Origin of the sequence: Nostocoides jenkinsii Ben 74, assembly GCF_001046875.1 — a bacterium.
GTDB classification, from domain to species: domain Bacteria; phylum Actinomycetota; class Actinomycetes; order Actinomycetales; family Dermatophilaceae; genus Nostocoides_A; species Nostocoides_A jenkinsii.
This window is the reverse complement of sequence record NZ_HF571038.1, coordinates 266271-323941: the sequence shown is the minus strand read 5'-3', so window position 1 is coordinate 323941 and position 57671 is coordinate 266271. Positions and strand designations below refer to the sequence as shown.

Below are 57671 nucleotides of genomic sequence, written 5' to 3'. Positions count from 1 at the left end.
TGAGGTGATGGATCACGGCATACCCATCGAGCGGCAGACGCAGGCGGAGCTGCTGCGGCTGGCCAAGGAGATGGGCTTGCCCCTGCTGGCGACCAACGACCTGCACTACACCAAGGCCGAGGACGCCAAGGCGCACGCGGCGCTGCTGTGTGTGCAGTCCGCCTCGACCCTGATGGATCCGGGCCGCTTCAAATTCGACGCCGAGAACTTCTATTTGCGCAGCGCCGCCGAGATGCGCCACCTCTTCCGCGAGCTGCCCGAGGCGTGCGACAACACGCTTCGCATCGCCGAGATGTGCGACGTCTCGTTCGTGGAGAAGGAGGGGCAGTACATGCCCCGGTTCCCCTGCCCGGCGGGGGAGGACGAGACGTCGTGGTTCATCAAGGAGGTCGAGACCGGCCTGCAGGCGCGCTACCCCGGCGGGGTGCCGGCGGAGTCACGCAAGCAGGCGGCATACGAGATCGACATCATCGTCGGCAAGGGGTATGCCGGCTACTTCCTCGTCGTCGCCGACTTCATCAATTGGGCCAAGGACAATGGCATCCGCGTCGGCCCGGGGCGCGGCTCGGGTGCCGGCTCGATGTGCGCCTATGCCATGCGGATCACCGATCTCGATCCGCTGCGGCACGGCCTGATCTTCGAGCGCTTCCTCAATCCGGAGCGGCCCTCGATGCCCGACTTCGATGTCGATTTCGACGAGCGCCGGCGCGGTGAGGTCATCCGTTATGTGACGGAGAAGTATGGCGATGATCGCGTCGCCCAGATCGTCACCTACGGCACGATCAAGGCCAAGCAGGCGGTCAAGGACGCGGCCCGGGTGCTCGGGCATCCGTTCGCGATGGGGGACCGGCTGACCAAGGCGATGCCCGCCGACGTCATGGGAAAGGGCGTGCCGCTGAAGGAGATCTTCAACAGCGAGCACTCCCGCTACGCCGACGGCGCCGATTTCCGGGCGATCCACGAGGTCGAGGAGCCGGTCCAAGAAATCGTCGACACGGCCATCGGCCTCGAGGGGCTTAAGCGCCAGGCCGGCGTGCACGCCGCCGGCGTGATCATGTCCAGCGAACCACTGACCGACCTGATCCCGATCATGAAGCGGGAGCAGGACGGGCAGATCATCACCCAGTTCGACTACCCGAGTTGCGAGCAACTCGGGCTGGTCAAGATGGACTTCCTCGGCCTGCGCAATCTGACGATCCTCGACGACGCGATCGAGAACATCCGCGACAACCGCGGTGAGGAGATCGACCTCGACGCGCTGTCGGAGACGCTCGACGACCCGGCGACCTATCAGTTGCTGTCGCGCGGTGACACGCTCGGTGTCTTCCAACTCGACGGCGGCGGCATGCGCACTCTGCTGAAACTCATGCAGCCGGACAACTTCGAGGACATCTCCGCCGCGCTCGCGCTCTATCGCCCCGGCCCGATGGGCGTGGACGCGCACACGAACTTCGCCCTGCGCAAGAACGGCAAGCAGGCGGAGGTGCCCCTCGACCCCAAGCTGGACGGCAAGCTCGAACCGGCCATGTTGGAGGCACTCCAGCCCATCCTCGGCAATACCTACATGCTTTGTGTGTATCAAGAGCAAGTGATGGAGCTGGCGCAGAAATTGGCCGGCTACACCCTCGGTGCGGCCGACTTGCTGCGGCGGGCCATGGGCAAGAAGAAGAAGGAAGTCCTCGACGCCGAGTTCGACACTTTCTCCTCGGGCATGCGCTCCCAAGGCTTCAACCAGGATTCGGTCAAAGCCCTCTGGGACGTCCTCGTCCCGTTCTCGGACTATGCCTTCAATAAGGCGCACACTGCGGCATACGGCCTGGTCAGCTACTGGACCGGCTATCTCAAGGCCAACTATCCGGCCGAGTACATGGCCGCCCTGCTCACCAGCGTCCGGGACGACAAGGACAAGTCGGCGCTCTACCTCAACGAGGCGCGGCGAATGCACATCACCGTGCTGCCGCCGTCGGTCAATGAGTCGCGAGCCGCCTTCGCCGCCGTGGGTAGTGACATCCGCTTCGGCCTCGAAGCCATCCGCAATGTCGGGCGCAATGTCGTCGATGCCATCGTGGCGGCCCGCGACGAGAAGGGAAAGTTCGTCTCGTTCAGCGACTTCCTCGACAAGGTGCCGATCTCGGTGTGCAACAAGCGAACGATCGAGTCGTTGATCAAGGCCGGTGCCTTCGACGACCTCGGCCAGCCGCGAGGCGGCCTGCTGCGCATCCACGAGGACTACGTCGATGCCTATGTCGAGGGCAAGCGCGCGGCGGCCATGGGGCAGGACTCGCTGTTCGGCGGCTTCGAGGACGACGACGACCTGAGCATGGATCTGTCCGGCCTACCGCCGGTGCCCGCCGTGCACTGGGACAAGCGAACCCAACTCGCCCACGAGCGGGACATGCTCGGCTTGTATGTCAGTGACCACCCGTTGTTCGGGATCGAGCACGTCCTCTCGCGCAACTCCGACACTCCGATCGCCGCGCTCCTGGACGAGGACGCCAGCCACGAGGACGGCGCGCAGGTCACCATCGCGGGCCTGATCACCGGACTGGCGGTCAAGCGCAACAAGAGAGGCGACGCCTATGCGACGGTGACGGTCGAGGACCTCGGCGGCGCCGTCGAGGTGATGTTCTTCAACAAGACTTATCTCGCCTGCCAGCACCTGCTCGCAATGGATGCCGTGTGTTCCGTGCGAGCCCGGGTGCGCCGGCGAGACGACGGGGTGCAGCTCTCGGCAATGGACTTCACCATTCCCGAGATCACCGAAGGTCCCCGTGGCCCGGTGGTGGTCTCCATGGAGTTGACGCGGGCTACCCAACCCGCCATCGAGCAGTTGAAGGCCGTGCTGGCGTCCTATCCAGGGGCGACCGAGGTTCACGTCAAGCTGGTGCAGCCCGGCCGCTCCGTCCTCTTGCGCCTCGACGATCAGTTCCGCGTCAATGCGACCGAGGCTCTCATCGGCGACCTCAAGGTGCTCCTCGGGGCCCGCGCGGTCAGCTGAGGGTGCCCACCGGGCTAACTGAGTGTCCCCAGGGGCTAAGTTGCCAAAGGTGACCCCCATGTCGTCCGACTCATCAACCGCGCCCCAGGCTGCCGACCATCCACCGGTCCAGCAACTGCAGACCGAACTCCTGCAGGAGCTAGGTCCGGACGTCGTTGTCACCGATCCGGCCGTCATGGATGCCTACCGCACCGACTGGACTCGCGACGCCAGCGCGGGGCAGCCCCTGGCCGTCCTGCGGCCCCGGACCGTTGATGAGGTCCAAGCCGGCGTGCGCTGGGCGGCGGCGCGCGGCATACCCATCGTCCCCAGGGGAGCGGGATCGGGACTGTCCGGCGGGTCCCTCGCCGTCGACGGGGCACTGACGCTCAGTCTGGATCGGATGACGGCGATCGAGATCGACGTGGCGACGCGGACCGCGATCGTGGAGCCGGGGGCATTGAACGCCCAGGTCAAGGCGGCCGCCGCCGAGCACGGGCTGTGGTATCCGCCGGACCCGAGTTCCTTCGAGATCTGCTCGATCGGCGGCAACGTCGCCACCAATGCCGGCGGGCTGTGTTGCGTGAAGTATGGCGTGACCACCGACTACGTCCTCGGCCTCGACGTCGTGCTCGCGGACGGCACCCTGGTCAAGCTGGGCGGGCAGCGGGTCAAGGATGTGGCCGGGCTCTCCCTGGTCAAGCTCTTCGTCGGCAGCGAGGGGACGCTCGGCATCGTCACCCGCGCGATCCTGCGCCTGGTCCCGACCCCACCGCCGCCGGCGACGCTGGTCGCGAGCTTCCCCACGGTGCAGGGCGCCGCCGATGCGGTCGTCGCGATGTGCGCGCGGGTCCGGCCCGCCATGGTCGAGTTGATGGATCGGGCGTCGATCAATGCCGTGGAGGACTACACCCGGATGGGCCTGGACCGGTCGGCCGGGGCTTTGTTGCTGGTTCAGTCGGATGCCCCCGGTGAGGCGGCCGTGGCGGAGGTGGCCGTCATCGAGGCGGCCTGCATCGCCAACGGCGCGACCGAAGTTTTCGCCACCTACGATCCCGAGGAGGGCGCCGGGTTCGTGGCCGCCCGCCGGGCGGCCTTCCCGGCGGTCGAACGCCTCGGCTCACTGCTCTTGGAGGATGTCGGCGTCCCGGTGCCGCTCCTGCCCACCCTGCTCACCGGCATCGAGGACATCGCCGTGCGCAACGGTGTCGGGATCCCGACGGTGGCCCACGCCGGCGACGGCAACACGCATCCGATCGTTGTCTTCGATGCGGCCGACGCGGCCATGGCCCGGTCCGCCAGGAAGGCCTTCGACGAGGTGTTGGCACTGGCGATTTCGCTCGGTGGGACGATCACGGGCGAGCACGGCATCGGCCGCCTCAAGCGGGCCGCTCTATCCGATCAGCTGGGCCCCGACGTGATGGCGTTGACCCTGCGGATAAAGGATGCCCTCGACCCGGCCGGCATCCTCAACCCTGGCGCCGGCTTTTAATAACCCCACGAAGTTCTCCGCTCGTTCCTCGCTCCGATACTTCGCGAGGACCCCGTCCGGGACTGCCGGGGAATGCCCACGCCCCACAAACTAGATTGACGCGGTGACCGCACCGCTGACGCCCTCGGGCTCTGACAACACGCCCCCGATCGCCCCGATGCGCGCGTTCGAGCGCACCCATCACGGCGTGACGGCGAGCGATCCCTACGACTGGATGAAGGATCGCAGAGACCCGGAACTCATCGCCTATCTCGAGGCCGAGAACGCGTATGCCGCGGCCCGCACCGCGCATCTCGCGCCGCTGCGGGAGCAACTGTTCACGGAGATCAAGGGGCGCGTGCAGGAGAGTGACCTCTCGGTGCCCGTCGGTGATGGACCGTGGTGGTACTACTCGCGGACCATCGAAGGCCAGCAGTACGCCATTCACGCCCGCAGCCCGCGGGTCAAGGGTGAACCTCGACCTGACATCGAGGCCGGTCGCACCTTGCCGGGCGAGCAGATCCTCCTCGACGGCAATCAGGCGGCGGCGGGTCACGAGTTCTTTGCGGTGGGAGCCCTCACAGTCAGCGCCGACCACCGCTATCTCGCCGCGGCGATCGACCTGGAAGGCGACGAGCGGTTCGCGGTGACCGTCACCGAGATCGAGTCTGGTCATGTTGTCGATGCCGCCATCGCCGGGGCCGGCTACGGCCTGCAGTTCGATGCCTCGGGGCGGTATCTGTTCCACATCGCCCTGGACGACGCCTGGCGCCCGCATCAGGTCTGGCGCCACGAGATCGGCACGCTGGCCGATCGGGACGTGCTGGTGTATCAGGAAGACGACGAGCGCTTCTGGATGGGCATCGGCGGTAGCCGGGACGACCGTTTCCTGATGATCGGCGTCGGGTCCAAGACCACGAGCGAGACGTGGCTGCTGCCCGCGGATGACCCCCTCGGCGCCTGGCGCTGCGTCGCGCCGCGCCGGGAGGGCATCGAATACGACATCGAAGTCGACGGCGATCGCCTCCTCATCGTTCACAACACCCACAACCCCGAGGCAGATCTCGCCGCCGCACCCCTGACCAGCACCGACCCTGCCGACTGGGTTCCCGTTCTCGCCTCCGGGCCGGGGGAGCGGTTCCTCGACATCGACACCTTCGAGGCGTATGCCGTGCTGTCCCTCCGCGCGCAGGGCCTCCCCACGCTGCGGGTCTTGCCGCGCGACCCCGGCTCACCGACCGGGTTCGGTGACCCGATCGACTGGCCCGCCGGCGGGGACCTCAACACCGTCGCGCTGGCAGAGAACCCCGAACTCGACGCACCGGTGCTGACCGTCGTCGAGGAGAGCTTCGTCGTACCCCGATCGACCTATGACGTGGACCCGCTGACCGGTGCCCGCGCCCTCGTCAAGCGCCAACCGGTCCTCGGCGGCTACGACCCGGGCGACTACGTCGAGTCCCGGGAGTGGGTCCGCGCGGGGGACGGCACGGCCATACCGGTGTCTGTTGTCCGCCGTGCTGACGTCGTGGCCGATGGCACGGCTCCCGCCCTGTTGACGGGGTATGGCGCCTATGAGATTCCCAACGATCCCTACTTCTCGGTGGCTCGGCTGAGCCTGCTCGACCGCGGGCTGGTCTATGTCGTCGCGCACGTCCGAGGCGGGGGCGAGATGGGGCGGGGCTGGTACGACGACGGGAAGCTCGAACGCAAGCGCAACACCTTCACCGACTTCGTCGCCGTCGCCGATGCTGTGCGAGGCCGCTGGGCGGACCCCGCACGTCTCGCCTGCGAGGGCGGCTCCGCCGGCGGGCTGCTGATCGGCGCCGTGCTCAACCTGGCCCCGGACCGGTTCCGGTTCGCGCACGCGAAGGTGCCCTTCGTCGACGCCCTTACCTCGATGCTCGACCCGGATCTGCCCCTGACGGTGGGGGAGTGGGAGGAGTGGGGCAATCCGCTGGGGGATGCCGCGGCATATGAGGTGATGGCGAGCTATGCCCCCTATGACAATGTCGGCCGCACGGACTACCCCGCCATCCTGGCCACCACGTCGCTGCACGACACCCGCGTCCTGGTGACGGAGCCGGCGAAGTGGATCGCGAAACTGCGCACCCACGCAACGAACGATTCGACGACGCGGCCGATCCTGCTGCACACGGAGATGTCGGCGGGGCACGGCGGTCGCAGCGGTCGGTATGACGCATGGCACGAGATCGCCTGGGACTGGGCGGTGCTGCTGGACCAGTTGGGCGTGGGGTAGTCGGCAAGGCCGCGGGCGACGGCCTTGAGCGCCGCTCCCGAATGTCGCCGGAGAAAGTTGGGTGAAATCCGCGCGCGGGGTCTCCCGCCCGCGCGTTATGGCCGGTAGCGTCCCCTGGCAGTGGCGAACGGTACAGCGCCGTTCGCACCTGGGAGGACAGAGGAAAGAGTGCGACGGAAATTCACCGCGATCGCGACCACCACGGCGGTCGCCGCGATGGCCGCGTCCCTGGCTGGGGCCGGCGGCGCCAGCGCGGACACCGAGAAGGTCAACCCGAGAATCACCGTGCAGTTGTTGTCGTTCAACGACTACCACGGCCACCTTGAGGCCACCGACAAGCCCATGGCTGCGGACCCGAGCCAAACCCCCGCGGGAGGCGTGGAGTATCTCTCGGCCAAACTCACCCAACTTCGCAAGAAGATCGGCGACCCGAACAGTCTCACGGTCGCGGCCGGTGACCTGATCGGTGGCTCGACCTTCCTGTCGGGCATGTTCCACGACGAGCCGTCCATCGAATCGCTCAACACGCTCGGTCTCGACGTGTCCAGCGTTGGCAACCACGAGTTCGACGAGGGCACGGCCGAACTCTTGCGGATGCAGAACGGCGGCTGCCACCCGGTCGCCGGCTGCTACTTCCCCGACCAGCCGTATGCCGGGGCCAACTTCCCGTATCTGACCGCGAACGTCATCAAGAAGTCGACCGGCAAGCCCTTGCTCGCGGCCACGGCCGTGCGCACCGTGAACGGGCAGAAGATCGGCTTCATTGGCATGACGCTCAAGGGCACGCCGTCGCTGGTCGACCCGGCCGGGGTGTCAAGCGTGGTCTTCCAGGACGAGGTGAACGCGGCCAACCGCGAGGCCAACAACCTGATGAAGTCCGGGGTGAAGGCGATCGTCCTGCTCATCCACGAGGGCCTCAACCAGACCGGCGGCCTCAGTGACTGCACCGCCGCCTCCGGCCCGATCCTGAGCATCGCGCAGCGGGTCAACCCAGCCATCGACATGGTCGTGTCCGGACACACGCACCAGCCCTACATCTGCAAGATCACCGACTCCCTCGGCCGTCCCCGGCTGCTCACGTCGGCGGCGTCGTATGGGCAGTTGGTCACGGAGTCCTACTTCCAGATCGACACCGTCACCCACGACATCGTGCGTCCGACCCTGCGCGCCACGAATGTCATCGTCGACCGCACGTCCACGCCCGACCCGGCCGAGACCGCCGTGCTCGACAAGTGGCGCGCGCTCGCCGGCCCGATGGCCGGCCGCGTCGTGGGCACCGTCGCGGCAGACGTCAAGGGTGACTCCAATGGCGACCGTGGCATCGAAACCCCGATGGCGGACTTGATGGCCGACATCATCAAGTGGGGCACGCAGTCCGGTGGCAGCCAGATCGCGTTCATGAACGTCGGTGGTGTCCGGGCATCCTTCCTGGTCGACCAGATCAGCAATGGCGAGCAGCCGGGTGAGATCACCTACACCGAGGCCTACAACACCTCGCCCTTCGGGAACCTCTTGGTCACCCTCGACATGACGGGACAGCAGATCAAGGACACCTTGGAGCAGCAGTACGTCGCCGGTCGTTCCGGCGGCCGCGACAACCTCGCGCTGGGTGTGTCCGACGGCTTCACCTACACCTGGGATGCCACCCAACCGCAGGGCAGCCGAGTCGTCGCCTCCTCGATGATGCTCAATGGCGCCCCGATGAGCATGACGGCGACCTACCGGGTCGGCACGCTCAACTTCCTCGCCAATGGCGGTGACTCGTTCACGGGATTCACGGCCGGTACCAACCTGGTCGGCGGCAAGGAAGACCTGGCGAATGTCGTCGACTACCTCGGGACCCACCCGGGTGTCACCCCGCCCCCGGACCGGGTGGCGGGTCTCTAACTCGACCTAGCCCCAGTCGACGGGCAGAGACACGCCGAGGATCGCCTCGGCATACGGCGTGTCTCTGCCCGTCGATGTGTTGGCAGGGGTCGCTGATGCTGGTTGCGGCCGGAGTTTCAGAGGCAGTACTGGTTCGGCATCAGGACGTTGGTCGGGCGTGGCCAGTTGCGGCAAAGGCGCAGGCCGCGCTGCCGCAGGCCGTCGTCGATGTACTTCAGCAGGGACGCATCGGTGCCGAGGTGCTGGAGGTGGACCACCACGGTCGAGCCTCCCCAGGCGTTGCCGACGATGTAGTCCGCGGCCTGTTGCGGGGTCACCTTGAAGTCGGGGACCTCGAGCGGAGCCTTGCTCGTCGAGCGCGCCCAGTCGCGGGGGTCGACGTCCCACAGGCAGTTGTTCTTCTTGTACTTCGCGAAGGCCGTCTCGACCGTGGAGTTGTAGGCGCCATAGGGCGGGCGGACGTAGTTGCTTCCGTTGTAAGGCCGCGTGATCTCCCAGACGACCTGGTCATAGCTCATATTCGTGAGCAGATCGTGGTCATAGGTGTGGTCGACCACGAGCAGGCCGCGGTTGCGTGCCATCGTCACATCGACCAAGCCGGAGGCGACGAACTTGCCATTGGGGGCGATGCCGATGCCATAGCCCCCGGCCTTCGCGGCGTCGATCAGGGCCTTGTATGAGGTGGCGCTCGTGGGCTCGTCGTCGAAGACCAGGAGCACCTTGTCGGTCGAGGCGTTGCCGCACTTGTACTTCTGGAAAGGCGCGTTCACCTTGGTCAACACGTCCCAGCCCGCGCTGCGCACCGAGCCGTCCCGGCGCACGAGGCGGTATGACGTGGCGAACTTGATCATGGCGTCGCGGGCGGCGGCATTCCAGAAGCCTGTTGTCGGCCCGTTGTAGAAGTAGGCCTGCTTCAACAGCCGCTGGGCCAGCGCCACACAGGTTCCGCTGTCGCCGTAGTTGATGGCCGGCCGCGACGTGGGCGGCGTGCTTGAGGTGCAGTTGACCGTTGCCGCCGAGGCGGAGGTGCCTGGTAGCAGCGCCCCCGCGAGAGCGACAGCAGACAGTGCGGAAGCGATGCGGCGGGCGTTTGTCACGCCCGAGAAGTTAGCAGCCATACCTCCATGACGTGCCAGCCCGCCCGTCGGTTGTGTTGGGACCCAGCGTGGGACGGGTTGTGTTGGGACCCAGCGTGGGACGGGTTGGCCAGGGAGGCACCAGCAGGAGACGCAATAACCTGGAGTCGGGACTCAATCGGACGCAATAACCTGGCGCGGACGCAATAGCTATTGCGTCCGCGGCGGGCTATTGCGTCCGCCGCGGGCCATTGCGTCCGCCGGAGTTCGACCCGCGGGTTATTGCGTCCGCAGGAGTTCGACCCGAGGACGGGAAGTGGCTACCCGGCCGGGACGCGCAACTCCCGCAACGCCGCGGTGAGGCGCGCATCGAAGACGGGGGCGAGGGTCTCGACATAGGTGGCGGTCAGGTGGGCGCTTTGCCGCCAGACCAGCACATGGCCGATCACCGGCCAGCACCCTTGCTGCGGGCATACCCAGGGATTCATATCGATCAGGCGCGCCGTCGGCACCCGCTTGACCGCCTCCACCAGCGCCAGACCCCCTGACCCGGTGTTCCACGCGCCCCGGCAGCGAGTCATGAAGTCGCCCGGGTGGTCCGTCATGCAGACGTATGCCGTGAGCCCCGGCTGTGGGGTGTCCATCACCGCCACCACGGGCACCCCCAGCCGACCCAGGCGCTGCCAGTAGTCCACATAGCCGTCCACCATGACCGACAGTTGCTCGGTGCCGTCCGGGGCATACGCGACCCGCCGTATCCCTGACGTCACCACGACGGTCGGCCGCTCGGGCCCGCTCAACCGGGCGAGAACGGCGCGGCCCCACTCCTGGCAGGCGACATAGCGGTGGTCGGCGTCCACTCCCCCATAGATCAGCGCCGGGCTCCATGGGCAGCTGGACTTGAGATAGGTCCGAACCTCCCAGCCGTGCGTGTCGGCGAACCGCTCGATCGCCGGGAACCACTGCGCTGCCTTCGAGTCCCCCACCAGCGCAAGGACTTTGCTCGACCCCGGGGAGCCGTAGCGGCATACCTTGACCTCAACGGGAGCCAACTCGACCTGACAATCGTCGGCGTACAGTCGCGGGGCGTCGTCGGGAGCGCGCAGTGGATCGGGCGTGACCCCGACCGGATGTTGGTCGATCTCGACCGGCCGCGGCGTCGCGCCGGTCCCGAGCACCCCGGCACCCGCCCGCGAAACGGGGATCGAGCTCAGGTCGATCGGGGCGAAGCCGCTGTGTCCTCCCGCCCGCAGCAGCGTCGCTCCCGTCCCGACGCCCACGAGGGAGCACACCAGACCGAGCAGCAGCGCCGTTCGCGTGCGCGCGACGACGGCCGGATGGAAGCGCAGCGGGTTCTCGATGAGGCGCTGCGTCACCCAGGCGGGCACCACGCTCGCCGCCACGACCGCGGCGCCTTGCCACGGTGCCAGCCCGTCGAACACATGGGTCGCCACGACGACCAATGGCCAGTGCCAGAGATACAGCGAATACGACAGTCCACCGATCCACACCAATGGGCGTATGCCGAGCAGCGCCACCGGGCCCCACCCACCACCGCGGACCCCACCAACGGCGGCCCCACCAACATTGGCCCAACCTCCAGCGGCCCCACCGGCGATCACGGCGGCGGCTCCCAGGACCGGGACCAACGCCGCCGACCCCGGCCACGAGGTCGTGGTGTCCTGCGTCCACAACCCGACACCGATCAAGGCCAGCCCGGCCCACGCCAAGGCCGCGCCGACCCGCGGCGGGAGGGCGCGGCATACGGGGGCACCGACGGCCACCAGGGCACCGATTCCCAACTCCCACAGGCGAGTTGTCGTCACGAAGTAGGCCCGGGCCGGGTCGCTCGACGTCAGGTGAATCGACCACGCCAGCGACGGAATCGTGATCGCGGCGAGGCCCACTCCCATCATCGGCCGCACCGGCAACCGCCACCGCCGGATGAGGACGGCAACGAGCGTGAGCAGCACCGGCCACAGCAAGTAGTACTGCTCCTCGACGGCCAAGCTCCAAAATTGCTGCACCGGCGAGTGCGCTGTGTCCGTGGCGAGGTAGTCCACGGATCGGGCCGCCAGCCGCCAGTTCACGACATACGCGGCGGCTGCTACGAGGTCGCCGCCGGTGTCCCGCCATGTCACGCGCGGCAGCGCCAGCAACGTCAGCACCGCCGTCGCCACCAACACCGTGGCCGCCGCCGGGAAGAGGCGTTTGGCGCGGCGGGCATAGAACCGGGGCAAGGAGATCCGCCCGCTGGCCTCGACCTCTCGCACCAATTGTCCGGTGATCAGGAAGCCCGAGATGACGAAGAAGATGTCGACCCCGGCGAACCCGCCGGTGAGCCCGCCCAGCCCGGCGTGGAACCACATCACCGTCAGGACCGCGATCGCTCGCAGGCCCTCGACGTCCGCCCGGAAGCCCGCCGCCGAATCCCGATCAGCCACGCTCGCGCCGCGGATCAGCTGAAGACGACCGTCCGGTCGCCCGCCAGGAAGACGCGATTGTCGCAGTGCCAGCGCAGCGCCCGAGTCAGCACGCGGGCCTCCACCTCTTCGCCCGCGCGCACGATCTCCTCGGCGACCATCCGGTGATCGACGCGGATCACGTCCTGCTCGATGATCGGGCCTTCATCCAGGTCCGCGGTCACATAGTGCGCGGTGGCACCGACGAGCTTCACTCCCCGGGCGAAGGCCTGGTGATAGGGCTTGGCACCCTTGAAGGACGGCAAGAAGGAGTGGTGGATGTTCATGATCCGACCCGACATCCGCGTCGCGAGCTCGTCCGAGAGCACCTGCATATAGCGCGCCAGGACGACGAGGTGAATATCGTTGTCCTCCACCAACTTCAGCAGCGCGGCTTCTGCTTCCGGCTTGCTCTCCGGCGTGACCGGGATGTGGTGATAGGGGATGCCATATTGCCGCGCTAGCGGCTCCATGTCGGGGTGATTGGAGACGATCGCCGGAATCTCCATGTTTAGCGCGCCGGCCTGCCACCGATAGAGCAGGTCGTTGAGGCAATGGCCGAACTTGCTGACCATCAACAGCGTTCGGTATGGCGCACGCGCATCCCAGATTGCCCATTCCATCGCGAACTCGCTTGCCACAGAGTCGAATCCGCCACGCCACTCCTCGACCGAGCGCCCCCCGCCGGGGGTCTCGAAATGCACGCGCATAAAGAACTGCCCCGTGCGGCGATCATCGAACTGCTGGCTCTCGACGATATTTCCCCCCGACTGCGCCAAGTAGGTCGCGACCGCGGCCACGATCCCAGGCCGGTCGGGGCAGGACAGCGTCAGCACGAATTCGGGGGTCATGGCCTCGGATCGTAGTGCGCGATTCGTAATCCGCGCCGCCTTGACCGCGCCGCCCGCGGGGACCATGCTGTTCCGCACCACAGCGCGCGTTGCACATTGCGCAACGGCGGATAGAGAGGTCCTGGGTGCCCGAGCTGTTCATCGACGGGCGGTGGGTGAGTGCCGCCAACGGCGGCAGTCGCACCATCGTCTGCCCCGCAACCGGCGAGATCGTCGCCGACGTCGACGAGGCCAGTGATGTCGACACGATTGCCGCGATCGCGGCGGCGGATGCCGCCTTCGACACGGGGTATGGCGCATGGCCGCGCACCCCGATCAGCGAACGCGCCGCCGTGCTCGGCCGGGTGGCCGAGATACTCCGCCGCGACAAGGACGCCATCGCCCGCGCCGAGGCCCTCGACACGGGCAAGCGCTTCGTCGAGGCGGAGTACGACATCGACGACGTCGTCTCCGTCTTCGAGCACTACTCCTCGCTTGGCACCAAACTCAGCACCGAACGCCGCGTCGACACCGGCCGCGACGGCATCGACAGCCGCATCGTCAAGGAGCCGATCGGCGTCTGCTCGCTGATTACCCCGTGGAACTATCCCCTCCTGCAGGCCAGTTGGAAGATCGCCCCGGCCCTCCTGGCTGGCAACACTTTCGTGCTGAAGCCGAGCGAGATCACCCCGCATTCGAGCATCGCGCTGATCCGCGCCCTCGACGAGGCCGGCGTGCCGGCCGGGGTCGCCAATCTCGTCCTCGGCACCGGGCCCGGTTGCGGCGGGCCGCTCTCCACCGACCCGCGCGTCGCCCTCGTCTCCTTCACCGGCAGCCTCGCCGTCGGGCGCCACCTGATGGCCCAGGCCGCCCCCGGTGTCAAGCGCGTCGCCCTCGAACTCGGCGGCAAGAACCCCAATATCGTCTTCGCCGACGCCGATCGCGAGGCGGCCCTCGACAACGCCCTCACGGCGGTCTTCCTGCACTCGGGCCAGGTGTGCTCGGCGGGTGCGCGTCTGCTGATCGAGGAGAGCATTGCCGCCGACTTCGTCGAGGACCTCGTCGCGCGCGCACGCACCATACGTCCCGGTCTGCCCTTCGACGACGCCGCCCAGACCGGATCGCTCACCTCCGCCGCCCACCTGGCCAAGGTCGAGGCGTATGTCGCGCGCGGACTCGCCGAGGGCGCCCGCCTCCGCTGCGGCGGGGCTCGCCCGGACGATCCCGCCCTGGCCAATGGCGCCTACTACCTGCCCACCGTCTTCGATCAGTGCCGCAGCGAGATGGACATCGTCCAAGACGAATCCTTCGGCCCGGTCCTCACAGTCGAGACCTTCGCCTCCGAGGACGAGGCGATCACCCGCGCCAACGACTCCATCTATGGCCTGGCGGGCGCCGTGTGGACCGGCGACGACGCGCGCGCCGAGCGTGTCGCCGCCCGCCTGCGCCTTGGGACGGTCTGGATCAACGACTACCACCCCTATGTCGCCCCGGCCGAGTGGGGCGGCTACAAGCAGTCCGGGATTGGCCGTGAGCTCGGCGAGCTCGGCCTGGAGGAGTACCAGGAGACCAAGCACATTTGGCGCAACACCGCCCCCGCCCCGTCGGGGTGGTTCGCATGACCGACCGTATGCCGCGCCTCGCCGCCGGCGTCGACGCCGCCTTGGCCGCGACCACCCTGGGCCCCGCCCCGGCTCGCGTCGATGTCGTCATCGTCGGCGGCGGGAGCGCCGGCTGCGTGCTGGCCAATCGCCGGTCCGAAGATCGGAACACCTCAGTCCTGGTGTTGGAGGCCGGACGGAGCGACCTGATCATCGACCCGTTCATCCACATGCCGGCGGCGCTGCCGTTCCCGATCGGGAGCCGATTCTACGACTGGCGTTATGAGTCCGATCCCGAGCCGCACATGAACGGACGGCGGGTCTATCACGCCCGCGGAAAGGTCCTCGGCGGGTCGTCGAGCATCAACGGCATGATCTTCCAGCGGGGAAACCCGATGGACTACGAGCGCTGGGGCGGCGATCCCGGCATGGAGCAGTGGGACTACGCGCACTGCCTGCCCTACTTCAAGCGCATGGAGACGTGCCTGGCCGGTGCGGATGCGTGGCGCGGCGGCGAGGGGCCCCTCATCCTCGAGCGCGGCCCGGCCGAGAATCCCCTCTTCGGCGCCTTCTTCGACGCCGCCGTCCAGGCGGGCTACCCGCGAACCGATGACGCCAACGGCTATCGCCAGGAGGGCTTCGGCCCGTTCGATCGCACGATTCACCGGGGTCGCCGACTGTCGGCGGCACGGGCATACCTCCACCCGGTGATGCACCGCCCGAACCTGCACGTCCGCACCCTCGCCCTCACCACGCGCATCCGGTTCGCCGGCACGCGCGCGACGGGAATCGACTACGTCTCCCTGGGCCGGCGACATACGGTCGAGGCGGGTGAGGTGGTGCTGTGCGGCGGCGCGATCAACACCCCGCAGCTCCTTCAGCTCTCCGGTGTCGGCGATCCAAAACTGTTGCGCCCCATGGGGATCGACATCGTCTCCGGGCTGAGTGGAGTGGGCGATCACCTCCAGGACCACCTCGAGGTCTACGTCCAATACGCCAGCAAGCTCCCGGTCTCGATCGCCCCGGGTCTGAAGTGGCGCAACCGCCCCAAACTCGCCGCCGACTGGCTGTTCTTCCGCAAGGGCCTGGGCGCGACGAACCACTTCGAGGGCGGCGGCTTCGTGCGCGGCAATGCCGACGTCGACTACCCCAACCTGATGTTCCACTTCCTGCCGATTGCCATCCGCTACGACGGGAGGAGCCCGATCGAGGGACACGGCTACCAGGTGCACATCGGCCCGATGTACTCCGACGCGCGCGGCACCTGCCGCATTCGCAGCGTCGACCCTCGGGTCAAGCCGGCGCTGCGCTTCAACTACCTCTCCACCGATCAGGATCGCCGCGAGTGGGTCGAGGCGATCCGAGTCGCGCGCGACATCCTCGGGCAGCCGGCGCTTGCGCCATACAACGGTGGGGAGATCTCGCCCGGCCCACAGGTCGAGACGGATGAGCAGATCCTCGACTGGGTGCGGGCCGACGCCGAGACGGCGCTGCATCCCAGTTGCACCGCCCGGATGGGCGTCGATGACGCATCGGTGCTCGACCCCGCCACCATGTCCGTGCACGGCACCACCGGCCTGCGCGTCGGCGATGCGAGCGCGATGCCCTATGTCACCAATGGCAACATCTATGCCCCGGTGATCATGCTGGCCGAGAAGGCCGCCGACCTCATCCGCGGCGAGTCGCCCCTAGCCCCGTCGAGCGCACCGTGGTACAACCACCGAACCGGCACCCCGCTCGATCCGCCGACAGCAGATCCGCCGAACAGAACTCCGTTGGCGGCGACGCAGCACCCGGCCGGCCCGGCCGACTGATCGGAGTCACGACATGACGACGCCCGCCGACTCCTCCGCCTTGCAGGTCCGCGGATTGTGGAAGATCTTCGGCCCCAAGGCCGAACGCCTCATCGGCACCCCGGACGCCGCGCTGTCGCGGGCCGAGCTCCAGCGCAAGTCCGGGCATGTCATCGGCGTGCGGGATGTGAGCTTCGATGTCGCCCCGGGCGAGGTCTTCGTCGTGATGGGCCTTTCCGGCTCCGGCAAGTCGACGCTCGTCCGTCTGCTCACCCGGCTCATCGAGCCGACCGCCGGGACGGTCGTCCTCGACGGACAGGAACTCACCGCGATGGACGACGCGGCTCTGCGCCAGGTCCGCCGCGACAAGATCTCGATGGTCTTCCAGCACTTCGGGCTGCTCCCCCACCGCAAGGTCATCGACAATGTCGCCTTCGGCCTGGAGATTCGCGGCGACAACAAGACGAACCGCCGAGCCCGCGCCCAGAACATGATCAACCTCGTCGGGTTGTCGGGTTACGAGCAGAACTTCCCCGACCAGCTCTCCGGCGGCATGCAGCAGCGCGTCGGCCTGGCCCGCGCCCTGGCCGGCGACCCGGCCGTCCTGATGTTCGACGAACCCTTCAGCGCCCTCGACCCGCTGATCCGCCGCGACATGCAAAAGGAAGTCATCCGCCTGCACGACGAAGTCGGCAAGACGATGGTGTTCATCACCCACGACCTCGACGAGGCCCTCAAACTCGGCGACCGCATCCTGATCATGCGTGACGGCGAGATCGTCCAGATCGGCCAGCCCGACGAAATCATCGGCGCCCCGGCCGACGACTATGTGCGTGACTTCGTCGCCGACGTCAACAAGGCGCACGTGCTCACCCTGCGGTGGGTCATGCGGCCGCCGTCCTCCGACCTAGAAGGCGTCGGCGCACCGACCCTCAACCAGTCGACCATCGTGCGGACAGCCGCTCGCACCGTCCTAGCGCACCAAGGCGTCGTGCGGGTCGTCGACGATGCCGGCAGTTTCGTCGGGGTCGTCGACGACGAAGACATCCTGCGGGTCGTCGTCGCCGAGCAGGATCACGAATGACGACCACGACCAGCCCCGGGGTCACCCGCCGCGGGCGGGCCGCCGCCGCCCCGCCGGCCATCGACCCGCGGCCGCGCTGGCAGCCAGCCCTGGTGATCCTGCTGGTGTGGTTCGTGGTGTGGCTCTTCACCCGCGGCCACGACACCTTGGTCCTGCTCGGCCGCGACAAGACGTCGGTCATGAACGCGCTCAACGATTTCCGTGACCACATGCTCGCGGGCCGCGACACCAACCCGCTGATGCGGATCACGGGTGCGCTCGCCGATGCTTTCCGCTCGATGGTGACCTGGCTGCAGCGGCTCATCTCGATCCCGGCCGAACCCCGCCCCGTCCCGCGCATCGGCTGGCTCGGGGTCACCGCGGTGGCGACCTGGCTCGGCTATGCCCTCGCCAACTGGCGGATCGCGCTGCTGACCCTGGGCACCTTCGTCTCCTTCGGCCTCTTCGGCTACTGGAGCGACTCGATGGATCTGCTGATCATCGTCGGCGTCTCGGTCCTCATCTGCGTCGTCATCGGCCTGCCGCTGGGGATTCTCGCGGGCACGAAGAAGCGCGCGAATGGGGTCATCGAGCCGGTCCTCGATCTGCTCCAGACGATGCCGACTTTCGTCTACCTCCTGCCCATCGTCCTCTTCTTCGGCATCGGCGCCGCCTCCGCGGTCGTCGCCACGATGCTGTATGCCGTTCCGCCCCTCATCCGGATCGCCGCCCACGGCATCCGGTCGGTGCCGGCGACGATGATCGAGGTCGCCGACTCCCTCGGCCAGACTCGGTGGCAGCGCCTGCGGACGGTGCAATTGCCGATCGCCAAGCGCACCATCATCGTCGGCCTGAACCAGACCACGATGGCCGCGCTCTCGATGGCAACCATCGCCTCCTTCGTCGACGGTCCCGGCCTCGGCAAACCGGTGCTTGCCGGGCTGCGGATCAACGACGTGGGCACGGCCTTGATCCCGGGCCTGCTCATCGTCGCCATCGCGATCATGCTCGACCGCGGCACGACGGCCGCGAGCGAGCGCGCCGATGTCATCGCCCGCGGCGGTGGCCTCAAACCGCCGGTGCACCGGGCGCTACTCGTCGGCGGCGGCCTCGCCGCCGTGGCCGCACTGTGGCTCTCGACCCAGAAGTTCTGGGCGGCCGAGTTCACCGACCGCGGCATCGGCCGACGGATCGCCAATGTGGCCGATCACGCGGTCGATTCGGTCACCTCCAGCATCTCCCCGTTCACCGGGAGCATCAAGGACGGCATCACCTACGGCCTGCTCAACCCGCTGCAGTCGTTCATCGCCGAATCCCCATGGTGGCTGGCCTTCCTGGCGATCGCCGCCCTCGCCTTCGTCCTCGGCGGCTGGAAGTCGTTCGTGCCCGCGCTCGCCTGCCTCGCCGGCATCCGCTTCTTCGGCGAGTGGCACAACGCGATGATCACCCTCGCCATGACGCTGGTTGCCACTCTCTTGTGTATGGCGATCGCCGTCGTCGTCGGCGTGGCCATGGCGCGCAGCCCGCGCACGGATCTCGCGGTGCGTCCCTTCCTCGATGCCGGCCAGACGATCCCGGCCTTCGTCTATCTCGTACCGGTGCTGGCCTTGTTCGGCCCGTCCCGGTTCACCGGAATCATCGCCGCCTTGGCGTATGCCGCGCCCGTCGCCATCAAGCTCGTCGCCGACGGCGTCAAGGGCGTCTCGGCGACGACGATGGAGGCCGCCCGTTCAACCGGTGCCTCGCGCCTGCAGCAGATCCGCAAGGTGCAGCTGCCGATGGCCCGCGCCTCGCTCGTGCTCGCGACGAACCAAGGCTTGCTCTTCGTGCTGGCCATGGCCGTCATCGCGGGCATGGTCGGCGCCGGCGCCCTCGGCTACGACGTCGTCCTTGGCACCACGCGCAGCGAGGAATGGGGCAAGGGGGCCGCCGCGGGCATCACGATCGTGTTGCTCGGCATACTGCTCGACCGGATCGCGCGCCGCGCCGCCGAACCGGCTCCCAAGGAGACGCAGTGGCTCAGCCTCCCGCGGGGGCGGCGATGACTCCCCATCCGGCCATCTCCCCGCCCCTGCCCCCATCCCTAGCCAGGGACCACGAAATGTCCAGACCACCAGCACACCCGACGCACAAGGAGCGCTCATGCAGGTGACACAAAATCGGCCCATCGGGGCCTTGGCAGCACTCGCTGCCATAGCGCTCGGCGCGACCGCCTGCGGCGGCGGCGATATCAGCAAGGCCGAGCAATCCAATGCCTCCGCCTCCTCGGCGGCCGCGGCCAACAACAAGTGCGGCACGATCAATATGGCCGTGAACCCGTGGGTGAGCTACGAGGCGAGCGCCTACGTCGTCGGCGAGATCGCCAAGTCGAAGCTCGGCTGCACGGTGAACTACAAGGAGTTGAAGGAGGACGTCTCCTGGCAGGGCTTCGGCACCGGTGAGGTGGATGTCGTCATCGAGGACTGGGGTCACCCGGACCTGGAGAAGAAGTTCATGAAGGACAAGGGCGGCGACGGCTCGGCCGAGGACGGCGGCCCGAACGGCAACAAGGGCATCATCCACTGGTATGTCCCGCCGTGGCTCGCCGCCGCGCACCCGGACATCCTGGACTACCAGAACCTCAACAAGTACGCCGCCGACTTCAAGACGTCGGAGTCCGGTGGCCAAGGCCAGTTCCTCGGCTCCGACCCCTCATACGTTCAGTTCGACGAGGCGATCATCAAGAACCTCGACCTGAACTTCAAGGTCGTCTTCTCCGGCGGCGAGGCCGCCTCGTTGGAGGCCTTCAAGAAGGCCGAGGCCAACAAGGAGTGGCTCATCGGCTACTTTTGGGAGCCGCAGTACCTCTTCGCCGACGTCCCGCTCAAGGCCGTGAAGCTCCCGCCCTACACCGACGGCTGCCAGGACGACCCAGCCAAGGTGGCCTGCGACTACCCCGACACGGTTCTGGAGAAGATCTTCTCCACCAAGTGGGCGGCAAAGACGGACGACGCCGGCGTCGCCTTCGTCAAGAAGTTCCAGTGGAGCAACGAGGACCAGAACACCGTCGCGAAGTACATCGCGGTCGACAAGATGGACCCGGCTGCCGCGGCCAAGAAGTGGATCGACGCGAATCCCGACAAGGTCAAGGCCTGGCTGGGCTGACGGTCCGGTATGGATGACGCCCCCGAGAAGGACGGTTCGGTCCAGTCCGTGGACCGCGCCGCGACCATTCTCGCCTACCTGGCCGGTGCGGGCGAGCTCGGCGTGACCGAGCTCGCCCGCCGGCTCGGGGTGCACAAAAGCACCGCCAGCCGGCTGGTCGCCACGCTGGAGAAGTGGGAGTTGGTCGAGCAGGTCGAGGGCCGCGGCAAGTACCGCCTCGGCATCGGCCTGGTCCGCCTTGCCGGCACCGCCGTGGCCGGTCTCGATGTGGTCGAGCAGGCCCGGCCCGTATGCCGCCGGCTCGCCCAGGAGACCGGCCTCACCGTCAATCTCGCTGTCCTCGCGGACACCCAGGCCCTCTATCTCGATCAGGTCGCCGGCACCTCGGCCCTGCAGTCCTACAACTGGGTCGGGCAGCGAATCCCGTTGCACGCCACCAGCAATGGCAAGGTGCTGTTGAGCGAGTTGAGCCCGGGGAAGGTGCGGGACCTGCTCGGCGACCTCACGGCATACACCTCAAGGACGATCGTCGACTTCGGCGTCCTCGACGCCGAACTGGCCCGGGTTCGCCGCGACGGCTACGCGATGGCGATCGATGAGTTGGAGGACGGACTGGCCGCGATCGCGGCCCCGATCCACAACGCGCACGGCGAGATCACCAACTCACTCAGCCTCTCCGGGCCGACCTTCCGCCTAGACGACGACCGCCTCGCGGGCCTGCTCGACGTCCTCGTCCCGGCGGCGCACGAGGTGTCCCGCCGGCTCGGCTGGCATCAGCCCGCCTGACCCGTCGGTGTCCAGCCTGCAGGCGGATGCTTGACCCACATGGTGACGCACGCCACACTGCTGTTGCGCTAGTAGATGCAGCGTTGCATAGTTCGCAACCGAAGGGTGGGTCCTGGCATGGCGACCGTCGACGTCGATCAGAGTTCAGCAGAGGTTGAGCACCGACCACGGACCGATGTCCCGGTCTTTGCGGTCGCGGCCGGCCTCGCGCTGGCGTTCCTCTTGTATGGCGCGATCGACAGCGAAGGCTTCGCCAAGACCGGTGGCTCGATCCTCGGCTGGATCACCGGCAACTTCGGCTGGTTCTTCGTACTGTCCAGCGGCGCCTTTGTGGTGTTCTCGATGTTCTTGGCGTTTACCCGCTACGGAAATATCAAGCTGGGCCCCGACGAAATGGAGCCGGAGTTCTCGACGTTCTCCTGGGTGTCCATGATGTTCGCCACCGGCATGGGGATCGGCCTGATGTTCTACGGCGTCGCCGAGCCGCTGACCCACCTCAATACGCCGCCGATGGGGCTGGCCGAGCCAGGCTCGGACAAGGCCGCGCACCTGGCGATGGAGTACACCTTCTTCCACTGGGGCTTCCACCCGTGGGCGATGTATGCCGTGATCGGCCTCGCGATCGCCTACTTCGCCTACCGCAAGGGGCGGGGCAATCTCATCTCGGCCGCCTTCTATCCCCTGCTCGGCAAGCGCGTCGAGGGCCCGGCCGGCAAGACCATCGACATCCTCGCCATCCTGGCGACCCTGTTCGGCTCGGCGACATCGCTGGGTCTCGGTGCCCTGCAGATCACCGGTGGCCTCGCCAACGTCTTCGGGCGGCAGCCCTACGGGAAGGTGGCCGCCGCGGTCGTCATCGCCGTCCTGACCGCCTGCTTCGTGCTCTCGGCCGTCTCCGGCGTCGACAAGGGCATCAAGTGGCTCTCCAACGCCAATGCCATTGCCGCCGCGCTCCTGGTCTTCTTCATCTTCGTCGTGGGCCCGACGGTGTTCATCCTCGGGACGTTCACCGAATCGATCGGTGGCTACCTGACCCAACTCCCGGCGATGAGCTTCCGGACGGGTGTCTTCGGCGGTGCCGATTGGCTGTCCGGCTGGACGATCTTCTACTGGGCGTGGTGGGTGTCGTGGACGCCCTTCGTCGGCATGTTCATCGCCCGCATCTCCAAGGGCCGCACGATCCGTCAGTTCGTCGTCTTCGTGATCCTCATCCCGAGCCTCGTGTCGTTTATGTGGTTCTCCATCCTCGGCGGGGCCGCCTTCGACCTGCAACTGCGGGAGGGCAAGGACATGAAGGCCATGCTCGACGCGGGTGTGGAAACCACGCTGTTCGGCACCCTGCGCTCCTTCCCCCTAGCCACCGTCACGGTGTCGCTGGCGGTCTTCCTCATCGCGATCTTCTTCATCACCGGCGCCGACTCGGCCTCGATCGTGATGGGCATGCTCAGCCAGCGTGGCCACGAGGAGCCCAACCGGTTGATGGTGATCTTCTGGGGCGTCTCGACCGGGGCCATCGCCGCTGTCCTGCTCTTCGCCAACGGTCTGAGCGCGCTGCAAACCGGGGTCATCATCGTCGGCTTCCCGTTCCTGATAATCCTCATCGGGCTGTGCGTCTCCCTGTGGAAGTCCCTGCGGGAAGAGCCCTTCGAGTCGACGCTGCGCCCGCGCCTGCGCTCCACACTGCGCTCCCAGGGTCGCGAGATCGACGAACTCGAAGAGGACATCGAGGAGTTGGAGGCCATCGTCCGGAACCGGACGCAGCCCACCGAATCCTGACAGCCCACCGTGATAGCGCGGGACACCCGCCCCGCGCTACTCTTGGTGCGCAATGCGAGACGCGTTGCGCCATACGCAACAATGTGAGAAAGTGAAGCACCGCCCATGGCCAATGTGCCCGCCACGGCTCGCTGCGTCGTCATCGGCGCCGGCATCGTCGGAAACAGCCTCGTCTACCACCTCGCCAACCTCGGTTGGCGCGACATCGTGCAGATCGACAAGGGCCCGCTGCCCAACCCGGGCGGCTCGACCGGTCACGCGAGCAACTTCCTCTTCCCGGTGGATCACTCGCGTGAGTTCGCGGATATCACCAAGGACTCGATGGCGCAGTACAAGGAACTCGGCGTCTTCACCGAGTCCGGCGGCTTCGAGGTCGCCCGCACCGAGGAGCGGATGGAGGAGTTGCGCCGCCGCATGAGCAGCGCCAAGGCGTGGGGCATCCCCGCCGAACTCGTCACGCCGGAGCAGGTCGTGGAGAAGGTTCCCTTCCTCGACTCCTCGGTGATCATCGGCGCCGCGTGGTTCCCGACCGTCGGTGTCGTCGACTCCCTGCGAGCCGGCACGATCTTCCGCGAGAAGGCGATGGAGCTCGGCGCGTTGACCGTCGTGCCCAATGTAGAGGTCACCGGGATGCGGGTCGAGGACGGCGTCATCAAGGCCGTCGAGACCACCGGCGGCACGATTGAGGCCGAGACCGTTGTGATCGCGTGCGGTGTGTGGAGCCCGAAGCTGGCCAAGATGGCCGGCGCACACATCCCGCTAACCCCCGCGGTGCACCAGATGATCTCGGTCGGCCCGTGCGAGGTCCTCGCCGACCGTCCGGGTGAGATCTCGTTCCCGATCGTGCGTGACATGGACACGTTCTGCTACGAGCGCCAGCACGGCTCCGACATGGAGGTCGGCTCCTACGCCCACCGGGCGATCCTGATGGACGCCGAGGAGATCCCGAGCATCGAGCAGTCGAAGCTCTCCCCCACCGAGTTGCCCTTCACCTCCGACGACTTCGACCCGCAGTTGGAGCAGGCCCTCGAACTCATGCCGGAGCTCCTCGGTGACGAGCGCGCCGAGATCCGCTATGCCATCAACGGCCTCCTGTCGTTGACCCCCGACGGCTTCCCCCTCCTCGGCGAGACCCCCGAGGTCAAGGGCCTGTGGTCCGCCGCGGCCGTGTGGATCAAGGAAGGCCCAGGCACTGCCCGCGCGGTCGCCGAGTGGATGACCCACGGCAATCCCGAGATCGACCTCGGCCACTCCGACATCGCGCGCTTCTATCCCCACCAGCGCACCCGCGAGCACATCCGCGCCCGCACCGATGAGTCGTTCAACAAGACCTACGGCATCGTCCACCCGAGCGAGCAATGGTCGAGCTCACGCGGCATACGACTGTCTCCGATGCACGCCTCGGAGAAGGAACTCGGCGCCGTCTTCTATGAGACCGCCGGCTGGGAACGTCCGCACTGGTATGAGTCGAACGCCGCCCTGGTGGAGAAGTTCGGCGACGCCTGCATGCCGCGCGAGCACGAGTGGGACGCCCGCTGGTGGAGCCCGATCATCAACGCCGAGCACCTGCAGATGCGCGAGACGGCCGGCCTGGTCGACCTCACCGCGTTCTGCATCTTCGACATCGTCGGCCCGGGGGCGCTCGAGGGCGTGCAGAAGGTCATCGTCGCGCAGGCCGATGTGAAGGTCGGCCGCGTGATCTACACCCCGGTCCTCGACGAGCGCGGCGGCTTCCGCTCCGACCTGACGGTGATGCGGCTGGCGCACGACCGGTTCCGGGTCGTCACCGGCGGCGCGCACGGCATGGCCGACCTGAAGTGGTTCAAGGACCGTATGCCGAGCGGCACCGCCGTCGTCGACCTCACGTCGGCGTACTCGACCATCGGCCTGTGGGGCCCGAAGGCCAAGGAGATCCTGGCCTCGGTCACCTCCGCAGACGTCTCGAAGGAAGGCTTCGCGTTCGGCACCTGCCGCGACATCGAGGTCGGCATCCTGCCCGTCCTCGCCTCGCGGATCTCGTATGTCGGTGAATACGGCTGGGAGCTGTATGTCCCGTTCGAGTCCGGCGCGGCGTTGTGGGCCAAGCTGCTCGAAGCCGGCGCGGAGCACGGCCTGGTCCCGGTCGGGATCGGTGTTTATGGCACCACCGGACGCATCGAGAAGGGCTACCGCGCCTATGGGTATGAGCTCGACACCGAGCGCACCCTGACCGAGACCGGCATGGAGCGGGCCAAGATCAAGGACGCGGACTTCATCGGCAAGGACGCCATCACCGCGCAGGCGGGGCAGACCCCGGCGACGGTTCTGTGCTCGATGACGGTCGATAACCACACGTCCGCGAGCGGGGTCAAGCGCTACATGCTCGGCGGCGAGCCGATTCTGACCCGTGGCGGCGAGCCGCTCACGGATGGTCACGGCCACCACCCCTATGTGACGACCGCCGGCTCGGCTCCGAGCCTCGGCAAGCATGTGCTCATGGCCTTCCTGCCCGTGGAGTCCGCGGTCGTCGGCACCGAGCTGGCCGTGTCCTATATGGAGGAGCTGTATCCGGTCACGGTGGCCGCCGTCGATGCGACGCCGCTGTTCGACCCGGAGAACGCCCGGATTCGAGGCCTCTAAATGACAAACGTCCTGGTGTGCATCAAGCGAGTCCCAGAGGCGACCGGCGAGGTCTCGCTGACCGCCGACGGCCGCGGCATCGACGGCACCCACTCCGGCTACACCACCTCCCCCAACGAGGAGTGCGCCGTGGAATTGGCGGTTCAGGCCGCCGACGGCGGTCAGGCGACGGTGCTGACCCTCGGCCCGGGCGACGCGATCGACCAATTGCGATCTGCTCTCGCCGTCGGCATGACCGACGGCATCCACATCGAGGCCGACAGCGACGCCTACGGCCCCGGAGACGTGGCTCGGGAAATCGCGGCAGCGGTCCGGGCGCGGGAGGCGGGCGGCACGGCATACGACCTGATCCTGCTTGGCAACGACGCCGCCGACACCGGCGACTTCCAGGTCGGGGTGCGGCTGGCGTACGCGCTCGGGCAGCCCGTGGTGACCGGCATCCAGAACGTCTCGGTTGCCGGCGGCGTCGCGACCCTGACCGGCGAGGGGCCCGACGGCACCGAGACGTATGAGGTGTCGCTGCCCGCCGTGGTCACCATTCTCGAAGGCGGCGTCGAGCCGCGCTATCCGTCCGTCATGGGCCGGATGAAGGCCAAGAAGGCGCCGGTGGAAGTACTCGCGCCGAGCGCCGCCCCGGCCGGGTCGGGCCGCGAGAGCCTGACCGTTCCGCCGCCGCCGCCCAACCAGGTGCAGGTGCTCGGCACCGGGCCCGCCGCGGCGCCGGCCTTCGTCTCCACCCTCGTCGAGTTGGGAGTCATCCGATGATCGCCGTTCTCGTCGAAGTGGAGGACGGGCGCGCCGCCCTTGTCTCCCAGGAGGCATTGACGTTTGCGCGTGGGCTGGCCGGAGACGGGGACTCGGTTGAGGCCGTCGTCGTCGCCGCCCCGGGGACGGACTTGTCCGCCGTGGTCGGCGACTGCGCGGCATACGGGGTGGCTCGGGTGCACGTCGCCGACAGCGCCGAGTTGTCGTCGTATGCCGCGGCCGCCTGGGCCGGTGTGCTCGACACCGCCGCGGGCGACGCATCCGTCATCCTCGCCGGCGGCAGCAACCGGGGCAGCGAGATCCTCGCCCACCTGGCTACCCGCCGGGATCTGCCGATGGCGGCCAATGCCGTCTCGGCCCGCGTCGACGGGTCCACCACGACGCTCCAACGCCAGGTGGTCGGCGGCGCAGTCATCGAAACGATGACGCTGGCGGCGTCGCCGGCCATCTTGACCCTCGCAGGTCACGCGGTCGAGCCGGTTCCGGCCGATGCGCCAGGCGCGGCCGAGGTCGTGACGACGTCGCCGGCGATCGCCGCCGATGATCTGCGCGCTCGCGTGGTGTCGGTGACGCCACGGGCCGGCGGGGACGGCGCGAGCCTGACCCGCGCCAAGATCGTGGTGGGCGCGGGCCGCGGGGCCGGTGGCCCGGACGGCTTCGGTGGGGTCGACGCGCTGGCCGCGAAGCTCGGCGGCGTCGTCGGCGTCTCCCGCGTCGTGACCTCGCTGGGCTGGCGCCCCCACCACGAGCAGGTCGGCCAGACCGGCAACCGGATCAACCCCGACCTGTATGTGCCGTGCGGCATCTCCGGTGCCATCCAGCACTGGGCGGGCTGCTCGTCCTCCAAGACGATCATCGCGATCAACACCGACGCCGAGGCACCCATGGTGACCAAAGCGGCATACGCCATCGTCGGTGACATGCACGAGGTCATCCCGGCGATCCTGGCGGAGTTGGACAAGCGCTGAGCCGGTCCCGCCTGAGGCCAAGGAACGTCTGCTAGCAGCAGTTCCTTGCAGGGGGATTCGCGCCAGTGACGCAGACCGAACTGCTCGAAGTGGTGGCCGCGGCCGTGGTGCCGGTGGCCCTCGTCTTGCTGACTCTGGGGTGGTTCCGCCGGGGCCGGCGGGACGAGGTGTTCCACGGCATCACACCCCGGCGGGGTGCCCGCGCTGGGGCAGCAGGCCACGACGGAGCGGGTGTCTTGGCGGGACGCCGAGTGGAGCGGGCCGGTCGCGGTGCGTTTCACCCCGCCCGACGGCGTCACGCCTGGCTTGATGGGCACCGTTATCGACGGCTCCGCGGATGCCGTCGACGTCAGCGCCACCCTGGTCGTCCTCGCCGTGCGCGGCTATGTCCACCTCCACGCCGAGCCGGTTACGGCCGACACCCCCAAACCGCCACCCCCTCCTCCCGGTATGCCGCGCCGCGCCTCCGCAGCACAGCGAACCTCCTCCTCGGGTCACGACTGGCGGATGACTCGGCTGGCGCCGCCCGCGGGCGGCACGCTGCTCCCGTTCGAGCGGGAGTTGCTGAACAAGATCTTCACGCGAAGCCGCGAGGTCACGGTCGCCGAACTCAAGGCCCGCGGCTTCGATCTGACGATGCGCGAGGCCCAGATCGGGCTGTACCGCGAAGTCGTCGACCGCGGCTACTACACCCAGCACCCGCGGGACCGGAATCGCCGGCTCGGCTGCCTCGGCATACCGCTGCTGCTCCTCGCGGTCGGGGCCGGCATTGCCGGGATCACCGCCGGCACAACGGATTTCACCGGCAAGCTCACCGCGGCGCTGGGCGTCGGGCTGGGACTCTCTGCACTACTGCTCCTCTGGGGTGGGCGCGGCCGCACCCCGCGCACGGCCGTCGGGTCGGCGGTGCGCATCCAGGCTCTGGGCTTCCGGGAGTACCTCACCAAGGCCGAGGCCAACCAGATCCGCTTCGAAGAAGCCACCGATCTCTTCAGCCGGTACTTGCCCTATGCGATGGTCTTCGGGGTGGCCGATCGATGGGCGCGGGTTTTCGCCGACGTCGCGCGCAGCGCGCAACTTCGCGGCCTCGGCGAGGCCTACTTCGACTTGACCTGGATCGACGGCTTCGACGCGCTCGGCAATGTGCTGGGTGCAGGCTTCGACGCCCTACAGCTCGGCGACGCGATCGGCGGACTGGGTGACATTGACTTCGGCCTCATCGACGCGGACATCGGCGACGGGCTGAGCGCGGTCACCGATGGGGCCGGCGACTTCCTTTCGTCAGCTCGGATCTGCTCGACTTCGGCGACGGTTGTGGCTGCGACGGGTGCGACCTCGGCTTCTGAGTTCTGTCAGGACCTTCCCCGCGAGTCGTCGGGCCCAGAATCTCGTCGTTCAGGCGGGGGACGGGTCGGAGTCGCCGGCGCGGAGGGCGCAGACCACGCCGCATACGGCCAAGGCGAGGAGCGGGACGCCGACAAGGGGGCCGTTGCCCCGGATCACGGTGATCGAGACGGGTACGAGTAGGGCGTTGACCACCAGCGTCGCCATCCGCGGCCACGACGCGCCGTGCCGCCAGGCCCGCGCCATCGCCCCGAGAAGAAGCGCGCCGACCAAGAAGAGCGCCATCGACGCGAGCGTCCGAGGCAGGCTCGACTCGGTCTCGTGGACAACACCCGCGAGGTATGCCGCGGCCGCCCCGACCAGGAGCAGCGCCTCCAGGCCGCAGACGAAGCCAGCCACCAAAGGCGCGGAACCCGAGGGTTGCGAGGGCGCAGACGTCACGAATCCAAGGCTATAAGGCCCGGTGGGAACAAATTTGCCGCCTAAGCCATTGTCCCAAACGGCATTGTCCGAGACAATGAAGCACGGACCCGTCGTCGGGCCCTTATTGCTGTGGGCAGATCGAGGCCCGCTGTCCCCACGACGTGCCCACCACGTGACCCCACACCAAGGAGTTGGCCCCCTATGGATTGGCGCGACCGCGCTGCCTGCCTCGATGAGGACCCCGAGCTGTTCTTCCCCATTGGGAACACCGGTCCGGCGATCCTGCAGATCGAGCAGGCCAAGGCCGTCTGCCGCCGCTGTGAGGTCGTCGACACCTGCTTGAAATGGGCGATCGAGACGGGTCAGGACTCCGGCGTATGGGGCGGGCTCTCCGAGGACGAGCGCCGCGCCCTCAAGCGGCGCAACGCCCGCGCCCGCCGCGCGGGCTGAGGCCCGACCCCGCCGCCAACTCACCCGCCGCCCGCACCCCAAGTCGCCCACGAGCAACACCACGTCGGCGAAGCTCAGGAGCCGCCCGAGGCCGCTACTCGTCCGTCCGCTATTCGTCCGCCGAGTCGAGCGAGCGCAGGCGCGCGGAGAACCGCACACACGTCCCGCGGGGGTGATTCTCCTCCCACCGGATCACACCTCGAAGGTCCGAGACCAGGGACACCACGATTTGCGTGCCCAACCCCGCCATGCTTGGCCGGAAGCCCGAGGGCAGGCCGGTCCCGTCATCGCAAATCGACACCTCCAGCACGTCCCCCTCGGGGGCGTGTTCGCGGTGCGCCGAGATCCGCAGCAGGCCGCCCGTCTCGCGCAGCGCGTGCTCGGCGGCGTTCTGGATCAGCTCCGACATGATCAGCGCGAGCGCCATCGCATCCTCGGCACGCACGCGTCCGAAAGTGCCGTGCACCTCGGACGCAATGGGCTGCTCCGAGGTCGTGGCCACCTCCACCACCATGCGCTGACTGCGCCGCACCACATCGTCGAAGTCGACCGTCTCGTCGAAGCCCAGGCTCAGGGTCTCGTGCACCACGGCGATCGCGCTGACTCGCCGGACCGCCTCGGCGAGTGCGTCGCGCCCGGCCCCGTCTGGCAGCCGCCGGGCCTGTAGTCGCAACAGCGCCGCGACCGTCTGCAGGTTGTTCTTGACTCGGTGATGGATCTCGCGAATCGTCGCGTCCTTGGACAGCAGCTCGCTCTCGCGCCGACGCAGGTCCGACACGTCCCGGATCAGGACGATCGCCCCGATGCGGTTGTTGTTCTCGGTGATCGGGATGGCCCGAACCGCCACCGCGCCCGAGCGCGTCTGCACCTCGGAACGCCACGCAGCGCGGCCGGTGAGCACGATCGCTAGGGACTCATCGACCGGTCCGGTGTCGTTCATCACCCCGAGGATGACCTGGGCGAAGACTTCTCCGATGACGTCGCCGGTGTGGCCCAGCCGGTGTACGGCGCTGAGGGCGTTGGGCGTCGCATACAGCACGACGCCGTCCGGGTTGAGGTGCACGAGCCCGTCGCTCACGCGGGGGGCGCCACGTCGGAACCCCGTCGGCGCGCCGGATTGCGGCCACTCCCCCGTGGCCAGCATGCGCACGAGATGCCCGGCCAGCGCCTGATAGCTCAGCTCCAGCCGGCTCGGGGTCGGGATCGTGGAGAGATTCGTATGCCGCGTGACGACCCCGGCGACCTCGCCCCCCGCCCGCACGGGGATGGCTTCCTCGCGGACGGCCTGGTCCTGATCGAGGACGGGCGCGCCACGGCGGACCATGGAGCCCTCGGCGACCGCGCGCTCCAGGAGACCGCGCCGGTCACCGACGGCGTCCCGGCCGACGATGTCCTCGAAGAAGACCATCTGGCCGGTGGTGGGCCGGACGTGCCCGACGGCCCGCCAGCGGCCGTCGCGGGTGAGGACCCACAGGACCAGATCGGCATACGACAGATCCGCCAGCAACTGCCAGTCGCTCATCAGCAACTGCAGCCAATGGATGCTCGCCTCGCCGAGAGTCGTCTCGGTCCGCAACCGGTCGCCGAAGGTGCCCGCCACAAGCACGAGCCTACGGGGTGACGGCCTACCCCAGGCGCACCAGCGACCGGAGCGTGCGCAAGGCCACCGACATCGCGGCGATGGTCGGCGCCTCCAGCCGATCGATGCCGGCCAGGGCGCGCTGTGCCCGGGTCAGGTCGTCCTCGTGGGCGGTCACCCACGCAGCCAGCCGGTCGGCGGGGGCCGCGTCGGCGTCCGTGGCCTCGATGACGTTGAGCGTCAGCGATTTGAGCACGCCATACAGGTCGTCGCGCAGCGCGCCGCGAGCCAGCGCGTCCCAGCGGTCGCCGCGTGGCAACTGCGTGATGCGCTGCAGCATCGCATCGATTGCGAACCGTTCGGACACCCGGAAGTAGAGCGGCACGAGGTGGTCGGCGGGCTCGCCCGTCAGCAGGCTGAGGTCGGCGCAGTCGAGCAGCGAGAAGGCGTCGAGCAGGCCAGCCGCTCGGGTGGCGAGGTCCTCGAGGACGCCGTCCGCGGCATACGTCTCGGCATTGGCCCGGAGCCGGTCCGCCTCCGTGGCGACGAGCACGTCCGGCAGTCGCGGGCTCCAGTCCCGCACAATGCCGCTGTAGCGCTCCAACTCCCCGGCCACGTCGAGCGCGACCGGGCGGTTGGCCACGAACCACCGCACGGACCGGTCGAGCAACCGCCGGAACTCCAGATAGAGCCGCGTCTGCGCCTCGGTCGGGACCACGTTGTCGAGTGCCTCGATCTGGGCGACGAAGTCGGCCAACCCGAAGACCTCACGCGCGATGACATAGGCGCGGGCGATCTGCTCGGCGCGAGCGCCGGTCTCCTCCATCGCGCGATAGACGAACGTGATGCCGCCCCGGTTGATCAGCGAGTTGGCCACCGAGTTGGTGATGATCTCGCGGCGCAGCGGGTGCTCGGTGATCACGTCGGCGAACCCCTCCTTGATCGGCCCGGGGAAATAGTCCCCCAGCGTCTGCTGGAACCACGGGTCGTCAGGAAGTCCCGTCGGCAGCAGATCGGCCTTCAACGCGAGCTTGGCATAGGCCACCAGGACGGCGAACTCCGGCGAGGTCAGGCCGAGCCCGGCCTCGGCGCGCTCACCGATCTCGATGTCGCTCGGCAAGAACTCCAGGTCTCGATCGAGCTCGCCGCGCTCCTCCAGCCAGTGGATGAGCCGCTGGTGCACCTCGACCATCGCGTGCTGCTGGGCGCGGGCGTTGCCGAGCAAGACGTTCTGCTCGTAGTTGTCGCGCAGCACCTGGCTGGCGACCTCGTCCGTCATCGACGCCAGGACCTTGTTGCGCTGCTTGAGGGTGAGGTCCTCGCGCCGCACGACCTCCTGCAGCAGGATCTTGATGTTGACCTCGTGGTCCGAGGTGTCGACACCCGCCGAGTTGTCGATCGCGTCGGTGTTGACGCGGACGCCGGCCAGCGCCGCCTCGATTCGGCCGCGCTGAGACAACCCGAGGTTGCCACCCTCGCCGATGACCTTGACGCGCACGTCACCACCGTTGACGCGGATGGCGTCATTGGCGCGGTCGCCGACCTCCTCGTTGGACTCGCTGTCGGCCTTGACATAGGTGCCGATGCCGCCATTCCAGAGCAGGTCGACCGGTGCCAGCAGAACGGCGTGGATGAGATCGGTGGGCGTCATCGAGGTCACGTCGTCGGCCAACCCGAGGGCCGCGCGCATCTGCGCCGACACGGGAACGGACTTGAGGGTGCGCGCCCAGACGCCACCACCCTCGCTGATGAGCGACGTGTCATAGCTCGCCCACGAGGAGCCCGGCAGGTTGAAGAGCCGCTGGCGCTCCGCGAAGGACCTCTCCGCGTCCGGGTCGGGGTCAACGAAGACGTGCCGGTGGTCGAAGGCCGCCACCAGGCGGATGTGCTCCGAGAGCAGCATCCCGTTGCCGAAGACGTCACCGCTCATGTCGCCGATGCCAACGACGGTGAAGTCCTCCGTCTGCGTGTCGTGGCCCATCTCGCGGAAGTGCCGCTTGACCGACTCCCAGGCGCCACGGGCGGTGATGCCCATGCCCTTGTGGTCATAGCCACTGGAGCCGCCGGAGGCGAAGGCGTCGTCGAGCCAGAAACCGTAGTCCTGCGAGACGCCATTGGCGATATCGGAGAACGTCGCGGTGCCCTTGTCGGCGGCGACGACCAGGTAGGGGTCGTCCTCGTCGTGGCGCACGACCTTCGGCGGCGGCACGATCTCTGCACCGACGCGGTTGTCGGTCAGGTCGAGCAGGCCGGAGATGAAGATCTTGTATGCCGCGACGCCCTCCGCGCGGCGCTCCGCCGGGTCGTCCGGGAGTTGCTTGGGGAAGAACCCGCCCTTGCTTCCGGTCGGCACGATGACGGAGTTCTTGACCATCTGCGCCTTGACCAGGCCGAGCACCTCGGTGCGGAAGTCCTCGCGCCGGTCGCTCCAGCGCAGCCCGCCGCGAGCTACCGGCCCGAAACGCAGGTGGACGCCCTCGACCCGGGGGCTGTAGACCCAGATCTCGAACTGCGGGCGCGGCGCCGGGAGCTCTGGGACACGCTTGGGGTCGATCTTCAAGGACACATAGTCCTTGGGTTCACCCTGCGCATCGACCTGGAAGAAGTTGGTGCGCAGGGTGGCCCGGATAACCCCGAGGAAGGCCCGGATGATTCGGTCGTGGTCGAGGCTGGCGACGTCGTCGAGCGCTTCGGTGATCTGGCGAACGAGGGCCTGCTCGCGCTCCTCCCGACCGCCACCCTCCCCGGCGCCCTGGTCCGCATCGGCGTCCGGATCGAAGCGGGTCTCGAAGAGCCGGACCAGCAGCGTGGCGATCTGCCAGTTGGCCAGGAGCGAGTCCTCGATGTAGCGCTGGCTGAAGGCGGGACGGGTCTGGCGGAGGTACTTCGCGATGGTGCGCAGGATGACCACCTGCCGCCACGTCAATTGCGCTTGCAGGACAAGGGCGTTGAAGCCGTCTGACTCCGCGCGGCCCTCCCAGACGGCTGCGACAGCGCCCTCGAAGAGCTCCCGGAGCCGAGCGTGGGTCATCGAGGACCAGAGCCGATCGTCACGCACCCGCAGCCCGAAGTCATAGACGTGCTGCGCGACGCCGTCGCGGCGGCTCACGGCATACGGCCGCTCGTCGACGACCTCGACACCCATGTGGGTGAACAGCGGCAGCACCTGCGTCAACGACAGCGGGTCGCGCCGGAACAGCTTGAACCGGCGAATGGCCTCGGGGTTGAACCGCGGCTTGTAGAGCACCAACTCGGTGGCATTGCTCTCGCCCAGGCTGTCGAGATGGCGCAGGTCGGCCACCCCTTGCTTGACGGTGAAGTCTTCCTTGTATGCCGTGGGGAACGCCCGCCCATAGGCCCCGGCCAGGCGGGCGGTCTCCTCCTCACCCACCTCCCGGCGGGCCGATTCGAGCAGGTCCTCGTCCCAGGTCCGGGTCGCGTCGGCGATCTTGGCTTCGAGGGCGACCTCGTCGACGCCCAGCCGGTGGGTCGGGCGACCGAGACGAAGCACGAAATGCACCTGTGCCAGAGCGGATTCGGAGACGCGAGTGGTGAAGTCGACGCTCGTGGCGTCGAAGGCCTCGGTGAGGATCGCCTCCATGCGTTGGCGGACGGCAGTGTTGTAGCGGTCGCGGGGGATGAACACGAGCGCGGAGACGAACCGGCCGAAGTCGTCGAGCCGGAAGAAGACCCGGCAGCGGCGCTTCTCGCGCAGGTGGACCACCTGCGTGGCCACGTCGAGCAGTTGCGCCGGGCTCGCCTGGAGGACCTCGTCGCGCGGGTAGCGATCGAGGATGCCGAGCAGATCCTTGCCGGAGTGGGAGTCGGCATCGAAGCCCGAGGCGGCCATGACCTCGGCCACCTTGTCCTTGACATAGGGAATCCGAAGGACGGACTCGGCATACGCGCTGGAGGTGAACAAGCCCAGGAAGCGGTGCTCGCCGGTGACGGCACCCGACGCATCGAACGTGCGCACGCCGATGTAGTCGAGGTAGACCGGCCGGTGGACCGTCGCGCGGGAGTTGGCCTTGGTCACGAACAGCACGCGCCGCTCGCGCGCTTTCTCCAGCGCCGGGCCGGTGATCTTGGTCAGGGCGCTGGTCATATCGGCATCGGCGCGCAGCAGGCCGAGGCCCGACCCGGAGATGGCGGCGAGCTCGCCTGCCGTGTCATCGCCGGTCAGGGTGTAGTCGCGGGCACCGAGGAAGGTGAAGTTGTTGTCGGCCATCCAGTCGAGGAAGTCCGCGGCGCGTTCGCACTCCTGCGCCGAGACACCGGCGGGAGCATTGGCGCGCAGCTCGGCGGCCAACGTCGCGGCCCGGGACGTCATCTTGGGCCAGTCCTCGATGGCCTCTTGCACATCGCCGAGCACGCGCGTGAGAGCGGTCGCGATCTCGGCGCGATGGGCGGCGTCACTCTCGCGGTCGATCTCGATGTGGATCCACGACTCGCGCATCTCGCCGAAGGCGGGCGGCGCGGCCGGGTCCGCGTCATCGCCCTGATCAAGGACGAGCTCCTCGTAGCGGCCGTCGGCACTGCGGCGCACCACCAGCAACGGATGGAAGACCGTATGGATGCCTCGGCCCGCCGATTCGAGGTAGGCGGTCACGGAGTCGACCAGGAAGGGCTTGTCGTCCGTCACGATCTGGATGACCGTATGGGGACTGGTCCAGCCCTCGCCATCGATCGAGGGGTTGAGGCAGGTGACCGTCGAGGTGCCGGATGGCCGAGCCTGGGCCAGATCGTGGTGGGCCAAGGCAATGGCGAGCAGGTCATCGGAGCTTCGTGCCAGAACCTCCTCGGCGGGGACGTGCCGGTAATAGGCGGAGAGGAAGTCGAGGAGCGGCGGGCTCCCCTTGGCCTCTCCACGCCGGGCGGCGTCCTCCAAGCGTTCCTTCCGCGCGGCGGCGTCCTTGGGCACAGCGACCAAACCTCTCCAGTGCACGACGGGCGTCATTGCCCGCTCTCCTGCGAGGGTAACAATCACGCTGCGGAAAACCCATTCTCGCCGGCTTGGACCAGGGGTCAGCGGAGGCCGTCGGCGACCCCCGTGGCGGCGGCCGTGAGTTCGGTCAGCTCCGCCCGGACGGCGGCATCGACGCGGGCTCGCTCCTCGGCCACGAGGAGCAACCGGCGACGCAGCGCCGCGAGCGCCGCCTGGCGGCCGGCCTCCGCCGGGGCGGAAACCACCTGCCGCGGTCCGCTGCCCGGCGCGATGCGTCCGTGCTCGATCACGAAGCCGTACTGAGCGGCGTCTGCCTCGATGGCGGCCTGCTCTCGGTCAAGGCGGGCCACGGCATACGTCCAGCTGGTCAGGGCCCGCCCACCGGCGTCAAGCACCGGGCGCAGTGACCCGACGGCATCCACGAGGGCCGTGGCATCGGGGCGCAGTGCCGCCGGGCAGGCCGGCTCGGAGTGCATCAGCTGCGGAACGCGCGCCGCGTCGAATCGGCCGGCGAGCGATTGAAGGGCGCCGCCGAGGGCCACCACGGAGGGCAGATCGTGACCCGTCATCAGCGGTGGGACGCACCCGTGACGCGGACCGACGCCGGCACCGCCGACGAGTTTGCTGCCATTGAGCGACGGGCACCGTCTGCTTGAGCCACCGGCCAGGCGGCCACCACATAGTCGGCCTGGGCGGAGATGAGCCGAAGCGCGTCGGCGACCGCCTCCACGAACTCCTCGACAGCGCGCGCCATGAGGCGATCACCGACAAAGGGGGCCGCGCTCAGGACGTCGTCAGCCCCCGCCGCCGCGGCCCGACCCAGCTCAACTGCCGAGGATCGGGAGAGCCGCTGCCGGGTGTGCGCCATACGAGCACTGTAATCAGCCCCGCCGACAGGCGTCCGAAGTTATCCACAGGCGGGGTCAGGCGCCGCCGTTCAGGAGATCGACCTCGATGGCGAAGCCGGCGTCGATCGCGGGCTGGGCGAGCTTCTCGATTCGGGAGCCGAGGAAGGGGATATTGGCCCGGAGGTCGGCGTCGAGGGTCTGCTCGCACGTGGCGGCGTCGAGCGGCCGAACGACCACGGCCCCCGACATCGCTATCGGCACGCCGTCAATCGTCACGTGGATGTCGGCGCGGCGCGAGCCGTCCGCGCCGGGCACGCCCCACTCCTGCACCTCCAGGACCCGGAGGTGATCGCCGACAACGGCCTTGGCCGAGTCGGGGAAGGCGGCGGTCGACATGACCCGCTCAGTGCGGATGATGGTCGCGCCGCTCGGCGCGGATTCGATGGAGACGGTATGCCGCTCGGCCCGGCTGGCCGCGCACTTCGCCTCCTGGAATGCCGGGGTTGTGCGACGCCGGAACACCTCTTCTGCGGACCCGCGAAGAGTGTCCGACTTGGCAATCCGCATGGGCGAGAATCCTACTGGCGCGTCAGGCGCGCACGAGGAGCGCCACGGCGTGGACCTCGGTCACGTCATACCAGAGCAAATCCTCGACGTCTCCGCCCGGCTCTTCGTCGACGTGGAAGGACGCGATCTCGCGCAGGTCGAGATCGCCGGTGAGCCGGATGACGACGCCCTCCCCCGCGGGGGTGAACCCACTCTCGCGGACGTCCGCGGCCAGAACCACGCGGCGAGCGCCGTGAGCGAGGTCGACCGCGGTGCGCGCGGCTTCGAGGAAGACGAGATACTCCCGTTCCTCGTCGTCCGCGCGCGGTGTCGTGGCCTCCAGCGCGGGGGTCACGCCATACGCCAGCCGGCCGGTGGTGGCGAGGCGACCCGTCTCGGCGAGTTCGTCGAGGTCGTGGGCGTCGACGGGGAGGTAGACGCGCGCGGCGCTCATGCGGCGGCCGTTTCGAGAAGTTCGGCGAGGGCGTCGGGAATCACGGCGGCGAGGACCTCCAGGTCGGGTAGTGCGTCACGGTCGGCATTCAGACCGTAGAAGACGCGGCCGCGATAACTGGTCAGGCCGATGGCCAAGGCGTGCCCCGGCGCCAGCGGAGTCACGGGATAGGTGGCGATCAACGGGGCTGCGGCGCAATGCAACTGGCGCTGGGGGCCGGGAACATTGGTGACGGCGAGGTCGAAGAGCCGGCGCCCGAGGGCGCTGCCCACCCGGGCGCCCAGCGAGTGCAATGTCGGCGCGGAGAACCCGCCCAACTCGGCGAGCCGGTCGGCGGCCAAGGCCGCATCGCCGACTTGGGAGTGCATGGCGTGGGCGATCTGCAGGAGTCGGACGCGGGGTGCGTTCTCGCCGATCGGCAAGTCGACGAAGACGGGCTGGACGCTGCCCCCGAGCCCCGCGGACGTGGCCATCGTCACGGGCACGACGGCACGCAAACTCGTTGTCGCCCGGACAAATTCGCCACGTGACCCGAGCCAGCCGCGCAAGGCGCCGGCCACGGCCGCCAAGGCGATGTCGTTGACATTAACGTCGGCGTTGACGCGCGCGAGGCGGGCGCGCACTTCCCGATAGACCGCGAGGTCGGTCTCGACCATGGCGAACCGGCGGGCCGATCCGGGCTCGGCGGCGAGCGGCGAATCGCTGGACGAGCGCACCGCCCGGGCCAGGGTCGCACCGACGCCGAGCGCGCGCCGCCCGTTGGCGCGAAGCTCGCCTAGGCCACCGCGCACGGTGTCCACCACGCCGGCGGGGCTGCGCACCGCATCGGCGATGGCCTCCACCAGCAGTCCGCTCGACCCCGGCTCGGGGCGAGGAGCCCACCGCCCATCACCGGCGGCCCCCGACTCCTCGTCGAGGATGAGCCCGGCGATATCGAGGCTGGTCAGTTCGGGAATCATCGCCTGGTGGGTCTTGGTCACGACGGCGAAGTGATTGTCGGCGACGCCCTCAACGACATAGGCCTCCCACAACGGATGCTCGCGGTCGAGCAGCTTGGCGTTGACGCGGGCGACGAACTCCCCGAGTTGGGCGGGCGATCCGGGCGCGGGAAGGGCGGAGCGCCGGACGTGATAATCGAGATCGAAGGCTGCGTCATCTACCCAAACCGGGTTGGCCACGCGCCCGGGGACACTGCGGACGCGTTGCCGCAGTCGGGGATTGGCCGCCAGGCGCGCACCGATGCGCTCAACGACATTGGCCGGGTCGAAGCCGGGGGGCCGCTCGAAGATGAGCACCTGGCCGACATGCATCGGGGTGTGGCGCCCCTCCAGGGTCAAGAAGGAGGCATCCAGGGCGGTTAGGCGGTCGACCACCGGCCCATAGTGACAGACCCGGGCAGCCAGCGGCGCCGCCGGACGGGTGTCCCGGGGGCCTGTGCTGGGACGAGTTCGCCCGCCAGGTGCCGGATGCGCTCCCGAACGACGGCGCCCGGTGCTTCCTCGGCCAGCACGCGCCCAGCCAGGACGCAGCGATCGAGGGTGGCCCGATCGTCGGGAATGAAGGCGGCGACCTCAACGCCGGCGAAGCGCTTGAGGGCGTCGCCGACCCGGCGCTCCGGGGCCGCGCCCACCGCCGTTGACCGTAGCCGGTTGACGACGATGCGTGGAGTGACGCAGGCGACCGACTCCAGGTCTTGCAGGGCGCGAACCAGTCGCTGCAAACCCACCGGATCGGCCGCGGCGACGGCGACGATCTCGTCAGCCGCCTCCAACGCCGCCAGGGTCGCGCCATTGCGCCGCGGCGCGCGGGTGTCGTAGCTCAGTTCCTCGTCGTCATCGAGGCAGAAGGCGCAATCCACCACGACAACGTCGACGAGTCGGCGCGCGAGGTCGAGCAGGTGACTCATCGACGCCGCCCGCAGCTCGCTCCACCGGCTCGACGTCGGCAGGCCGGTGAGCACGCGAAAGCCGGTCGCGGTGGACGGGGTCAGTCGTGCCAAGGTGGGCACATCGAGGGTGCCCAACTCGCTCGCGCGCGCCGCGGCCGCAACACCCGGGGACTCATCCAGCAGGCCGAGGAGTTGGGCGACGCACGCGCCGTAGGTGTCGGCATCGATGAGCAGTGTCGACGTCCCGCGGGCGGCGAACTCCGCGGCGAGGTTGACCGCGAGGGTGGTGCGTCCCGGGGAGCCGGCCGGTCCCCATACGGCAAGAATCCGGCCCTCGTGTGGCTCGTCACTCAACGCGCCATCACCGGCGATCCCGTGCGGGCCCAGCGGGCCGAGCGGATCGAGGCCGGCCTCCAGTGCGGCGATCTCGGCGTCGACATCGGTGGCGGGGGCGCCGGTGGCCGCTACCGCGACAAGGCTGCTTGCCGCGAGCCGGTGTAGCGCGGCGAGCAGGTCGACCGCATTGTCGGCCGGGGCCAGCGCGCTGATGCCGAGCTGTCGCAGCCGCTCCTGCGAGCCCTCCCCGGCGTCGGTGACACCGACGACGCGGACGGCGGCCTCGGCCAGTTGCGCCACGCAATCGCGATCGAGCCCGCGCAGCCCGCCGGAGACCAACGCGATGTCACCGAGCCCGGCCCCAGCGGCCGCGAGCAGATCGGCGACATCCGGGCAGCGACGCACGACCTCGAAATCGCGGTCGGCCGCGACGGCCGCGGCGATGCGATCCTCGTGTCGATGATCCAGCGCGGTCAGGACCCGCCAGGTCATGAGCCGGCCTTGGCCGACCCGGGCACCGGGACCAGGGTGATCTTGGCCCCCGCATTGACCAGGCCGATGACCTCCGACACCCGATCGGCGGGCACAAGGAGTTGGGCATAGGCGCGACTGGTCGACCCGAGACCGGAGCCCGGGGTAGCGACCTCACCCACGAAGATGCGCTCCAGAACCCGCGCGGGGCCGCCGAACTGCGGCGTCGTCCCGCTGGCGGTGACCGGCTTGTCGGCATACACATCGACGAGGGACCCGCTCGTCAGGGTCGCGGCGGACACCTGATCGATGCCGATCGCCAAGGGAGCCACCTCGACCTGGGACGCCGTACCGACGGCGCTGGTGGGGATCAGCTCGCCCGGCCGGACCTCACGCAGCACATAGCCATCGGCCGGCAGGTCTGCGGTGGCGGGCAGGTAGGCCTCGCCGGTGCGCTCGACCTGGACCTCGACCGTGGTGAGCTGGCTGGGGTCGAGCCGCTGCCCGGGCACGAGGATGCTCTTGGCGGCGAGGACGGGAACGCGGTGATCGGCCGCTCGCAGCCCGGCTGCCCCGAGCGCGGTCGCGAGCAGCACGAGCAGTAGGCCGACGACCAGCCTGGTGTCTTTCCAGGACGGCCGGCGCAGCCGCCCGGCAATGGGTGCGGCCAAAGCAGTCATGGCGCGGCACTCCTCCCCCATCGATGATGATCCGGCTCGATCCTGCATCAGTTCGCCGCGGTCGGCATCTTGAAAGCCGACTTATCCACAGGACAGAAACCCGGACGGGGAGTTGTCGGCGCCATGAGGCAGACTTTGGGCCATGGCAAAACGGTTCATCCAATTGGCCGAGGTGGCCGAGATCCTCGACATCTCGTCCGCACAGGCCTACGCGCTTGTGCGCTCCGGAGACCTGCCCGCCATCAAGGTCGGCGGCCGTGGCCAGTGGCGCGTTGAGTCGACCCAACTGGAGGACTACATCCAACGGATGTATGCCGATACGCGCGCGTTCGTCGCCACGCACCCCCTCGGCAGCTCGGCGGACGACTGAGTCACCGTTTAGTCGGCTCAGCCTGTCTGCACGCAGGCGAGCCCGGAGAAGAGCACGGTCCGCAGACCGCGCACGTTGAGAGCGCGACGCGCCTCGTCGATCGGGTGCTCGGCCAAGTCGAGGAAGTCCTTCCCGACCACATCGATCGTTCCTTCGTATGCCGTGCCGGTCACGTCCGTGACCACCGCCGGCGCCCGGTCTCGACTGATCTCCCGCAGAGCGAAGCCCAGCGAGAACCGACGCACAGTGCTATCGATGTGATGCCGGGCGCGTAGCCCGCCGATGGTCACGACGGCCGACATCGGGATCAAGCAGGCACGCCCGGGTCCGGACGCCACGGCGAGCCAGTCCGCACCGACATCGACGAGTCGCCCCTCGACCCGCACGCCGCCGAGCAACCGCAGCTCCAGTTGCGCTCCTTGGTGGCCACCAAGGCGGCTCCCAAGTGGGACAAGCGCGCGCTCGCGGCGCGTCCGGTCGGCCACCTCGCTGTCGCGAGCTCGACGCTCCGCCGCCTCGAAGGCCAACTCCAGATCGGCGAAGAGCCGCTCCCATCGGCCGGTCGACATGGCTCACAGCGTAATCACGCCGTTGCTGTCCCACACTCTGGCGGCGTCGCGCGCACTTGACGGCACGCCCAATTGGGTCTTTCATAGGCAAACACAGGCAAACGTATATATACGGGGGTTGTCATGGGTAGGCGCGTCTATATCGTCAGCGCGACCAGCGCCGCGGCGGCGCTCGGCGCGGCCGCGATCTCTGCCTGGCTCGGCATTGGCATCGCCGGGCGGCCGTCGGTGGGGAGCGCCGATCACGATGTTGTGCTCGCGCAGGGTGCCGGCGCCGCAGCCTTCGTGGTCGCGGCGCTGTTCTTGGCCCAAGTTGCGCGGGCCAGCTGGCAACTCGGTCGCGACGAGGCGGCGCGATCGTGGCGGGAGCCGGCCCGCCCCTCCACGAGACTCGTGTCCTGGGTGGCGACCAGCCTGGTCGGACTGGCGGCGGCGCCCGCGGCCCACGCCGGGACGCCCGCTGCCTCGCAGACGGTGGCAACGGTGGTGGCGACGCCCGCCGCCACGGCCTCCGGGCAGATTGCGACCGCTCCGGTCGCGGCCGGGCGCCACGACGCCCCGACGGAAAGCCCACGAGCCGAGCGGACCTCGACCGCGCGCCGCGCACCTGACCCGTTGTGGCAATCCACCGACGACACCGACACAGCCGCTTCGATCCGACTGGTCGGTGGGACGAGCGGCGACGCGCACAATGCGTCTGGGCAGGACTCGGCGGCACCCGATTCCGGAACCGTCGTGGTGCGGCGGGGCGACTGCCTGTGGGATCTCGTCGCCCGTCATCTCGGCGGCGACGCCCCCGACGCGGAGGTGGCCAAGGCCTGGCCTCGGTGGTATGCCGCGAATCGCGCCGTCATCGGCTCCGACCCGGATGTGTTGCGTCCTGGGCAGGTTCTGCGCATCCCCGCCGGGTCGCTGCGATGACCCGCCCACTGCGCATGCTGCCGGTGCCCGACGGGCGGCCACCAGCGCTGCCACCGGGGATGTCAGGGAAGGGCACGTCGGGGGTGGGCACGAAGTCGACGATGCTCGCCCCGCTCTATGCCCAGGAGACGCTCGCCTTCGACCTCCGCCCGGACTACGACGAGCCGCCACCGCCGCCCCTGGGCGACTTGCCGGACCCGGCCGACTGGGCGCGTGGGGTCGCCCAAGCCTTGATCGAGGTCATGGGCGGGGTCCGTCCGCCCGCCAGCGTCGTGCGCCTGACCAGCCCGCAGGTCTATCTGGCGGTCTCTCGCCGCTACGGCGTCGCGGCGCGCCGGGCCGGGTCGCCGTTCACCGGCGGCGCCCTCACCGGCCGCGCCGCTGTCCGACGCCTAGCGGTCCTGCGGATCCGGTGCAGTCACACTCGCGCGGACGCCGCCGAGGTGGCAGTCGTCATCGCGGACGGCCCTCGGGTGCGCGCGATGGCACTGGAGTTGACCGGCTCAGGCTCTCAGTGGCGGGTCACGACCTTGCAGATTGCCTGATCGATCACTCGCCCGTGGTCAGCCGCCGGCGACCTAGCCCCGGCACCCGTTCCCGGCCTACGTGATCAGGCGTTCTTGCCGTGGCACATTTTGTATTTCTTGCCCGACAGGCACGGACACGGCTCGTTGCGACGGGCCATCGCGAGTTGGTCGGCAGTGAGCGGCTTGACCGTGAGGTCTTCGTCGCGCTCCTCCACCTCGCCATCCTCGCTCGGCGCCGAATAGTGGAGCCGACCGTGTGACGGCCGATCGTCGAGGCCCTTCGCCGTGACGACTGGCTCGGCCACCGGCGCCGCCGCCGGTGCAGGGGCGGCCTCGTCCTCGGACAGTCCGCGCAGCATCTCGCCGATCGCGACCGGCTGCAGAGGCTCGGGTTGGCGCGGGGTGACCTGGACTTCGGTGTTGAACAGGAAGCCGACGACCTCTTCCTTGATGGCGTCATTCATCGCCTCGAACAGGTTGTAGCCCTCGCGCTGGTACTCCACGAGCGGGTCGCGCTGGGCCATCGCCCGCAGGCCGATGCCCTCCTTGAGGTAGTCCATCTCGTAGAGGTGCTCGCGCCACTTCCGGTCCAGCACCGACAGAATGACCCGGCGCTCCAACTCGCGGGCGATGCCAGGCGTGAGGGCCTCCACACGCTCGTCGTAGGCGTGGTGGACGTCCGAGAGGAGTTCGGTGCGCAGGGACTCGGAGGTGACCCGGGACACGCCACCGGCGGACTCCTCGATCTCCTCCCAAGTCACTCCAACCGGATAGAGCGCCTTGAGCGCGGTCCACAGCCGGTCGGTGTCCCAGTTCTCGGCGAAGCCTTCGGCCGTCTCCGAGACCACATAGCCCTCGACGACATTGGTCATGAACTCGCGCACTTGCTCCTCGAGATCCTGGCCTTCGAGCACGGCCCGGCGCTCGTCATACACCACCTCGCGCTGGCGGTTCAGGACGTCGTCGTACTTCAGGACGTTCTTGCGGATCTCGTAGTTCTGGCCTTCGATCTGGCTCTGGGCGCTCTCGATGGACCGGGACAGCAACTTGCCTTCGATGGGGGTGTTGTCGTCGAGTCGCGCCGAGGTCATGACCTTGTCGACGAAGCCCGCATTGAACAGCCGCATGAGGTTGTCCTGCAACGAGAGATAGAAGCGGGACTCCCCCGGGTCACCCTGTCGACCGGACCGACCACGCAGCTGGTTGTCGATGCGCCGCGACTCGTGCCGCTCGGTGCCAAGGACATACAGCCCACCCAGTGCCGTCACCTCGGCGTGCTCGGCCTCGACCTGCTTCTCCGCGGCGGCGAGGGCTTCGTCCCAGGCGGCTTCGTATTCCTCCGGGGTCGCCTCCGGGTCGAGCCCGCGAGCCTTCAGTTGCGCGACCGCCATGAACTCGGGGTTGCCGCCGAGCATGATGTCGGTGCCTCGACCGGCCATATTCGTTGCCACGGTGACGGCGCCTTTGCGGCCGGCCTCGGCGACGATGCTCGCCTCGTGCTCGTGCTGCTTGGCGTTGAGCACCTGGTGCGGGATGCCGCGAGCCTCCAACTGGTCGGAGAGGTACTCGCTCTTCTCCACGCTGACTGTGCCGACCAGCACCGGCTGACCCTGCATGTGGCGGTTCTCGATGTCGTCGACCACCGCGGCATACTTCGCCTCTTCGGTCCGGTAGACGAGGTCGGCCTGGTCCTTGCGGATCATCGGCCGGTTGGTCGGAATGGGGACGACACCGAGCTTGTAGATCGAGTGCAACTCGGCGGCCTCGGTCTGCGCCGTGCCGGTCATGCCGGAGAGGGTGTCGTACATGCGGAAGTAGTTCTGGAGGGTGATCGTGGCGAGGGTCTGGTTCTCGTTCTTGATCTCCACGCCCTCCTTCGCCTCGATGGCCTGGTGCATGCCGTCGTTGTAGCGACGGCCGGCCAGGATGCGGCCCGTGTGCTCGTCGACGATCATGACCTCGCCGTTCATCACGACATAGTCCTTGTCGCGCGTGAACAGTTCCTTGGCCTTGATGGCGTTGTTGAGGTAGCCGATGAGCGGGGTGTTGACGGCCTCGTAGAGGTTGTCGATGCCGAGGTAGTCCTCGACCTTGTCGATGCCGGACTCCAGCACGCCGACGGTCTTCTTTTTCTCATCGACCTCGTAGTCGCCGCGCCCGGACTCGAACTCGCCCCGGTGCAGGCGCGTGACCATCTTGGCGAACTCGGTGTACCACTTGGTCGGCTGGTCGGCCGGGCCGGAGATGATCAGCGGGGTCCGGGCCTCGTCGATGAGGATCGAGTCGACCTCGTCGACGATGGCGAAGTTGTGGCCGCGCTGGACGAGTTCGTCGGTCGACCACGCCATGTTGTCGCGCAGATAGTCGAAGCCGAACTCATTGTTGGTGCCATAGGTGATGTCCTTGGCGTACTCGACGCGCCGCTCCTCGGGGGTCATCGAGGACAGGATGCAACCGGTCTCCAGGCCGAGGGCGCGGTGGACGCGGCCCATCAGCTCGGCCTGATAGCTCGCGAGGTAGTCGTTGACCGTGACGACGTGAACGCCCTTGCCGGTCAAGGCATTGAGGTATGACGGCAGGGTCGCGACGAGCGTCTTGCCCTCACCTGTCTTCATCTCGGCGACATTGCCTTGGTGGAGCGCGGCGCCACCCATGATCTGGACATCGAAGTGCCGCTTGCCCAGGGTCCGCTTGGACGCCTCTCGCACGGCCGCGAAGGCCTCCGGGAGGATCTGTTCGAGCGTCTCCCCCGCCGCGAGGCGCTCGCGGAACTTGTCGGTCTCGGCGCGCAACTCCTCATCGGTGAGCTTTTCGAAGTCTTCCTCGATGGCGTTGACCTGCGCGGCGATGTTCTCCAGCCGCTTGACCACCCGGCCCTCACCGGCGCGGAGCAGCTTCTCCATGAACTTGGGCACGCGAACACTCCTGAAGTCGACCCCTGGAACCTGCCTAGCGTAATCGAGGCTCCACCTTCGGCCCCAACGCGCACACCCCTCGCCCGGGTTCCCGTCCAGACGCGGCAACCACGGGCGGCGGTAGCCGCGGCGAACACCCAGGCCGTAGCAGTGGTGAGTAAATGCGCGGCGGGGACGGCGCGGCATACGCAAAGATCGGATGTATGCCGTTCCCCGACTGCGTTCCTGAGCTCACCGACGGCGTGGTGCGCCTGCGAGCGCACCGGCGCGAGGACGCCGAGCGGATCGTCGAGCAGTGTCAGGACGTGGACACGCTGCGCTGGACGACCGTGCCGCGACCCTATGGACCAGCTGAGGCGGAGTGGTTTCTCAAGCACATCGAGGACGGCTGGAACGCCGGCGAGGGCTATGAGTACTGGGCCATCACCGATGCCGCAGACCCGCAGCAGCGCTTCCTCGGCACTATCGACCTGCGCGCGGGCAAGTCCGGGATGGCCGAGGTCGGCTTCGGCCTGCACCCGGACGGTCGCGGGCGCGGGTCGATGGCGGCCGCGCTCCGGCTCGTCGCCGCCCGCTTCTTCAACGACCTCGGCGGGCAACGCCTCTACTGGTGGGCCAGCCGCGGCAACTTCGCCTCGTGGCGAGTCGCGTGGGCCTGCGGTTTCACCTTTCACGCGACCCTCCCGGCTCGCCTGCAGCCGCCGGACCCCAGTGCGCAAGCCGACCATGGCGCGGTGGCCAGTGTGGGCCGCGACGACGACCTGACCCGCCCGGCCGCGCCCTGGCACGAGCCGGTCACGCTCGAGGCCGACGGGATTCGGCTGCGCGCGTGGCGCCCCGACGATGTCGAGGCGATCGAACTCGACGACACACCGGAGCACTTCGAGCCGCCGGGTGCTCGGCAAACGCCGGAGAACTATGCCGAGTGGCTGCTTCGTCGCCAGGAGCGGATGTCTCAGGGCACCTCGACGTGGTGGTGCATCACCGACGCGGCCACTGATCGCGCGCTGGGCCTGGTCACCCTTATTGAGGGTGGACAGGAGCCAGGGACGGCCGAGCTGGGCTACGCCCTATTCCCTTCGGCCCGAGGCCGAGGTGCGACGACCATCGCGAGCCGGCTCGTCGTCGACTACGCCTTCGCCGAGACCGGCGGGCGCGGACTGCGCAAACTGTCGGCGCTGACGGTCGGGGACAACGACAAAAGTGCAGCCGTGTTGACTCGCCTCGGGTTCACCGAGTGGGGCCGCGAACCGGCCTTTTGCGAGCGCGAGGACGGAACGCTGGACGACGCGCGCCACTGGGTGTTGCTCAGGCCGTGAGCTGATCCAGCCCGAGCCAGCCCGCCATCAGGGCTAGTTCGGCGTCCAGTTCGGCGCGGTCCTGTGAGCCGCCGCGCCCGGGCTCCCACGTCAGGCGTTGGATCCGCAAGGCGCCCGCGCCTCGATCAGCCTTGAGGTCAACGCGACCGATGAGGTCCTCGCCGAGCAGGAAGGGCAGGACGTAATAGCCGTGCACGCGCTGGGGCGCGGGCACGTAGATCTCCAGCCGGTAGTCAAAGCCCCACAGCGCCGCCACCCGATCGCGCGTCCAGACCAGGGAGTCAAAAGGGCTGAGTAGCGCCCGCGCATCGATGCGTCGGGGCCGGCGGGCGTCGCGGTGGAGATAGGCCGGGCGCCGCCAGCCCTCGATCATGGCCGGCAGCAGAACTCCTTGGGCAACAAGGGAATCCACCGCACGCTGAGCGGGCTCCGGGGCGATCCGGAAGTAGTCCCGCAGACATTGCACGGTCCCGACTCCGTGGGCGCGGGCCGCGATCTCCACCAGCCGGTCGTATGCCGCGCCCTCCCCCGGACGCAACCCCGGCTCCACCGCGGCCGCGCGCGAGGCGGGCGGGAAGATGCGGTGGAGCGCGTCATACCGGCGCTCGAATTGGCTCGTGCGGCCGGACGAGCCGATCTCGCCGGCCCAGAAGAGGTGCTCCAGCGCGTTCTTGACCAGCGACCAGTTCCAGCCCCACTCCTCGCGCCGCCGGGGAAGGTCGTGCGCGAGCGCGGCCTCGGTCTCGCGGGAGGTGAGCGGACCATGCGCCTCAATCTCGGCCCGGACGGCGGTGACAAGTTCGGGGGCGTCGCGGGCGACCCGCTGCATGCCGCCCCACGCGTCGGCGTGGGCTCGCCGCATCCGGAAGTCCAGCAGCGGCCACGTCGTCGGTGGGATGAGGCTCGCCTCGTGCGCCCAGTATTCGACGATGCGGCGCGGCGCCCGGTCACGGGCGCGGTCGAGCAGGGACACGTCATACGGGCCGAGGCGGGAGAAGAAGGGGAGGTACTGACTCCGCGTCAGGACGTTGACGCTGTCGATCTGGATGATGCCGACCGTGTCGATGACCCGCTGGATGTCTCGGATCGTGACCGGCCCAACGGGACGTGGCCGCCCAAAACCTTGGGCGGCCAACGCAATCCGTCGGGCAGCGGCCCGGTTCAGTTGGATCAGGAGACGACCTCGGCCGGCTCGGCGACGTCCAGGTGGATGACGCCATAGGCCCAGCCGTGGCGCTTGTAGACGACGCTCGGTTTGTCGGTCTCGGAGTCGTGGAAGAGGAAGAAGTCGTGCCCGACGAGTTCCATCTCACGCAGCGCATCGCCCAAGGTCATCGGGCTGGTGGCGTGCACCTTCTCGCGGACCTCGATCGGCGAGTCGCCGACGGCCCCGAAGAGGTCGCGAGGAGCCTCGCCATCGGCCTCGGGCTCGGCTACCGGGGCGGCCTCGGGCACCGCGATGCGACTGGTTGCCGCCGCGACGGACTCGGGGGTGCGCCGACCACGACTGACCTTGCGCCGGTCTCCCGCGCGACGCAGCCGCTCGACCAGCTTGTCCATCGCCATCTCGAAGGCGGCGTACTTGTCGTCGTGGCACGCCTCGGCGCGGATCACGGGTCCGCGGGCGTGGCAGGTGACCTCGACGCGTTCGGAGCCGCGGGCCTGGCGGGCGTTGGGCTCATGACTGAGGAGAACATCGATGCGCTGGGTTCGGGGAGCCAACTGCTCCACCTTGCCCATGCGTTCGGCGACGTGATCGCGGAAGCGATCGCTGAGCTGGATGTGACGGCCGGTGACGACGATGTCCATGGGGGTGCTCCTTCGACGGCGGAACCGATGAAACGCTTTCTTCAAGAACGACTTTCACGTGTTCTGGGTTCCCGACCACCCCCCGCCTCGGGGCGTTCGCCACGGAACGCTGGTCGGTGCAGATGGCTCCATGACCTGACGCTACTAGATAAGAATGGCGCCGCGCCGGGGGGTCGCGGCGATGACCGCCGCGGCAACCGGATGCGCGCCCGCCGCCCGGATCGCACGCGCTCCCTCGGCCAGCGTCGCCCCCGTCGTAAGGACGTCGTCGGCGAGGAGGATCCGCCGTCCGGCGAGACCGGCGGCCACACGCCGCGGGACCCGGAGTTGCCGGGTCAGGTTGGCTGCCCGGGCCGCGGCGTCCAGGCCCGCCTGGTCGGCGAGCCGACCCACCGGGCGCAAGGCACGCACGCACAGCAGACCCAACTCCGCGGCCGCCTGAGCGACGGCGTCCCCGACCGGATCATCCCCCCGTGCCCTGGTCGTATGCCGCGCGCTCGGCATCGGCACGACCACCAGCCGTCGGGTGTCCCCCACCGCGTCACTCCTCGGCGCGTCACTCCTCGGCCCGGAACTCCTCGACGCAGCATCAGCGATCACCGACCCGGCCGCGCTCGCCAGCGCGCGCCCCAGCAGCCAGGCCAACAGCGATCGCAGGTCGCGACGGTCGGCGTCCTTGTAGGCCGGAATGACCTGAGCCAGCACCCCGGCATACGCCCCCGCCGCGGTCGTCGGCGGCACCCCGCCGGCTCCGGCAGGGGCACCACCGCTTGCGGGCCGCCTCGGAAGAGGCACCCCACCAGCGTGGCGAGGCAGGCGCGGCATACGGCATCGTCGTCGCCCACGCCGCAGGCGGCGCACGTTCCCGGCAAGGTGAGGGACCGCAATGCGCCCCCCAAGCTTCCGACGCGGCCACTCACCACCGCTCCAGCGTGCCGTCGCCCCCATGGTCACGCCAGCCGACAAGGCGCCGCCTGTGGACGATCCTCAATCGTGCAGACCGGGACCCTGTGGACGAATCGGTCAGCGGCCGGGCGGCACGAGATCGGAGAGCCCCTCAGGCAGCGGCTGCCAACTTGCGCCGGCCCGGACGAGCAGGTGACCCTCCACATCCCGGACCGCCAGATTGCGCGCCCCGCCGGCGGTGGTGATGTGGTCGGCGCCTTCGACACCGCCGAGGGGAGTGATCACGTCGCCGAGGGTGACCAGGTACGGCTGCGCCTTGCCCTTGGGTCCCGCCAGCACGGCCAGGTCCGTCGGGGACAACCAGACCACCTCGCGGATCTGGCTCAGCGCGGTACCCAGGCGAATCGTGTTGCCCGCCAAGGTGGTCGGCGTGCCGTCGGCGTCCCGGGCCACACCGGCCACATCCAGACGGGAGTTCTTGCCAGTGGCGTCGGTGGAGACCACCGCGATCCGGGTGCCGTCGACGGGGAAGGCCACATCGATCGGCAACCGGTCGACAAGCCACGACGCGACAATCGGCTTGGCTGCCGGGCCGCTGCCCTCGAACGGTTCGGCATTGCTGTCGATCGTCCACAGCCGCGCCTGGGCTTCCTTGTCGAAGGGGCGGCCACCGACCCACAGCCAGCCGTCACGGTCATACGCGGGCCCGGTGAGCCGGTCGGCGAATCCCTCCGGCTCGATGCTTCCGTCGGCGCGGTAGCGGGCAAGGCCGGTGCCGTTGTCACCAACCGCGGCGAGTTCGGAGCCCGTGAACGACAACGCCAAGCGGCCCCAGGTCGCCGGGACCCGCGGGAACGCCGACGGCAACGTCCCTAGGTCGACTCCGGGGCCGAGAAGGGTGTCGAAGTCGACGCTGAGGATCCGATCACCAACGCGGACAACGGGTTTGACGCCGGGCGCCGGATCAAGCGTGCGGAACCCGAGTTCGGCGGCGGCGAGCACCGGCGGCTGCACCCCGGGCACTTGCAGGGGCGTCTCCTCCAAGGTCACCCGGACCGCGGAGATATTCGGGGCTTCCGTCAGGGTCGCCACCAGCTGACCCCAGGCATCGACGCGCGTGGCCAGAACGCTGAAGGCCGCCGAGGCGATCAACGGGACAGTCGCGACGCTGCCATCCACTGGGACGGCGTCGACGCTCAGCCGTGCCGAGCCCAACCCCGTGCGCACCGCACCCTCGAGATAGGCCGGCGGCGGGCCGATCAGCGCGCGGGTGAGTCCGGTGGCCAGCCGGGTGACCGGCAGCCAGCGCACGTCGGGGATCAGGGTTCGACCGTTAGCGGCCGGGTAGTAGATCCGCTGGGGACGCAGGACCTGTTGGAGGTTGCCGCGGCGCACCCAGCGCCCGAAGTCTGCGTCGGCCTGACCGATCCGCCACTGACCGTCGACCCGCTCCAGCCGCATCGAGGTCGACGCCCGACTGCCCGGCGTCACTGTCACGGCCCGACCGGCGGCGTCGATGCGAGCGACGAGGTTGGCCTTCACGTCATACCAGCCGTCACCGCGATAGGAGATGACCACGGAGTCCGCGGAGTCGATGACCTCCGTCGAGATTCCGGGCTCCCACTCCGCGACCATCCGGGTCGTCAAGAACGACTGGGCCACGGCCAGGCGTTCGGCGGTGACCTCCTCGGCGCGCAGGAAGTCCCGGATGATCGTGTCCGGCGCCGCGCCGGGGGTGGGTCCCGCCGGGACGTTGTAGGCCGGGTCCGGGCTGGGCTCGTCGACGTTCAGGCCCACCCGCACCGACTCGTCGGCGCGAATCCCGAGGCAGCCGCTCACGGACAGAACCACCAGGAGTATGCCGAGGCGCGCCCCGAGGCGGCGCAGCACCGACATCATGGCTGGCCCCGACATCATTAGTGGCCCCGACATCATGGCTGGGTCCGATCCCGCTTGACCGGCCGGAGCTTGGTGGTGACGTCCGATTCGGTATGGGCGCCAGCCGCCGGGATGAGGTGCAGCGGGGAGGATTCGATGAAACCTCCTGGTGCCCGCGGGAGGGTCAGTCGGAAGACCGTGCCCTGCCCGGGGCGGCCCCACGCCTCCAGCCAGCCGTGATGCAGGCGGGCATCCTCCAAGGAAATCGCCAGCCCCAGCCCGGTACCGCCGGTGGTCCGGGCCCGGGCCGGATCGGCCCGCCAGAAGCGATTGAACACCTTGGCGGCATCCCCGGGGCGCAGGCCGACGCCTTGGTCGCGGACGGCGACCGCCACGGCCGTCTCGTTGCCGGCGACGGAGACGACGATGGGCAGGCCCTCGCCGTGCTCGATGGCGTTGACCAAGAGATTGCGCAGGATGCGTTCGACCCGGCGCACGTCGATCTCGGCGATGACGTCGACACCGGGAGTCTCCACCCGCACGGGGCTGCCCTTGGCGACGGCCAGGGCGGAGACGGCTTGGACGCTACGGCGAACGACGCCGCCGAGGTCGACCGGGTCGACCTCGAGGTTGGCGGCCTTGGCGTCGAACCGGCTGATTTCCAGGAGGTCGGTCAAGAGGTTCTCGAAGCGGTCGAGTTCGGTGCTGAGAAGCTCGGCACTGCGCGCCAATTCGGGAGCGAAATCGGCGCGTCGGGCATGCATGACATCGGCAGCCATCCGGATCGTCGTCAGGGGCGTCCGCAGCTCGTGGGAGACGTCGGAGACGAAGATCTGCTGGACTTGCGACAGCTCTTCCAGTTGGCGGATCTTACTCTGCAGGTGGTCGGCCATGTCGTTGAAGGATCGCCCGAGCACGGCCATCTCGTCCGCGCCGGTGCTCACCATCCGCTCGTTCAGATTGCCGGCGGCGAGACGCTCGGCCACATCGGCGGCGCGCTGCACGGGGCGCACCACTTGCCGGCTGGTCAGCCAGGCGATGAGCGCGAGCATGGTGAGCAAGGCGCCGAGACCGAGATAAAACACGCGGCGGACGAGGGCGAGGGTGTTTTGCTCGCGGTCCATCGGATAGATGAAGAAGAGTTCGTGGACGCCCGCCGTGCGGACGTCCACTTGCGCGCCGACAACAACGGCCGGCACGGTCGAGGAGCCGGAGGCGTCCTGTGCGGAGTCGGTCAACAGCGCGCTGCGATCGAAGGAGATGACGGCGGTGCGTTGCCGCGACGGGTCCGCATCGACCGCCTCGCGCAGGTCCCGCGGCACCGGGGAGTCCGTTAAACCACCCGTGACCACCGTGGAGAGCCGCGAGGCGCTGCGGTTGGTCAGGGCCGGGGTGAAGACCACGAATCGGGTCAGGTCGGGTGGCGGTGGCGCCAGCTTCTGGATCTGGATCCGGGAGAAGTTGTTGAGTTCCTCCAGCCCCTGGGTCGAGTTGTTCTCGAACCCCGTGGTCGCATCGGTCAGCAGCGAGCGCGCCTCGACCTCCGCGCTCTTGATCCGATCGGAGGTCAGGCCGTCGGCGATCTGTTGATAGATATAGGTCCCGACGACGGAGATCGCGAGCAAGCCGCAGGCGACCGTCGTCAGGACGACCCGGCGCTGCAGCGAGTTGCGCCACAGTCCGGTGAGCCACCGCAGGGGGTGGAGCCGCCGCCGCGGAGTGGGCCGGTCGTCCGGCATCCTCAGGCCGGACCGGCCTTGTAGCCCACCCCGCGGACCGTCACGACGATCTGTGGGTTCTCGGCGTCGTGCTCGATCTTGGACCGCAGCCGCTGGACGTGGACGTTGACCAGGCGGGTGTCACCCGCGTGGCGGTATCCCCAGACCTGCTCCAAGAGAACTTCCCGCGTGTAGACCATCCACGGTTTGCGCGCCAGCGCGAGCAAGAGGTCGAACTCCAATGGCGTCAACGCGATCGCGTGCTCGCCCCGTTTGACCGTATGACCGGCGACGTCGATCGTCAGGTCACCGATCTCGAGCTTCTCCGGCTCGGCCTCGTCGATGCGCCGCAGGCGCGCGCGCACGCGAGCCACCAGCTCGGCCGGTTTGAACGGCTTCACCACATAGTCGTCCGCGCCCGACTCCAAGCCGACCACGACATCAACGGTGTCGGTTCGAGCGGTGAGCATCACGATGGGAACGCCGGATTCGGCGCGGATACGGCGGCATACCTGAATCCCGTCGAGCCCGGGGAGCATCACATCGAGGAGGACGAGATCGGGCTTGGCCTCGCGGAAGGCGGCGAGCGCCGACGCGCCGTCGGCGACGTGGACGACGTCGAGACCCTCCGACCGCATGACGATGCCGAGCATCTCGGCCAAGGCGAGATCGTCATCGACGATGAGGACGCGAGACTTCACTTGACGGCTCCCTTCCCACCCCCACCCGGGGGCCCAACCGGGCCAATCTTCACATACGAGACCGGCCGCCCCTCGCTGGCACACCGGAGGCGGCAGCGAGGGGCGCCAGGTTCACGCCGATCAGGCGACCGGGGTCTGGTAGCGCGGGATCAGTAGCGGTAGTGCTCCGGCTTGTAGGGGCCGGCCACGTCGACGCCGAGGTACTCGGCCTGGTCCTTGCGGAGTTCGGTCAGTTCGACGCCGAGCGGGTCGAGGTGCAGCCGGGCGACCTTCTCATCAAGGTGCTTCGGCAAGGTGGTCACGCTCGGGTGGCCGTCGACGTCGACATAGGCCTCCGGGTGCGCGAACAGCTCGATCTGCGCGATGGTCTGGTTGGAGAACGAGTTGGACATCACGAAGCTCGGGTGCCCGGTCGCGTTGCCGAGGTTCATCAGACGCCCCTCGGACAGCACGATGATCGAGCGCCCGTCGGCATAGGTCCACTCGTGAACCTGCGGCTTGATCTCGGTCTTGGTGACGCCTGCGGTCGCGGCCAGACCGGCCATGTCGATCTCGTTGTCGAAGTGACCGATATTGGCCACGATCGCCTTGTTCTTCATCCGGGCCATGTGCTCGGCGGTGATGACATCGAAGCAGCCGGTTGCGGTGACGAAGATGTCGCCGAACTCTGCGGCCTGGTCCATGGTGGTGACCTGGTAGCCCTCCATCGCCGCCTGCAGCGCGCAGATCGGGTCGATCTCGGTGACGACGACGCGGGCCCCCTGGCCGCGCAGCGACTCCGCGCAACCCTTGCCGACGTCGCCATATCCGGCGACGACCGCGACCTTGCCGCCGATGAGGACGTCCGTGGCGCGGTTGAGCCCGTCGACGAGGGAGTGGCGGCAGCCGTACTTGTTGTCGAACTTGGACTTGGTCACCGAGTCGTTGACGTTGATCGCCGGGAACAGCAACTCGCGGGCCTCGGCGAGTTGATAGAGCCGGTGCACGCCGGTCGTGGTCTCTTCGGTGACGCCCTTGATGCCGGCGGCGACGGTGGTCCACTTCTGCGGGTCCGCGGCCAGGGTCCGGCGTACGAGGGCCTTGAAGACGGAGAACTCCTCGGAGTCGCCCTCGGTGGTGGGCGGGACCTGCCCGGCGGCCTCCCACTCCTTGCCCTTGTGGACGAGCATCGTGGCGTCGCCACCGTCATCAAGGATCATGTTGGGGCCCTCGCCCGGCCAGGTGAGGATCGCGTCGGTGCACTCCCAATAGTCGGGGAGGCTCTCGCCCTTCCAGGCGAAGACGGGGACGCCGGCGGGCTCATCCACCGTGCCGCGCGGACCGACGACGACGGCAGCCGCCGCCTCGTCCTGCGTGGAGAAGATATTGCAGCTTGCCCAGCGGACCTGAGCGCCGAGCGCGACGAGGGTCTCGATGAGCACGGCCGTCTGCACGGTCATGTGGAGCGAGCCGGCGATGCGGGCACCGGCGAGGGGCTGCGCCGCGGCATACTCCTCGCGCAGAGCCATGAGGCCGGGCATCTCGTGCTCGGCGAGGCGGATCTGGTGACGGCCGGCCTCGGCGAGGCTGAGGTCGGCCACCTTGAAGTCGAAAGGCATGGCAAAGAATCCTTGGGTATCGAGTGGAGGTGGCCGGCGCCGCCGTTCTCGGCGCGCGGGACATCACCCACGCCGGGCCTTCATTCTAAAGCCAATCCCGGGATGTCCGGACCTGACGAAGGCGCAGGGTCGCTGCTGGATGGGGGCCGGTCAGGCGCCCGGTCTCGGGCGGCCGGTCAGGTGCCCGGGGCAGACTGGGAGTGGTCGCGCAGGGCGCGGACGGCCGGCGAGCGGAGCGGGTCCAGCCCCATCCCGATCGCGAGGTATGCCGCGGCGAAGTCGACCCGAGCGATGAGTTCCGCGAGGCGCACGAGGGGAGAACCCGCGGCGGGATTGACCTCATGCACGCGGGTCCCCCGGCCGGTCGCGAGTTCCTGGACCGACTGGGCCAGGTTGTGCCGCCGGACGGCCGCGTCCGTGGGCGACTCGTCGACGACATCACGCAGCAGCACCAAGGCGAGTTCGGCGGACTCATCGGGGTCGGCGAAGATGTCGCGCCCGCCGTCGGGGGCCGTCGACGACGCGGCGAACGGTCCGTCCAGGCACGCAAGCAAGGCGGCCGCGCAGTCGGGAAGCTGGCCGGTCAGGGCGGGGGTGCGGGCCGTGCGCGTCAACATCGTCCCCGCGCGCCGGGCGGCTACACCGGTCAAGGGGCCGTCGCCGAGGACGAGCGGGATCGTGCCGGCGAGATCGGCAGCCAAGAGTTTGGCGGGGTTGACGAAGGCTTCCGAACTCGGCCGGGCAGCGGCGGCGATGTCGTCGAGCCGGTTCGCGACGTCGTCGAGCCGGTCGGCGACGTCGGGCAGGATGCCGTGGCCTTCCAGGGTGAGCAGCGCCGGGACCAGCAACGACCAGGATCGTGCGCGCGACCCCGCACCGAGGTCCCCCACGGGCACGAACCGTCCTCGTGCCCGCGCGACGACATCAGCGAGCGGGGAGAGCGGCGCGCCGACGCCGACGACCGTCGCGCCCCGTCGGCCCGCCTCGGCGGCTAGGCCGAC

General features: G+C 68.7%; 42 protein-coding genes (1 of these 42 only partly in view). 20 read left to right on the top strand and 22 right to left on the bottom strand.

Going from position 1 to position 57671, the window contains the following annotated elements:
* The 4 genes from dnaE to BN13_RS01440 all read left to right on the top strand — a co-directional run.
* Positions 1-2998, top strand: partial view of a DNA polymerase III subunit alpha gene (dnaE, locus tag BN13_RS01455; protein WP_048543829.1) — the 3' portion only. The gene continues 584 nt to the left of window position 1, outside the view; 2998 of the gene's 3582 nt are visible here — the last part of the coding sequence; the start codon falls outside the window, past its left edge; its stop codon occupies positions 2996-2998.
* Positions 2999-3056: 58 nt separating this feature from the next.
* The gene (locus tag BN13_RS01450) at positions 3057-4469 is read left to right on the top strand and encodes an FAD-binding oxidoreductase (RefSeq protein ID WP_084733495.1); all 1413 of its coding nucleotides are present in this window, start codon (positions 3057-3059) and stop codon (positions 4467-4469) included.
* Between the two features lie 103 nt (positions 4470-4572).
* Positions 4573-6705 (top strand): S9 family peptidase, encoded by a 2133-nt coding sequence (locus BN13_RS01445; RefSeq protein WP_321162885.1) that lies wholly within the window; start codon positions 4573-4575, stop codon positions 6703-6705.
* A 168-nt stretch (positions 6706-6873) separates the two neighbouring features.
* Positions 6874-8592 (top strand): bifunctional metallophosphatase/5'-nucleotidase, encoded by a 1719-nt coding sequence (locus BN13_RS01440; RefSeq protein WP_048543827.1) that lies wholly within the window; start codon positions 6874-6876, stop codon positions 8590-8592.
* Between the two features lie 116 nt (positions 8593-8708).
* Here BN13_RS01440 and BN13_RS01435 read toward each other — a convergent pair whose 3' ends face one another.
* The 3 genes from BN13_RS01435 to purU form a co-directional block, all read right to left on the bottom strand.
* Positions 8709-9689: a polysaccharide deacetylase family protein gene (locus BN13_RS01435; RefSeq protein ID WP_162199894.1), complete on the bottom strand. Its 981-nt coding sequence runs from the start codon at positions 9687-9689 to the stop codon at positions 8709-8711.
* A 299-nt stretch (positions 9690-9988) separates the two neighbouring features.
* The gene (locus BN13_RS01430) at positions 9989-12112 is read right to left on the bottom strand and encodes an acyltransferase family protein (RefSeq protein WP_048543824.1); all 2124 of its coding nucleotides are present in this window, start codon (positions 12110-12112) and stop codon (positions 9989-9991) included.
* 14 nt (positions 12113-12126) lie between these two features.
* Positions 12127-12981 (bottom strand): formyltetrahydrofolate deformylase, encoded by an 855-nt coding sequence (gene purU / locus BN13_RS01425; protein ID WP_048548733.1) that lies wholly within the window; start codon positions 12979-12981, stop codon positions 12127-12129.
* Positions 12982-13106: 125 nt separating this feature from the next.
* Here purU and BN13_RS01420 point away from each other — a divergent pair, with 125 nt between their 5' ends.
* From BN13_RS01420 to BN13_RS01365, 12 genes are all read left to right on the top strand, one after another.
* Positions 13107-14582 (top strand): aldehyde dehydrogenase family protein, encoded by a 1476-nt coding sequence (locus BN13_RS01420; protein WP_048543822.1) that lies wholly within the window; start codon positions 13107-13109, stop codon positions 14580-14582.
* Positions 14579-16375, top strand: a complete 1797-nt coding sequence (betA, locus tag BN13_RS01415) for a choline dehydrogenase (protein WP_235433898.1) — start codon at positions 14579-14581, stop codon at positions 16373-16375. Before BN13_RS01420 ends, betA begins: the two co-directional genes overlap by 4 nt.
* A gap of 13 nt (positions 16376-16388) precedes the next feature.
* Entirely contained in the window at positions 16389-17438 is a 1050-nt protein-coding gene (locus tag BN13_RS01410) for a quaternary amine ABC transporter ATP-binding protein (protein WP_048543821.1), read from the top strand.
* Positions 17435-19462, top strand: coding sequence for an ABC transporter permease (locus BN13_RS01405; RefSeq protein ID WP_084733493.1), 2028 nt, complete (start codon positions 17435-17437; stop codon positions 19460-19462). Before BN13_RS01410 ends, BN13_RS01405 begins: the two co-directional genes overlap by 4 nt.
* A gap of 97 nt (positions 19463-19559) precedes the next feature.
* The gene (locus BN13_RS01400) at positions 19560-20561 is read left to right on the top strand and encodes an ABC transporter substrate-binding protein (protein ID WP_157038374.1); all 1002 of its coding nucleotides are present in this window, start codon (positions 19560-19562) and stop codon (positions 20559-20561) included.
* Between the two features lie 9 nt (positions 20562-20570).
* Positions 20571-21347 (top strand): IclR family transcriptional regulator, encoded by a 777-nt coding sequence (locus tag BN13_RS01395; protein WP_048543820.1) that lies wholly within the window; start codon positions 20571-20573, stop codon positions 21345-21347.
* A gap of 117 nt (positions 21348-21464) precedes the next feature.
* Complete coding sequence (locus BN13_RS01390) at positions 21465-23123, top strand: BCCT family transporter (protein ID WP_053079686.1); 1659 nt, start codon at positions 21465-21467, stop codon at positions 23121-23123.
* Between the two features lie 105 nt (positions 23124-23228).
* On the top strand, positions 23229-25742 hold the full coding sequence (locus BN13_RS01385; RefSeq protein ID WP_048543818.1) for a GcvT family protein: 2514 nt from the start codon (positions 23229-23231) through the stop codon (positions 25740-25742).
* Complete coding sequence (locus BN13_RS01380) at positions 25743-26507, top strand: electron transfer flavoprotein subunit beta/FixA family protein (RefSeq protein WP_048543816.1); 765 nt, start codon at positions 25743-25745, stop codon at positions 26505-26507. It begins immediately after the preceding gene.
* Positions 26504-27475 (top strand): electron transfer flavoprotein subunit alpha/FixB family protein, encoded by a 972-nt coding sequence (locus tag BN13_RS01375; RefSeq protein ID WP_048543813.1) that lies wholly within the window; start codon positions 26504-26506, stop codon positions 27473-27475. The genes BN13_RS01380 and BN13_RS01375 overlap by 4 nt, the downstream gene beginning before the upstream one ends.
* Positions 27476-27670: 195 nt before the next feature.
* Positions 27671-29002, top strand: a complete 1332-nt coding sequence (locus BN13_RS01370; RefSeq protein ID WP_048543811.1) for a DUF2207 domain-containing protein — start codon at positions 27671-27673, stop codon at positions 29000-29002.
* Positions 29003-29443: 441 nt separating this feature from the next.
* Positions 29444-29692 carry a WhiB family transcriptional regulator gene (locus BN13_RS01365; RefSeq protein ID WP_048543809.1) on the top strand — a complete coding sequence of 83 codons (249 nt, stop codon included), beginning with the start codon at positions 29444-29446 and terminating at the stop codon, positions 29690-29692.
* A gap of 109 nt (positions 29693-29801) precedes the next feature.
* Here BN13_RS01365 and BN13_RS01360 read toward each other — a convergent pair whose 3' ends face one another.
* The 9 genes from BN13_RS01360 to BN13_RS01320 all read right to left on the bottom strand — a co-directional run bounded on the left by BN13_RS01360 (position 29802) and on the right by BN13_RS01320 (position 41439).
* Positions 29802-31292 (bottom strand): sensor histidine kinase, encoded by a 1491-nt coding sequence (locus BN13_RS01360; RefSeq protein ID WP_235433897.1) that lies wholly within the window; start codon positions 31290-31292, stop codon positions 29802-29804.
* Between the two features lie 25 nt (positions 31293-31317).
* Entirely contained in the window at positions 31318-36228 is a 4911-nt protein-coding gene (locus BN13_RS01355) for an NAD-glutamate dehydrogenase (protein ID WP_053079685.1), read from the bottom strand.
* 68 nt (positions 36229-36296) lie between these two features.
* A complete protein-coding gene (locus tag BN13_RS01350; RefSeq protein ID WP_157038373.1) occupies positions 36297-36785 on the bottom strand; it encodes a hypothetical protein in 489 nt (162 codons plus the stop codon).
* On the bottom strand, positions 36785-37084 hold the full coding sequence (locus tag BN13_RS01345) for a hypothetical protein (protein ID WP_048543805.1): 300 nt from the start codon (positions 37082-37084) through the stop codon (positions 36785-36787). The genes BN13_RS01350 and BN13_RS01345 overlap by 1 nt, the downstream gene beginning before the upstream one ends.
* 55 nt (positions 37085-37139) lie before the next feature.
* A complete protein-coding gene (locus tag BN13_RS01340; protein ID WP_048543804.1) occupies positions 37140-37631 on the bottom strand; it encodes a DUF2505 domain-containing protein in 492 nt (163 codons plus the stop codon).
* 22 nt (positions 37632-37653) lie between these two features.
* Positions 37654-38064 (bottom strand): DUF6912 family protein, encoded by a 411-nt coding sequence (locus BN13_RS01335; RefSeq protein ID WP_048543802.1) that lies wholly within the window; start codon positions 38062-38064, stop codon positions 37654-37656.
* A complete protein-coding gene (locus BN13_RS01330; protein ID WP_048543800.1) occupies positions 38061-39437 on the bottom strand; it encodes a wax ester/triacylglycerol synthase family O-acyltransferase in 1377 nt (458 codons plus the stop codon). The genes BN13_RS01335 and BN13_RS01330 overlap by 4 nt, the downstream gene beginning before the upstream one ends.
* Positions 39422-40780, bottom strand: a complete 1359-nt coding sequence (locus BN13_RS01325) for an AAA family ATPase (RefSeq protein ID WP_084733492.1) — start codon at positions 40778-40780, stop codon at positions 39422-39424. Before BN13_RS01325 ends, BN13_RS01330 begins: the two co-directional genes overlap by 16 nt.
* Entirely contained in the window at positions 40777-41439 is a 663-nt protein-coding gene (locus BN13_RS01320) for a hypothetical protein (RefSeq protein ID WP_048543798.1), read from the bottom strand. Before BN13_RS01320 ends, BN13_RS01325 begins: the two co-directional genes overlap by 4 nt.
* Positions 41440-41581: 142 nt before the next feature.
* Between BN13_RS01320 and BN13_RS01315 the strand changes: the two genes are divergently transcribed.
* The gene (locus tag BN13_RS01315; protein WP_048543796.1) at positions 41582-41809 is read left to right on the top strand and encodes a helix-turn-helix domain-containing protein; all 228 of its coding nucleotides are present in this window, start codon (positions 41582-41584) and stop codon (positions 41807-41809) included.
* A gap of 17 nt (positions 41810-41826) precedes the next feature.
* Here the strand turns inward: BN13_RS01315 and BN13_RS01310 are convergent, their stop codons facing one another.
* Positions 41827-42378, bottom strand: coding sequence for a hypothetical protein (locus BN13_RS01310; RefSeq protein WP_048543794.1), 552 nt, complete (start codon positions 42376-42378; stop codon positions 41827-41829).
* A gap of 123 nt (positions 42379-42501) precedes the next feature.
* Here BN13_RS01310 and BN13_RS01305 point away from each other — a divergent pair, with 123 nt between their 5' ends.
* On the top strand, positions 42502-43299 hold the full coding sequence (locus BN13_RS01305; RefSeq protein ID WP_048543791.1) for a LysM peptidoglycan-binding domain-containing protein: 798 nt from the start codon (positions 42502-42504) through the stop codon (positions 43297-43299).
* Positions 43296-43844 carry an Rv3235 family protein gene (locus BN13_RS01300; protein ID WP_157038372.1) on the top strand — a complete coding sequence of 183 codons (549 nt, stop codon included), beginning with the start codon at positions 43296-43298 and terminating at the stop codon, positions 43842-43844. The genes BN13_RS01305 and BN13_RS01300 overlap by 4 nt, the downstream gene beginning before the upstream one ends.
* A gap of 65 nt (positions 43845-43909) precedes the next feature.
* On the opposite strand, the gene secA is transcribed toward BN13_RS01300, so the two are convergent.
* Complete coding sequence (secA, locus tag BN13_RS01295) at positions 43910-46741, bottom strand: preprotein translocase subunit SecA (protein ID WP_048543788.1); 2832 nt, start codon at positions 46739-46741, stop codon at positions 43910-43912.
* A gap of 161 nt (positions 46742-46902) precedes the next feature.
* Here secA and BN13_RS01290 point away from each other — a divergent pair, with 161 nt between their 5' ends.
* Positions 46903-48060: a GNAT family N-acetyltransferase gene (locus BN13_RS01290; protein ID WP_084733491.1), complete on the top strand. Its 1158-nt coding sequence runs from the start codon at positions 46903-46905 to the stop codon at positions 48058-48060.
* Here BN13_RS01290 and BN13_RS01285 read toward each other — a convergent pair.
* The 8 genes from BN13_RS01285 to BN13_RS01250 form a co-directional block, all read right to left on the bottom strand.
* Positions 48050-49195 (bottom strand): winged helix-turn-helix domain-containing protein, encoded by a 1146-nt coding sequence (locus BN13_RS01285; RefSeq protein ID WP_235433896.1) that lies wholly within the window; start codon positions 49193-49195, stop codon positions 48050-48052. The genes BN13_RS01290 and BN13_RS01285 overlap by 11 nt on opposite strands.
* Before the next feature lie 35 nt (positions 49196-49230).
* Positions 49231-49869, bottom strand: a complete 639-nt coding sequence (gene hpf / locus BN13_RS01280) for a ribosome hibernation-promoting factor, HPF/YfiA family (RefSeq protein WP_048543783.1) — start codon at positions 49867-49869, stop codon at positions 49231-49233.
* Positions 49870-50013: 144 nt separating this feature from the next.
* Positions 50014-50610, bottom strand: a complete 597-nt coding sequence (locus tag BN13_RS01275; RefSeq protein ID WP_053079684.1) for a ComF family protein — start codon at positions 50608-50610, stop codon at positions 50014-50016.
* 282 nt (positions 50611-50892) lie between these two features.
* Positions 50893-52674: a GerMN domain-containing protein gene (locus BN13_RS01270; protein ID WP_048543780.1), complete on the bottom strand. Its 1782-nt coding sequence runs from the start codon at positions 52672-52674 to the stop codon at positions 50893-50895.
* 32 nt (positions 52675-52706) lie between these two features.
* Positions 52707-54392 (bottom strand): MtrAB system histidine kinase MtrB, encoded by a 1686-nt coding sequence (gene mtrB / locus BN13_RS01265; protein WP_084733488.1) that lies wholly within the window; start codon positions 54390-54392, stop codon positions 52707-52709.
* Positions 54393-54394: 2 nt separating this feature from the next.
* Complete coding sequence (gene mtrA / locus BN13_RS01260) at positions 54395-55072, bottom strand: MtrAB system response regulator MtrA (RefSeq protein ID WP_048543779.1); 678 nt, start codon at positions 55070-55072, stop codon at positions 54395-54397.
* A gap of 149 nt (positions 55073-55221) precedes the next feature.
* Positions 55222-56670, bottom strand: a complete 1449-nt coding sequence (gene ahcY / locus BN13_RS01255; RefSeq protein WP_048543777.1) for an adenosylhomocysteinase — start codon at positions 56668-56670, stop codon at positions 55222-55224.
* 176 nt (positions 56671-56846) lie between these two features.
* The coding region (locus tag BN13_RS01250; RefSeq protein ID WP_053079683.1) for an SIS domain-containing protein at positions 56847-57671 on the bottom strand (825 nt) is incomplete at its 5' end.

Excerpts from the sequence above, each read along its gene's own strand:
- BN13_RS01300 (WP_157038372.1), top strand. The coding sequence starts at position 43,296 with ATGACCCGCCCACTGCGCATGCTGCCGGTGCCCGACGGGCGGCCACCA.
- BN13_RS01380 (WP_048543816.1), top strand. The coding sequence starts at position 25,743 with ATGACAAACGTCCTGGTGTGCATCAAGCGAGTCCCAGAGGCGACCGGC.
- BN13_RS01270 (WP_048543780.1), bottom strand. The coding sequence starts at position 52,674 with ATGATGTCGGTGCTGCGCCGCCTCGGGGCGCGCCTCGGCATACTCCTG.
- BN13_RS01355 (WP_053079685.1), bottom strand. The coding sequence starts at position 36,228 with ATGACGCCCGTCGTGCACTGGAGAGGTTTGGTCGCTGTGCCCAAGGAC.
- BN13_RS01400 (WP_157038374.1), top strand. The coding sequence starts at position 19,560 with ATGCAGGTGACACAAAATCGGCCCATCGGGGCCTTGGCAGCACTCGCT.
- BN13_RS01340 (WP_048543804.1), bottom strand. The coding sequence starts at position 37,631 with ATGCGGATTGCCAAGTCGGACACTCTTCGCGGGTCCGCAGAAGAGGTG.
- BN13_RS01385 (WP_048543818.1), top strand. The coding sequence starts at position 23,229 with ATGGCCAATGTGCCCGCCACGGCTCGCTGCGTCGTCATCGGCGCCGGC.
- BN13_RS01350 (WP_157038373.1), bottom strand. The coding sequence starts at position 36,785 with ATGACGGGTCACGATCTGCCCTCCGTGGTGGCCCTCGGCGGCGCCCTT.
- BN13_RS01290 (WP_084733491.1), top strand. The coding sequence starts at position 46,903 with ATGCGCGGCGGGGACGGCGCGGCATACGCAAAGATCGGATGTATGCCG.
- BN13_RS01315 (WP_048543796.1), top strand. The coding sequence starts at position 41,582 with ATGGCAAAACGGTTCATCCAATTGGCCGAGGTGGCCGAGATCCTCGAC.
- BN13_RS01325 (WP_084733492.1), bottom strand. The coding sequence starts at position 40,780 with ATGACCTGGCGGGTCCTGACCGCGCTGGATCATCGACACGAGGATCGC.
- BN13_RS01450 (WP_084733495.1), top strand. The coding sequence starts at position 3,057 with ATGTCGTCCGACTCATCAACCGCGCCCCAGGCTGCCGACCATCCACCG.
- BN13_RS01310 (WP_048543794.1), bottom strand. The coding sequence starts at position 42,378 with ATGTCGACCGGCCGATGGGAGCGGCTCTTCGCCGATCTGGAGTTGGCC.
- mtrB (WP_084733488.1), bottom strand. The coding sequence starts at position 54,392 with ATGCCGGACGACCGGCCCACTCCGCGGCGGCGGCTCCACCCCCTGCGG.
- hpf (WP_048543783.1), bottom strand. The coding sequence starts at position 49,869 with ATGGACATCGTCGTCACCGGCCGTCACATCCAGCTCAGCGATCGCTTC.
- BN13_RS01405 (WP_084733493.1), top strand. The coding sequence starts at position 17,435 with ATGACGACCACGACCAGCCCCGGGGTCACCCGCCGCGGGCGGGCCGCC.
- BN13_RS01365 (WP_048543809.1), top strand. The coding sequence starts at position 29,444 with ATGGATTGGCGCGACCGCGCTGCCTGCCTCGATGAGGACCCCGAGCTG.
- purU (WP_048548733.1), bottom strand. The coding sequence starts at position 12,981 with ATGACCCCCGAATTCGTGCTGACGCTGTCCTGCCCCGACCGGCCTGGG.
- BN13_RS01320 (WP_048543798.1), bottom strand. The coding sequence starts at position 41,439 with ATGACTGCTTTGGCCGCACCCATTGCCGGGCGGCTGCGCCGGCCGTCC.
- betA (WP_235433898.1), top strand. The coding sequence starts at position 14,579 with ATGACCGACCGTATGCCGCGCCTCGCCGCCGGCGTCGACGCCGCCTTG.
- BN13_RS01345 (WP_048543805.1), bottom strand. The coding sequence starts at position 37,084 with ATGGCGCACACCCGGCAGCGGCTCTCCCGATCCTCGGCAGTTGAGCTG.
- BN13_RS01335 (WP_048543802.1), bottom strand. The coding sequence starts at position 38,064 with ATGAGCGCCGCGCGCGTCTACCTCCCCGTCGACGCCCACGACCTCGAC.
- BN13_RS01375 (WP_048543813.1), top strand. The coding sequence starts at position 26,504 with ATGATCGCCGTTCTCGTCGAAGTGGAGGACGGGCGCGCCGCCCTTGTC.
- BN13_RS01390 (WP_053079686.1), top strand. The coding sequence starts at position 21,465 with ATGGCGACCGTCGACGTCGATCAGAGTTCAGCAGAGGTTGAGCACCGA.
- BN13_RS01305 (WP_048543791.1), top strand. The coding sequence starts at position 42,502 with ATGGGTAGGCGCGTCTATATCGTCAGCGCGACCAGCGCCGCGGCGGCG.
- ahcY (WP_048543777.1), bottom strand. The coding sequence starts at position 56,670 with ATGCCTTTCGACTTCAAGGTGGCCGACCTCAGCCTCGCCGAGGCCGGC.
- BN13_RS01395 (WP_048543820.1), top strand. The coding sequence starts at position 20,571 with ATGGATGACGCCCCCGAGAAGGACGGTTCGGTCCAGTCCGTGGACCGC.
- BN13_RS01410 (WP_048543821.1), top strand. The coding sequence starts at position 16,389 with ATGACGACGCCCGCCGACTCCTCCGCCTTGCAGGTCCGCGGATTGTGG.